This is a genomic window from unidentified bacterial endosymbiont (assembly GCF_918320885.1).
Lineage (GTDB): Bacteria > Pseudomonadota > Gammaproteobacteria > Enterobacterales.
This window is the reverse complement of the sequence record NZ_OU907312.1, coordinates 979,536-1,036,528: the sequence shown is the minus strand read 5'-3', so window position 1 is coordinate 1,036,528 and position 56,993 is coordinate 979,536. Positions and strand designations below refer to the sequence as shown.

The 56,993-nt window shown below is 50.8% G+C and carries 57 protein-coding genes, 1 tRNA gene, 1 other RNA gene and 3 pseudogenes (2 of these 62 cut by a window edge); 40 read left to right on the top strand and 22 right to left on the bottom strand.

What is annotated here, in order from left to right; all coding sequences use genetic code 11:
* Positions 1-256: the beginning of an alpha/beta fold hydrolase gene (locus NL324_RS05280; RefSeq protein ID WP_366516341.1), read on the bottom strand. The gene continues 590 nt to the left of window position 1, outside the view; 256 of the gene's 846 nt are visible here — the first part of the coding sequence; the start codon lies at positions 254-256; the stop codon falls past the left edge of the window.
* 88 nt (positions 257-344) lie between these two features.
* Here NL324_RS05280 and hemL point away from each other — a divergent pair, with 88 nt between their 5' ends.
* On the top strand, positions 345-1,679 hold the full coding sequence (hemL, locus tag NL324_RS05275; protein ID WP_253306619.1) for a glutamate-1-semialdehyde 2,1-aminomutase: 1,335 nt from the start codon (positions 345-347) through the stop codon (positions 1,677-1,679).
* Positions 1,676-2,607 (top strand): annotated as a pseudogene (gene gshB, locus NL324_RS05270) (glutathione synthase). The gene hemL and the pseudogene gshB overlap by 4 nt, the downstream one beginning before the upstream one ends.
* 187 nt (positions 2,608-2,794) lie before the next feature.
* On the opposite strand, the gene NL324_RS05265 reads toward gshB, so the two are convergent.
* On the bottom strand, positions 2,795-4,495 hold the full coding sequence (locus NL324_RS05265; protein WP_253306618.1) for a hypothetical protein: 1,701 nt from the start codon (positions 4,493-4,495) through the stop codon (positions 2,795-2,797).
* Positions 4,496-4,815: 320 nt separating this feature from the next.
* On the opposite strand from NL324_RS05265, the gene NL324_RS05260 reads away from it, so the two are divergent.
* The 13 genes from NL324_RS05260 to NL324_RS05200 all read left to right on the top strand — a co-directional run bounded on the left by NL324_RS05260 (position 4,816) and on the right by NL324_RS05200 (position 14,388).
* A complete protein-coding gene (locus NL324_RS05260) occupies positions 4,816-5,367 on the top strand; it encodes a YqgE/AlgH family protein (protein WP_253306617.1) in 552 nt (183 codons plus the stop codon).
* Complete coding sequence (gene ruvX, locus NL324_RS05255) at positions 5,367-5,798, top strand: Holliday junction resolvase RuvX (RefSeq protein WP_253306616.1); 432 nt, start codon at positions 5,367-5,369, stop codon at positions 5,796-5,798. Before NL324_RS05260 ends, ruvX begins: the two co-directional genes overlap by 1 nt.
* An 8-nt stretch (positions 5,799-5,806) precedes the next feature.
* A complete protein-coding gene (locus NL324_RS05250; RefSeq protein WP_253306615.1) occupies positions 5,807-6,517 on the top strand; it encodes a YggS family pyridoxal phosphate-dependent enzyme in 711 nt (236 codons plus the stop codon).
* Between the two features lie 4 nt (positions 6,518-6,521).
* A complete protein-coding gene (gene proC / locus NL324_RS05245) occupies positions 6,522-7,343 on the top strand; it encodes a pyrroline-5-carboxylate reductase (RefSeq protein ID WP_253306614.1) in 822 nt (273 codons plus the stop codon).
* A gap of 19 nt (positions 7,344-7,362) precedes the next feature.
* Positions 7,363-7,926: a YggT family protein gene (locus tag NL324_RS05240; protein WP_253306613.1), complete on the top strand. Its 564-nt coding sequence runs from the start codon at positions 7,363-7,365 to the stop codon at positions 7,924-7,926.
* Positions 7,923-8,234, top strand: a complete 312-nt coding sequence (locus NL324_RS05235; RefSeq protein WP_253306612.1) for a DUF167 family protein — start codon at positions 7,923-7,925, stop codon at positions 8,232-8,234. The genes NL324_RS05240 and NL324_RS05235 overlap by 4 nt, the downstream gene beginning before the upstream one ends.
* Positions 8,234-8,830 (top strand): RdgB/HAM1 family non-canonical purine NTP pyrophosphatase, encoded by a 597-nt coding sequence (gene rdgB / locus NL324_RS05230; protein ID WP_253306611.1) that lies wholly within the window; start codon positions 8,234-8,236, stop codon positions 8,828-8,830. Before NL324_RS05235 ends, rdgB begins: the two co-directional genes overlap by 1 nt.
* Positions 8,823-9,950 carry a radical SAM family heme chaperone HemW gene (hemW, locus tag NL324_RS05225; RefSeq protein WP_253307134.1) on the top strand — a complete coding sequence of 376 codons (1,128 nt, stop codon included), beginning with the start codon at positions 8,823-8,825 and terminating at the stop codon, positions 9,948-9,950. The genes rdgB and hemW overlap by 8 nt, the downstream gene beginning before the upstream one ends.
* Positions 9,951-10,000: 50 nt before the next feature.
* Entirely contained in the window at positions 10,001-10,615 is a 615-nt protein-coding gene (lolB, locus tag NL324_RS05220; protein WP_253306610.1) for a lipoprotein insertase outer membrane protein LolB, read from the top strand.
* Positions 10,615-11,484 carry a 4-(cytidine 5'-diphospho)-2-C-methyl-D-erythritol kinase gene (ispE, locus tag NL324_RS05215; protein ID WP_253306609.1) on the top strand — a complete coding sequence of 290 codons (870 nt, stop codon included), beginning with the start codon at positions 10,615-10,617 and terminating at the stop codon, positions 11,482-11,484. Before lolB ends, ispE begins: the two co-directional genes overlap by 1 nt.
* 88 nt (positions 11,485-11,572) lie before the next feature.
* Positions 11,573-12,520, top strand: a complete 948-nt coding sequence (locus tag NL324_RS05210) for a ribose-phosphate pyrophosphokinase (RefSeq protein ID WP_253306608.1) — start codon at positions 11,573-11,575, stop codon at positions 12,518-12,520.
* A 51-nt stretch (positions 12,521-12,571) separates the two neighbouring features.
* On the top strand, positions 12,572-13,180 hold the full coding sequence (pth, locus tag NL324_RS05205) for an aminoacyl-tRNA hydrolase (RefSeq protein WP_253306607.1): 609 nt from the start codon (positions 12,572-12,574) through the stop codon (positions 13,178-13,180).
* 659 nt (positions 13,181-13,839) lie between these two features.
* Entirely contained in the window at positions 13,840-14,388 is a 549-nt protein-coding gene (locus tag NL324_RS05200) for a tyrosine-type DNA invertase (RefSeq protein ID WP_253306606.1), read from the top strand.
* 8 nt (positions 14,389-14,396) lie between these two features.
* On the opposite strand, the gene serC is transcribed toward NL324_RS05200, so the two are convergent.
* From serC to dapE, 3 genes are all read right to left on the bottom strand, one after another.
* A complete protein-coding gene (gene serC / locus NL324_RS05195) occupies positions 14,397-15,512 on the bottom strand; it encodes a 3-phosphoserine/phosphohydroxythreonine transaminase (protein WP_253306605.1) in 1,116 nt (371 codons plus the stop codon).
* Between the two features lie 53 nt (positions 15,513-15,565).
* Complete coding sequence (locus tag NL324_RS05190) at positions 15,566-16,030, bottom strand: outer membrane lipoprotein (RefSeq protein ID WP_253306604.1); 465 nt, start codon at positions 16,028-16,030, stop codon at positions 15,566-15,568.
* A gap of 132 nt (positions 16,031-16,162) precedes the next feature.
* Positions 16,163-17,329 (bottom strand): succinyl-diaminopimelate desuccinylase, encoded by a 1,167-nt coding sequence (dapE, locus tag NL324_RS05185; RefSeq protein WP_253306603.1) that lies wholly within the window; start codon positions 17,327-17,329, stop codon positions 16,163-16,165.
* A gap of 277 nt (positions 17,330-17,606) precedes the next feature.
* On the opposite strand from dapE, the gene NL324_RS05180 reads away from it, so the two are divergent.
* The 14 genes and pseudogenes from NL324_RS05180 to NL324_RS05115 form a co-directional block, all read left to right on the top strand.
* On the top strand, positions 17,607-19,208 hold the full coding sequence (locus tag NL324_RS05180) for an ABC transporter substrate-binding protein (protein ID WP_253306602.1): 1,602 nt from the start codon (positions 17,607-17,609) through the stop codon (positions 19,206-19,208).
* 193 nt (positions 19,209-19,401) lie between these two features.
* Positions 19,402-19,893, top strand: coding sequence for a YajQ family cyclic di-GMP-binding protein (locus NL324_RS05175; protein ID WP_253306601.1), 492 nt, complete (start codon positions 19,402-19,404; stop codon positions 19,891-19,893).
* A 312-nt stretch (positions 19,894-20,205) separates the two neighbouring features.
* The gene (locus NL324_RS05170; RefSeq protein ID WP_253306600.1) at positions 20,206-20,655 is read left to right on the top strand and encodes a hypothetical protein; all 450 of its coding nucleotides are present in this window, start codon (positions 20,206-20,208) and stop codon (positions 20,653-20,655) included.
* Between the two features lie 85 nt (positions 20,656-20,740).
* Positions 20,741-21,064, top strand: coding sequence for a BolA family protein (locus NL324_RS05165; protein ID WP_253306599.1), 324 nt, complete (start codon positions 20,741-20,743; stop codon positions 21,062-21,064).
* A 201-nt stretch (positions 21,065-21,265) separates the two neighbouring features.
* On the top strand, positions 21,266-22,612 hold the full coding sequence (locus NL324_RS05160; protein WP_253306598.1) for a Na(+)-translocating NADH-quinone reductase subunit A: 1,347 nt from the start codon (positions 21,266-21,268) through the stop codon (positions 22,610-22,612).
* A gap of 6 nt (positions 22,613-22,618) precedes the next feature.
* Positions 22,619-23,863, top strand: a complete 1,245-nt coding sequence (locus NL324_RS05155) for an NADH:ubiquinone reductase (Na(+)-transporting) subunit B (protein WP_253307133.1) — start codon at positions 22,619-22,621, stop codon at positions 23,861-23,863.
* Positions 23,853-24,641 carry a Na(+)-translocating NADH-quinone reductase subunit C gene (locus NL324_RS05150; RefSeq protein WP_253306597.1) on the top strand — a complete coding sequence of 263 codons (789 nt, stop codon included), beginning with the start codon at positions 23,853-23,855 and terminating at the stop codon, positions 24,639-24,641. The genes NL324_RS05155 and NL324_RS05150 overlap by 11 nt, the downstream gene beginning before the upstream one ends.
* The gene (locus NL324_RS05145) at positions 24,634-25,263 is read left to right on the top strand and encodes an NADH:ubiquinone reductase (Na(+)-transporting) subunit D (protein ID WP_253306596.1); all 630 of its coding nucleotides are present in this window, start codon (positions 24,634-24,636) and stop codon (positions 25,261-25,263) included. Before NL324_RS05150 ends, NL324_RS05145 begins: the two co-directional genes overlap by 8 nt.
* Before the next feature lie 6 nt (positions 25,264-25,269).
* Positions 25,270-25,866, top strand: coding sequence for an NADH:ubiquinone reductase (Na(+)-transporting) subunit E (nqrE, locus tag NL324_RS05140; protein WP_253306595.1), 597 nt, complete (start codon positions 25,270-25,272; stop codon positions 25,864-25,866).
* Between the two features lie 20 nt (positions 25,867-25,886).
* Positions 25,887-27,110, top strand: a complete 1,224-nt coding sequence (nqrF, locus tag NL324_RS05135; protein ID WP_253306594.1) for an NADH:ubiquinone reductase (Na(+)-transporting) subunit F — start codon at positions 25,887-25,889, stop codon at positions 27,108-27,110.
* A 19-nt stretch (positions 27,111-27,129) separates the two neighbouring features.
* Positions 27,130-28,206, top strand: a complete 1,077-nt coding sequence (locus tag NL324_RS05130; protein WP_253306593.1) for an FAD:protein FMN transferase — start codon at positions 27,130-27,132, stop codon at positions 28,204-28,206.
* Positions 28,203-28,391: a (Na+)-NQR maturation NqrM gene (nqrM, locus tag NL324_RS05125; RefSeq protein WP_253306592.1), complete on the top strand. Its 189-nt coding sequence runs from the start codon at positions 28,203-28,205 to the stop codon at positions 28,389-28,391. The genes NL324_RS05130 and nqrM overlap by 4 nt, the downstream gene beginning before the upstream one ends.
* Positions 28,370-29,341 (top strand): type I pantothenate kinase, encoded by a 972-nt coding sequence (coaA, locus tag NL324_RS05120; RefSeq protein WP_253306591.1) that lies wholly within the window; start codon positions 28,370-28,372, stop codon positions 29,339-29,341. The genes nqrM and coaA overlap by 22 nt, the downstream gene beginning before the upstream one ends.
* A 527-nt stretch (positions 29,342-29,868) precedes the next feature.
* Positions 29,869-30,060 (top strand): annotated as a pseudogene (locus tag NL324_RS05115) (transposase); the annotation flags it as partial.
* A 43-nt stretch (positions 30,061-30,103) separates the two neighbouring features.
* Here NL324_RS05115 and NL324_RS05110 read toward each other — a convergent pair.
* Positions 30,104-31,042: an IS3 family transposase gene (locus NL324_RS05110; protein ID WP_253307079.1), complete on the bottom strand. Its 939-nt coding sequence runs from the start codon at positions 31,040-31,042 to the stop codon at positions 30,104-30,106.
* Complete coding sequence (locus tag NL324_RS05105) at positions 30,970-31,269, bottom strand: transposase (protein WP_253305847.1); 300 nt, start codon at positions 31,267-31,269, stop codon at positions 30,970-30,972. Before NL324_RS05105 ends, NL324_RS05110 begins: the two co-directional genes overlap by 73 nt.
* A gap of 80 nt (positions 31,270-31,349) precedes the next feature.
* Here NL324_RS05105 and NL324_RS05100 point away from each other — a divergent pair.
* The 4 genes and pseudogenes from NL324_RS05100 to NL324_RS05085 all read left to right on the top strand — a co-directional run.
* Positions 31,350-31,904: pseudogene (locus NL324_RS05100) on the top strand (IS5 family transposase); the annotation flags it as partial.
* Positions 31,905-32,395: 491 nt separating this feature from the next.
* Positions 32,396-32,698, top strand: coding sequence for a cell division protein ZapA (gene zapA, locus NL324_RS05095; protein WP_301282759.1), 303 nt, complete (start codon positions 32,396-32,398; stop codon positions 32,696-32,698).
* An 18-nt stretch (positions 32,699-32,716) separates the two neighbouring features.
* A non-coding RNA gene (gene ssrS, locus NL324_RS05090) (6S RNA) lies at positions 32,717-32,897 on the top strand.
* Between the two features lie 12 nt (positions 32,898-32,909).
* A complete protein-coding gene (locus NL324_RS05085) occupies positions 32,910-33,548 on the top strand; it encodes a 5-formyltetrahydrofolate cyclo-ligase (RefSeq protein WP_253306589.1) in 639 nt (212 codons plus the stop codon).
* A 46-nt stretch (positions 33,549-33,594) separates the two neighbouring features.
* On the opposite strand, the gene rpiA is transcribed toward NL324_RS05085, so the two are convergent.
* Positions 33,595-34,251: a ribose-5-phosphate isomerase RpiA gene (gene rpiA, locus NL324_RS05080; protein ID WP_253306588.1), complete on the bottom strand. Its 657-nt coding sequence runs from the start codon at positions 34,249-34,251 to the stop codon at positions 33,595-33,597.
* Between the two features lie 53 nt (positions 34,252-34,304).
* The gene (locus NL324_RS05075; RefSeq protein WP_301282776.1) at positions 34,305-34,763 is read right to left on the bottom strand and encodes an SIMPL domain-containing protein; all 459 of its coding nucleotides are present in this window, start codon (positions 34,761-34,763) and stop codon (positions 34,305-34,307) included.
* Between the two features lie 90 nt (positions 34,764-34,853).
* Here NL324_RS05075 and NL324_RS05070 point away from each other — a divergent pair, with 90 nt between their 5' ends.
* Positions 34,854-35,153, top strand: coding sequence for a transposase (locus NL324_RS05070; protein WP_253305847.1), 300 nt, complete (start codon positions 34,854-34,856; stop codon positions 35,151-35,153).
* Entirely contained in the window at positions 35,069-36,019 is a 951-nt protein-coding gene (locus tag NL324_RS05065; RefSeq protein ID WP_366516351.1) for an IS3 family transposase, read from the top strand. The genes NL324_RS05070 and NL324_RS05065 overlap by 85 nt, the downstream gene beginning before the upstream one ends.
* A gap of 18 nt (positions 36,020-36,037) precedes the next feature.
* Here NL324_RS05065 and NL324_RS05060 read toward each other — a convergent pair whose 3' ends face one another.
* Genes NL324_RS05060 through tkt form a run of 5 tightly spaced genes read right to left on the bottom strand, consistent with a single transcriptional unit; the run spans position 36,038 to position 41,645 of the window.
* A complete protein-coding gene (locus NL324_RS05060; protein ID WP_253306587.1) occupies positions 36,038-36,304 on the bottom strand; it encodes an SIMPL domain-containing protein in 267 nt (88 codons plus the stop codon).
* A 56-nt stretch (positions 36,305-36,360) separates the two neighbouring features.
* Positions 36,361-37,215: a mechanosensitive ion channel domain-containing protein gene (locus NL324_RS05055; protein WP_253306586.1), complete on the bottom strand. Its 855-nt coding sequence runs from the start codon at positions 37,213-37,215 to the stop codon at positions 36,361-36,363.
* Positions 37,216-37,253: 38 nt separating this feature from the next.
* Positions 37,254-38,384: a class II fructose-bisphosphate aldolase gene (gene fbaA / locus NL324_RS05050; RefSeq protein ID WP_253306585.1), complete on the bottom strand. Its 1,131-nt coding sequence runs from the start codon at positions 38,382-38,384 to the stop codon at positions 37,254-37,256.
* Between the two features lie 53 nt (positions 38,385-38,437).
* Complete coding sequence (locus NL324_RS05045) at positions 38,438-39,586, bottom strand: phosphoglycerate kinase (RefSeq protein WP_253307131.1); 1,149 nt, start codon at positions 39,584-39,586, stop codon at positions 38,438-38,440.
* Positions 39,587-39,638: 52 nt separating this feature from the next.
* Complete coding sequence (tkt, locus tag NL324_RS05040) at positions 39,639-41,645, bottom strand: transketolase (protein WP_253306584.1); 2,007 nt, start codon at positions 41,643-41,645, stop codon at positions 39,639-39,641.
* Positions 41,646-41,907: 262 nt separating this feature from the next.
* On the opposite strand from tkt, the gene metK reads away from it, so the two are divergent.
* The 3 genes from metK to NL324_RS05025 all read left to right on the top strand — a co-directional run bounded on the left by metK (position 41,908) and on the right by NL324_RS05025 (position 44,223).
* Positions 41,908-43,059, top strand: a complete 1,152-nt coding sequence (gene metK, locus NL324_RS05035) for a methionine adenosyltransferase (RefSeq protein ID WP_253306583.1) — start codon at positions 41,908-41,910, stop codon at positions 43,057-43,059.
* Positions 43,060-43,148: 89 nt separating this feature from the next.
* Positions 43,149-43,442, top strand: coding sequence for a hypothetical protein (locus tag NL324_RS05030; RefSeq protein WP_253306582.1), 294 nt, complete (start codon positions 43,149-43,151; stop codon positions 43,440-43,442).
* A gap of 70 nt (positions 43,443-43,512) precedes the next feature.
* Positions 43,513-44,223, top strand: coding sequence for an endonuclease (locus tag NL324_RS05025; RefSeq protein WP_436298257.1), 711 nt, complete (start codon positions 43,513-43,515; stop codon positions 44,221-44,223).
* 190 nt (positions 44,224-44,413) lie between these two features.
* Here NL324_RS05025 and NL324_RS05020 read toward each other — a convergent pair whose 3' ends face one another.
* Both NL324_RS05020 and NL324_RS05015 read right to left on the bottom strand, forming a co-directional pair.
* Positions 44,414-45,163 (bottom strand): IS5 family transposase, encoded by a 750-nt coding sequence (locus NL324_RS05020; protein ID WP_253306581.1) that lies wholly within the window; start codon positions 45,161-45,163, stop codon positions 44,414-44,416.
* A gap of 326 nt (positions 45,164-45,489) precedes the next feature.
* A complete protein-coding gene (locus NL324_RS05015; RefSeq protein ID WP_253306580.1) occupies positions 45,490-46,737 on the bottom strand; it encodes an inverse autotransporter beta domain-containing protein in 1,248 nt (415 codons plus the stop codon).
* A 437-nt stretch (positions 46,738-47,174) separates the two neighbouring features.
* Between NL324_RS05015 and NL324_RS05010 the strand changes: the two genes are divergently transcribed.
* On the top strand, positions 47,175-48,329 hold the full coding sequence (locus tag NL324_RS05010) for an inverse autotransporter beta domain-containing protein (protein WP_253306579.1): 1,155 nt from the start codon (positions 47,175-47,177) through the stop codon (positions 48,327-48,329).
* Here NL324_RS05010 and hrpA read toward each other — a convergent pair.
* From hrpA to NL324_RS04990, 4 genes are all read right to left on the bottom strand, one after another.
* Positions 48,315-52,064, bottom strand: a complete 3,750-nt coding sequence (gene hrpA / locus NL324_RS05005; protein WP_253306578.1) for an ATP-dependent RNA helicase HrpA — start codon at positions 52,062-52,064, stop codon at positions 48,315-48,317. The two genes, NL324_RS05010 and hrpA, sit on opposite strands and share 15 nt — an antisense overlap.
* A gap of 74 nt (positions 52,065-52,138) precedes the next feature.
* Positions 52,139-52,465, bottom strand: coding sequence for a YdbL family probable chaperone protein (locus tag NL324_RS05000; RefSeq protein ID WP_253306577.1), 327 nt, complete (start codon positions 52,463-52,465; stop codon positions 52,139-52,141).
* Positions 52,466-52,474: 9 nt separating this feature from the next.
* Positions 52,475-52,669: a YnbE family lipoprotein gene (locus tag NL324_RS04995; protein WP_253306576.1), complete on the bottom strand. Its 195-nt coding sequence runs from the start codon at positions 52,667-52,669 to the stop codon at positions 52,475-52,477.
* Positions 52,666-54,987 (bottom strand): intermembrane phospholipid transport protein YdbH family protein, encoded by a 2,322-nt coding sequence (locus NL324_RS04990; protein ID WP_253306575.1) that lies wholly within the window; start codon positions 54,985-54,987, stop codon positions 52,666-52,668. Before NL324_RS04990 ends, NL324_RS04995 begins: the two co-directional genes overlap by 4 nt.
* 470 nt (positions 54,988-55,457) lie before the next feature.
* On the opposite strand from NL324_RS04990, the gene NL324_RS04985 reads away from it, so the two are divergent.
* A tRNA-Ser gene (locus tag NL324_RS04985) sits at positions 55,458-55,548 on the top strand.
* Between the two features lie 4 nt (positions 55,549-55,552).
* On the opposite strand, the gene erpA is transcribed toward NL324_RS04985, so the two are convergent.
* Together erpA and NL324_RS04975 are read right to left on the bottom strand one after the other, a co-directional pair.
* Positions 55,553-55,903, bottom strand: a complete 351-nt coding sequence (erpA, locus tag NL324_RS04980; protein ID WP_253306574.1) for an iron-sulfur cluster insertion protein ErpA — start codon at positions 55,901-55,903, stop codon at positions 55,553-55,555.
* 169 nt (positions 55,904-56,072) lie between these two features.
* Positions 56,073-56,993 carry the 3' portion of a DHA2 family efflux MFS transporter permease subunit gene (locus tag NL324_RS04975; protein WP_253306573.1) on the bottom strand. The gene runs 630 nt beyond the window's last position, so the window shows 921 of its 1,551 coding nt (coding positions 631-1,551); its start codon lies off the right edge, out of view; the stop codon is at positions 56,073-56,075.

Genomic DNA, 56,993 nt, shown 5'->3' with positions numbered 1-56,993 from the left:
GAGCCATCAGGGTGTAGTTCATCTCAGCACTGTGCGGCGAGCGCCCATGGTTACGCAGATCGGGCGACAGGATAGTATAGTCCCGCTGTAAATCACGGGCTAAAACCCCTAAATTATCTAGGCTGCCAAACAGTCCATGTAATAAAACAATCGTCGGGCCTTGACCTTGTAGACGGTAGTGCAGTTGCATCCCATCAGTGTAACTGGATCCTTCATCGATTATCCAGAGGAATACTACGGCAAACGCTCCTGTCACTGGTAGGCTCTCCTCCATATCGAAGCTAGCGACAGCCTACCGGTTGCTTTAACATAGGGGGATTACTCCTACGACTACTGGCTAATCGATGTCCCAATCAGAGCAACTCTTTAAGCAGGCCCAGCAGCTGATGCCTGGTGGCGTTAACTCCCCAGTCCGCGCCTTTACTGCTGTCGGCGGCACCCCCCGCTTTATTCAATCAGCGCAGGGACCTTGGCTCTATGATGTCGATGGTCAAGCCTACTTAGATTATGTGGGGGCTTGGGGTCCGATGATTCTAGGACACAACCATCCCGCCATCCAGCAAGCGGTGTTGAGCGCCTCTGCTCATAGTTTAAGCTTTGGGGCACCCACGGCCATCGAAGTCCAGATGGCACAACTGTTGACCGAATTGCTTCCCTCGTTGCAACAAGTTCGCATGGTCAATTCAGGAACTGAAGCCACGATGAGTGCCATCCGTCTGGCACGCGGCTATACCGGGCGCGATAAAATCATTAAATTTGCTGGCTGCTACCACGGCCATGTCGACAGCCTCCTGGTCAAAGCAGGTTCAGGAGCTTTGCCCGATAGTCAACCCCATTCGCACGGCATTCCCTTAGGGGCGATCCAAGATACCCTGGTGGCCACCTATAATGATTTAGAGCGGGTGGCCGCTGCTTTTACTGCTTATCCCGAGCAGATTGCTGCTGTCATTGTTGAACCAGTAGCGGGTAACATGAGCTGTATTCCACCCCTGCCAGGGTTCTTGCCTGGCCTGCGGGCCTTATGTGATCACTCTGGAGCCCTGTTAATCTTTGATGAAGTGATGACTGGGTTTCGCGTCGCTTTGGGGGGTGCCCAAGCCTATTATAACGTTATCCCCGATCTCACCTGTTTGGGGAAAATTATTGGTGGGGGCTTGCCCGTGGGGGCCTTTGGCGGTGCTCGCACGATTATGGCGCAGCTCGCCCCTCAAGGGCCGGTCTATCAAGCAGGAACCTGCTCAGGGAATCCTATTGCACTAGCTGCTGGTTATGCCTGCCTAACAGAGTTAGCACGCCCTGGTCATGAGCAGCGCCTGCAGGCGCTGGCAAACCGCCTGGCCACTGGCCTGCGCGCAGCGGCAGCCACGGCCAATATCCCGGTATTGGTCCAGCAGGTGGGGGGGATGCTGGGAGTGCTCTTTACCTCTGCTGCGAGCGTCACCAATGAGCAGCAGGTTCACCAGTGCGATGTGGAACGCTTTAAGCAGTTTTTCCACCAGATGTTGGCTCGCGGGATCTACTTAGCCCCTTCAGCCTTTGAAAGTCACTTTATGTCGTTAGCCCATAGTGAAGCGGATGTTGACCGTACCATCGCTGCCGCCGCCGAGAGTTTCACTACCCTGCACTCAACGGCCCCAGCGACTACCACCCAGCCGATCCCGCAGAGGAGAGCCCCATGATCACCCTGGGGATCGTGATGGATCCGATTGCTTCCATTAATAGTCACAAAGATACCAGTTTTGCCTGGCTCCTGGCTGCCCAACAACGTGGCTGGCAGCTGCACTACCTAGAGCCTGCCGATCTCTCACTACTGAATGGCGTACTCTACGGCCGCAGTCGGCTGCTGCAAGTGATGCGGAGTGAGACCGCCTGGTTTGCCTTTGGCCAGCAACAGACGCTGCCATTAGGCCAACTAGACGTGCTATTGATCCGTCAAGATCCCCCCTTCGATACGCGCTACCTCCACCTCACCCAGCTGCTTGAGCTGGCAGAAAGGCAAGGGACCTTGGTCATCATCGACCACAAGCGTTACGTGATTGTAATGAAAAGCTATTCGCCACCTGGTTTGCCGATCTGATGCCAGAGACCCTAGTGACTCAACAGGCCGCGCTGATTCGTCACTTTCATGAGCAGCACGCTGAAATCATTCTAAAACCGCTGGATGGCATGGGGGGGAGTAGTGTCTTTTATCTGCAGCGCCAGGATCGCAATCGCGCGGTGATGATTGAAACCTTAACCCAATACGGCCGGTGCTACTGCATGGCGCAACGCTATCTTCCTGAGATCCAACAGGGTGATAAACGCGTTCTGCTGGTCGATGGCCAGCCTATTCCCTACTGCCTAGCCCGTATTCCAGCAGCGGGCGAGGCTCGCGGTAATTTAGCAGCGGGTGGGCGTGGTGAAGCCCGCCCGCTGACTGCCCGTGATCGTGCTATCGCTGAACAGGTGGGGCCGCTACTCAAACAGAAAGGGCTGCTGTTCGTGGGCTTAGACATTATTGGAGAGTACCTCACGGAGATCAATGTCACCAGTCCCACCTGCCTACAAGAAATTGAAGCAGCGTACCCGATGTCTATTACTGGCCTGCTGCTCGATGCCATCGAATAACGGTTGACGCTGCGTGGCACCCAGACCAGTACATAACACTGTTTTGGTCAAAAAACAGGGTGACTGATCCTTTAGAAGCTCCCCAAATTGTAGCCTCGCCACCACTGGGCCCTCAAGCAGATTAGGCTACAGGGAGAGTTTTAATAGACACCAGAAAAATCATCGACGGGATCCTGGTCATGATCGATCAGGCAGCATTCAATAAAACAGGATCAGCGGTTAATAACTGCCTAGAAGAGAGCCCAGCGGTTGAGACCATCACTGGTTCATCTCCCTGGTGAGCTGCTAGATCTTGAATGAGCTTCTGGTTAACCACTGGGGTGGGTTGGTTAGTCGCTACTTCACCTAGCCTGGCTGCTGACCAGTCACCGGAAAATCTTTTTAAATCAGGAATGGCATCCAATAGATAATGGGTAATCTGACTGCTTTTTATTGAATGATCTTGGTTTTGCTCACCCTGAGGGAACAGTTGATCAAACAAAACCTCAGTTTTTAATCGATCTAATAATTCAGAAGAGACCTGGATATTTTTTTGTAAGTTTTTTTGTAATTTATTATATAAAAATTCTGCTCTTCTTAAAACCTTAAATATTAAATGTTCTTGATTTTTTTTATGGATTAAATCTAAAAAAATTGCTTGATTAGAAAGATAACATTCCTCTTGTTTCTCTCTTTCATCTATTTGATCAAGCACACAAGGTAATTGTTTTTTATCAAGCAACCGATCGATCCTAGAAAACTCTTTTCCAAATCCCATAATAACATTAGGGGTAATACCAGGTTGCGAAAAGGGTAGCCTATCACTATTGATAAGCTGTTGATATAATTTTGAAAATAGCCCCCCATTCCCTTTATAAAAGTCAAGGTGTGGAATATTAGTTTCATGGTTAGTATACCCCTGAGGGAAGCAGACAGCATGACCATATTCGTGACCAAAAGTTTCAAATATTGCATCATCCTCCCAAGAAAAATAATATTTAACTAGAGCAATTCTAGCAAAATTATTGGTACAAAAACCAGTTCCACCTATCCCGCTATCATCAGCCAGCACTCCCAGACGGTACACCTGAAAATTCATTCCATTCTCATAGATCACTTTGAGTTCTTCAGAACTAAAAGTGGTTGTATTGTCTGTGCCATCCTCATTTTCTAAATGATCAAGATCTCGCCAGAGACCAAACTGTCCTTTTAAAAAAAGATCCTGATACTCATCACTACTGACTATACAGGCAATTTCTGGGATGAGCGCTGTGTAAGCTCTAGCATACTGTGGGGTGACGTCAGTACCGCCTTGATTTGTTTTATGATAAAAACGAATTTGCCAATTCACTTTTATTTGTTGTAATTTTTCAAAGACTCGGTGATCGGTGTACACCTCAAAAACTGGTTGACACTCTGATAAACGTGTATTAGGACCCAGAACAATCCGATAATCTGTATCTGTTTTATAAGATTGCTCTTTTTTAACAAAAGGGTAACGGCAGATGAGTTGAGAATGACCTTTAAGCTCATTGAGACACCCTAAAGCAATTGGGCTACCGATATCTGACAACTGCATAAACACGGTCACTTTTTCAAAATCGGTGGGCGTAAAGTTGGTGATTTTAAAAGTAGCATCATCCAGAGGAACCACCTCTAACATACGATTAACATAGAAATTTCTATCCGCACTATACAACTGTTCCGGTGTCTCTTCATCAGTCAAAATAGGGGTTTGCTGGATGATCTCAATTTCAGGTGAGTGGTCCGTCATGTTGAGAGGTTTTGAGATTTTTTTTATAAAAGAAGGCCGTTCAGATACACTAGTCAGTGCTTTAGACAGCATCGACGGAAACTGTTTTAATAAATCCACCTGACTACTTTTTTGTGCAACTTGCAAACGATCCATGGCATCCACCTAATTTTAAATAAAAAGTTCACTGTCATTCTCGGTACCTTTTATTTTAATTGTCAATGGCTGTTTTCCCTTTGATAGGTTCATCAAAACGTGTCAACAGCCATTGCTAATAGAGGACTCTGGCATGGCCTGGCGTGTCTAACAAACTGTTCGAAAACACTGCTAGCCGTTGCGGTCGATCGCCTAAGGTTCCAACGCCTCTTGATCGCACAGAGAATAGAGGGGTTTTAAACACGGAAGCCCGTGACTTCAGTCACGATTATGCGCATACTAATCCTCACTGTCTACTCTGTAGTTAACCTGAGTATCCCATGCGCCTGCACCACCATTTTTTAATTGCGCTGCCTACGCTACAGGACCCCTTTTTCAAGCAGTCCGTGGTCTATTTGTGTGACCATACAGAACAAGGGGCGATGGGCATTGTGATTAATCACCCACTCACACTGACTGTGCAGGCCTTACTGCAACAGCTAAAAATTGAAAAAACCGATACTCCCGTTGACTACCCCGTGTTCAATGGCGGCCCCGTTGCCAACGATCGTGGCTTTATTTTGCACTCACCACAAGCTGGTTTTTCTTCTAGTCTGTCGGTCTCTTCAGAGACCATGTTGACCAATTCGCGCGATATTCTGGAAACCCTGGGAACTGCTGAACAACCCCCCCATTTTTTAGTGGCGCTCGGTTATGCCAGTTGGCAACAGGGGCAATTGGAACAAGAGTTATCTGAAACTGGTTGGTTAGTCACTCCAGCCGATCCAGCCATTATTTTCCACACCCCCATTAATCAACGCTGGCAAGCGGCGGTTAAACAGCTCGGCATCCAAGATGCTTGGCAAATTGTCTCCCAGGGTGGACACGCTTAATGTCCGCAACGGTGATCGCTTTTGATTTTGGCTTACGCCATATTGGAACAGCCATTGGTTTGCGCCTCACCGGACAGGCGCGACCCTTAATGGCTTTGAAGGCCTGTGATGGAGTTCCCAATTGGCAACAGCTGGCGACTTTGCTACACACTTGGCAGCCTGAGACACTCGTCGTTGGCCTACCGCTGAATATGGATGGCAGTGAACAACCGCTAACACAATCAGCTCGGCAGTTTGCCAGTACTTTGCAGACACACTGTGCACTACCAGTGCGTCTGCACGATGAACGCCTCTCCACAGTGGAGGCTCGTGCCCGGCTGTTCGAGCAGGGGGGCTACCGAGCCCTGAGTAAATCGCAGGTGGATAACCTCGCTGCTACCATTATTTTAGAGAGCTGGTTAGCGCTCCCACCACTCCCTGCACCCTCCTAGCACGCGGTATGAGTTGCTTTCAAAAAAATCTACAGGCTGTTCAAGCCCAGATCACGCAGAGCGCTGCCACAGTACACCGTAATCCTGCAACCATTCAATTGCTGGCGGTTAGCAAAAATCAGCCCTTAGAGGCGATGGCGGCTGCTATCAAGAGCGGTCAGCGGGTATACGGTGAAAATTATGTGCAAGCAGGTGTTGCAAAAATTCGCTACTGGAGCGCCTTCAGTGATCTCCAGCCACTACAATGGCACTTTATCGGCCAGTTACAGCGCAATAAGATCCGCTTAGTCGCCACCTATTTTGATTGGGTTCAAACCATTGCGACGCTAGCACAGGCCGAACAGCTTAGCCAGGCCCGTGCCCCGATCCAGCGCCCACCACTCCAAGTGTTGATCCAGGTTAATTTACGCTCGCCTGCCGTCGGTTACGGCGTATTACCCGAAGCATTAATCCCCCTAGTTCAGGCGGTACAACCGCTGCCAAATCTGTGCCTGCGCGGTCTGATGGTACTGCCAGCCCCCACGCTTGATCCACAACACACCAAAGCCCTTTTTGGTCAAGCCCAAGCACTTTTCCAAGCACTACAGGCCAACTATCCACAATTTGACACGCTCTCTATGGGGATGTCTAATGATCTCTCCGAGGCCATTGCAGCTGGCAGTACCTTAGTACGCCTCGGAACAGCACTGTTCGGTCCTCGTCTAGTCAACAGGAGATAATAGTATGCAGCCTCGAACCATTGCCTTCCTTGGCGCGGGCAACATGACCCGCGCTCTGCTGTTCGGCCTACAGGCTGCTGACTATCCCATGACCTGTATTACCGTGGCAGCTCCTACGGCTACTCGCCGGGAGGCTTTAGCCGCCGCCACGGGGGTCGCCACCACTGAAGATAATCTTGTGGCCGCTAGAACCGCCGCCGTCATTATCCTGGCGGTTAAGCCCCAACAGATGGCCGCAGTTTGTCAAAGCCTAAACCGCGGCGATCTCTCGAAAAAATTAATACTCTCCGTGGTGACCGGGATCACCCTCAAGCAGTACGCACAACGGTTAGGAGCGCAGCATACGATTATCCGCGTCATGCCCAACACACCCGCTTCAATTGGTTATGGCATGAGCGGCTTATACGCTCCTCCATCGGTCTCCTCTGCAGATAAGGCGTTTGCTGAGTCACTGTTACAATCAGTTGGCGAGGTGTGCTGGCTCGCCAAAGAGCAGGATATCAATACCGTGATCGCGGCCGCAGGCAGCGCCCCAGCCTACTTTTTCCAGTGGATGCACAGCATGCAGCAGAGTGCCGTTGCGATGGGTCTAGAGCCACAACAGGCTCGTCAACTGGTGCAACAAGCAGCATTAGGTGCGGCACACCTGGCCATTCAACAACCAGAGCTTACCCTGCAAGCCTTAAGTGACCAGGTGACGGCTAAAGGTGGTACCACAGAAGCTGCTCTACAGATCTTCCAGCAACAGCAGTTCAATGCTACGATTAACGCCGCCATGCAAGCTGCTGTCCTGCGGGCTGAAGCCCTACAACAGTCGCTCGACTGACCAAGGAATAGACTACATAATGCTTACTCTGGTATTTATTGGTAAAACTGTCATTGATTTTTATACCCTACTGTTGTTACTACGGGCTTGGTTATATGGTGTTGTCCGCGATCGTCATAACCCCTTTTACCAGCTGACCGCCCGCTGGACTCAACCGGTCGTCCGGTTACTCTATCCTCTGTTGCCGCTGGGCGCCCGGGTTGATACAGCTGCCCTCTTGCTGGCTTTCACGCTGCTCACCCTGCGAGCCTCTGCGCTACTACTGTTGCAAAGTAACCACGCTGCGAGCACCACCTCTCCCCTCTTTTACTGTTTGCTTGGACTGCTGGGGCTACTCAAGTGCAGCGGTAAGCTGCTATTTTGGATTCTGCTGCTCCGTGCACTGGGCATCTGGATCAACTACCGGACTCAACCCATTGACTATACGCTGCAACAGCTGACTGAGCCTCTGCTACAACCCATCCGTCGTCGATTACCCACTACCAATGGGCTAGACTTTTCTGTGATGGCATTCATGCTGCTGCTTATCACCCTAGATTATCTCGGGAGCGACCTCTTTGGATCACTCTGGAGCTATTTATGAGGGGATCCCCCCTAGTCTGGGAAGGGACGGATCTGATTTTAAGGATCGCTGTGCAGCCGAATGCTTCGACAGACTGCTTCGCCGGTGAGCCCGGTACTCAGTTGAAAATAAAACTCCAAGCCCCAGCGCTGGAGGGGCAAGCTAACAAGCGTTTATGTCAGTTTCTAGCGCGACAGTTTGGGGTGCAGCAACGCCAAGTGATTCTAGAGCGAGGCGATCGAAGTCGCTATAAACGGGTCCGTATTCAAGCGCCCCGACAGCTGCCTGATGCGCTACAGCTATCCACCACCGAGCAGGAGTGCCTCTAATGGGCTCAACAATTGTTTTAGCGACGGCCAATCCCGGTAAAGTCAAGGAGCTGTCCGAGCCGCTAGGTGCCTTGGGATACCAGATCGTGACCCAAAGTCAGTGGGAAATCCAACCGATTGCTGAGACCGGCCAGACCTTTATTGAGAATGCACTATTGAAAGCGCGCCACTGTGCACAGCAGAGCGGGCTACCAGCCCTGGCGGATGACTCCGGCCTGGTCGTTGAGGCCCTGCAGGGTGCCCCCGGTATCTATTCAGCCCGTTATGCAGGGGAACACGCCAGTGAAGCTGATAATCGCCACAAACTGCTAGAACAACTGCAGCAGGTGCCTGCAGCGCAACGAACCGCACACTTCTACTGTGTTATCGTCTATTTACGCTACGCTGACGATCCTGCCCCGCTGATTAGTCAAGCCCATTGGCAGGGAGCGATCGCGCTACACCCCAGCGGTGATCAAGGGTTTGGTTATGATTCGCTGTTTTACCTGCCTGATCGCCACTGCACAGCCGCAGCCTTAAGCCGTGAGCAAAAATTTCAGCACTCACACCGGGGCCAAGCGCTACGACAACTGCTCACCGTTCTACCTCATGCTTGAACTGCCGCCGCTCGGGCTCTATATCCATATTCCCTGGTGCGTTAAAAAATGCCCCTATTGTGATTTTAATTCTCATCCACAACAGGGTGTGATCCCTGAGCAGGCTTATATCGACCAACTGTTGGCAGATTTAACCACTGATCGGCAGCTGATTCCAGGGCGCACGATTGATACTATTTTTATTGGCGGCGGAACCCCCAGTCTGCTCACGGCCCAAGCCGTCGAGAATCTGCTGCAGGGGATCCGCCAGCGGGTGCCGCTCGCCCCACAGATGGAAATTACGCTAGAAGCCAACCCAGGTACCGTCGAGCAGGAGCGCTTTATCGGGTATCAGGCGGCTGGGGTGAATCGCTTCTCTATCGGAGTTCAGAGCTTTAACGCCGACAGCCTACGCCATTTGGGACGCATCCATAGCCCAGAGGCCGCCACTCGAGCAGTCCAACTGGCGATGAACTTGCCAGCAACCCGAGTGAATCTTGATTTGATGCATGGCCTGCCCCATCAATCACTCGCACAAGCGCTAGTCGATCTCGAACAAGCCGTCTGCCTAGCACCCACCCATCTCTCCTGGTATCAACTGACCCTAGAGCCCCAGACAGCGTTTGGATCACGGCCGCCGCCACTACCGCCTGATGAGCAGCTGTGGGCCATCTGGCAACAGGGCGATCAACTGCTGAAAGCAGCTGGTTATCAGCCCTATGAGATCTCCGCTTATGCGCGTGATGAGCACTACAGTCAACATAACTTGAACTATTGGCGCTTTGGCGACTATCTCGGGGTTGGTTGTGGTGCCCACGGTAAAATCAGCTTCCCGGGGGGGGAGATCCTGCGTACTGTTAAAACCCGCCATCCTCGTGGCTATCTTCAGGGGCACCATCGCCAGCAGCAGTTTGCGGTGCCGCTCGATCAACGACCCTTAGAGTTCTTTATGAACCGCTGGCGCCTCCTGGAACCAACCCCCCGATCTGATTTCACGCGATTCACTGGGGTAGATGAAGCGAAACTTCGACCTATCTTGGATCAGCTGATCTCACAGGGCTATTTGCAGGAATCCCCGACCAGTTGGCAACTCTCTGAACATGGACGACTGTTTTTAAATCATGTACTTGAATCTTTTTAAAGCCAACAATAGGATTATCCTGATCCGATGGCGGGGCCCTAAGTGCACTCATGATCACCTATTGTCAGTTTAACAGGGGATGGCGTCTATTATTAGTAGCCTTGACGCTCTGCTTGAGTGCTTGTAGCTCCCGCCCTCCTGAACAGCCGGTACTCACCTGGCCTCAACGCCAGCTGCAGTTACAGCAGTTGATCCGTTATCAAGCCCGCGGGAGTTTGATCTACCGGACCCCTGAGCGCTCCTTTTATGCCCGCTTCAACTGGCAGCAGAACGGTCCCAATCACCTGCAATGGCGACTCACGCATCCCTTGGGCCAAACCCTGTTGCTCTTGGAACAACAAGGCAGTACCGTGCGCCTACAAGATCACCAAGGGCAGCACTACCAAGGCGAGCAGGCTGAACAATTCCTCCAGTGCCAAAGTGGCCTCGAACTTCCACTACCGCTGTTAGCACACTGGCTTATTGGCCTGCCAACCCCTCATGACCAGTATCAACTGGATAGCCAGCAGCGATTAAAACAGCTCATCCATGCTGATCCCTCCCCGATACACTTGAACTATCTCGCCTACCGTGATCAGGGGCGCTTATCCCTACCGACTCAGCTGCAGCTTGAGATCGGCAGCCACCGGCTGCTCCTAAAAATCGATCAATGGACACTCCCCTAATGATCACCACTTGGCCGGCACCCGGAAAGCTAAACCTATTTTTGAGTATTACCGGCCGCCGTCCCGATGGTTACCACACCCTGCAAACCCTCTTTCAATTCCTAACCTATGGCGATACCCTCACCATCACCCCACAAGCAGAGGATCAGATCCAGCTACAGACCTCCCTGCCCGGTGTCCCCCCTGAAGACAATTTAATCATTAAAGCAGCGCGGTTACTGCAACAGGCCACTGACTGCCGTCAAGGGGCTGTTATCACGCTCCATAAACAGTTGCCCCTAGGCAGTGGCTTAGGGGGCGGCTCCTCCAATGCGGCAACCACTTTAGCGGCATTGAACCAGCTCTGGGGCTGTGGACTCTCCAGCGCTGAACTACAACAGTTGGGGGTGATCTTGGGGGCTGATATCCCCGTGTTTCTCTATGGCCAGGCCGCTTTTGCCGAAGGCATCGGCGAACAGCTACAGCCAGCTGCTCCTCAAGAGCTTTGGTATCTGGTAGCCTATCCTGAACAAGCTATCTCAACCGCTCAAATATTTAACCATCCGCACCTTCAACGCGCTACGCCCCCCCGCACGCTCAAGCAGTGCCTAACCCCCCCTTACAGTAATGATTGTGAAGCGATCGTAAAAAAATGCTTTCCTGAGGTTGAAGCGGTGATCAACTGGCTGTTACACTACGCACCCGCTCGACTAACCGGTACCGGATCGGCAGCCTTTGCTGAATTTTCTAACCAAATAGCGGCTCAACAACTGCTCAATAAGCGCCCTAGTGGGGTGCGCGCTTTTGTCGCGCGTGGAGTTAATCGCTCTCCTCTGCAGCAGGCATTAGCAAACCATGCCAAAGAAAGACAAGGGGGAAGCTGGCGGTAAGCGCAGCGCTCGACTTGGCGAAAACCCAGATCAGCCGGCTGTTACCACCAGACGACTGTTTCATCATTAACCATCCAGGGCTGTCAGCATGCGCGATATTAAGTTATTTACAGGAAATGCCATACCATTGTTGGCTGAACAGACCGCCGCACGCCTACATGTGGCTTTAGGACAGGCCAGCGTGGGACGCTTTAGTGACGGTGAAATCAACGTTGAGATCCATGAAAATGTCCGGGGTGGCGATATTTTTATTATTCAATCCACCTGCGCCCCAACCAATGATAACTTAATGGAGCTGCTGGTGATGATCGATGCCTTACGGCGCGCCAGTGCTGGCCGTATTACCGCGGTGATCCCCTACTTTGGCTATGCTCGCCAAGATCGACGGATCCGCTCTGCACGGGTGCCTATCACGGCCAAAATAGTGGCAGATTTTCTCTCTAGCGTGGGGGTAGACCGATTATTAACCGTTGATTTACATGCTGAGCAGATTCAGGGCTTTTTTGATCTTCCAGTCGATAATATTTTTGGCAGTCCCGTACTCCTGGAAGATATGCGGGTCCAAAATTTTCTCAATCCGGTGGTGATCTCACCCGATATTGGTGGGGTCGTTCGTGCTCGGGCCATCGCTAAATTACTCCATGACACCGACATGGCCATTATCGATAAACGACGGCCGCAAGCTAATGTTGCCGAAGTGATGAATATCATCGGGGATGTTTCCGGCCGTGATTGCATTTTAATTGACGACATCATTGATACCGGCAGTACTTTGTGTAAAGCGGCTGAGGCCCTAAAAAAACAGGGTGCGAAGCGGGTGTTTGCCTATGCCACCCATCCCGTATTCTCTGGAATGGCGGCTAGTAATTTAGAACACTCTGTCATCGATGAAATTGTCGTCACCGATACCATTCCCCTATCCCAGGCTATTCAGGACCTCAATAAAGTGCGCTCATTATCCCTGGCGCAGCTGTTGGCGGAAGCCATCCGGCGTATCAACAATGAAGAGTCTATTTCAGCCATGTTTGAACGCTAAGATGCGCACCCTGGCAATGGCCTCTATAGGCCGGAGATCCCATCACCGTTCATGATCGTTGCGAATCCAGTGAGCACTATAAAATTAATCGCCGGCTTAGCCAATCCCGGCGCCGACTATGCTAACACTCGGCATAATGCAGGCGCCTGGTACCTGCAACGCCTGGCGCAATACTATCAGATCGCCCTAAGACCGCACCCGCGTTTCTGTGCACAGATCGGCCAGCTGCGGTGCGGCGATCAGCCGATTACGCTGTTAATACCCACTACTTTTATGAACTTAAGTGGTGATGCCGTGGCCAAATTTGCCCACTTCTATCGCCTGCAACCACAAGAGATCCTGATTGCCCACGATGATCTGGATATCGCTGTGGGGAGCGTCAAATTTAAACTCGGGGGCGGCCACGCTGGCCATAATGGCTTAAAAGATATTATTAATAAACTGCATCACTGTCGCGATTTTTATCGTCTGCGGATTGGTATCGGCCATCCGGGCTCAAAAGCACAGGTAGTGAGCTTTGTGCTGGGGCAGGCGCCGCCCGATGAACAGCAGTTGATTGATCAGGCCATTGATCAGGCGCTGCAAGCGACTGAGCTGTTACTACAACAAGGGGTGCCTCAAGCCATCCAGTGCTTACAAAGGATGAAGCAAACACAGTAAGCATTGAAGGACCCCTATAGGCTACTCTTTAAATCACTGCTCATCGATCAGCTGCTGTAAAGCCCCAAGGTCGTCCCTCTCTGAGCAGAGAGCCTAGACTATACAGTGCCCCGCCACTATCCTGGCGTGTAGGTTGTTAGAGCGCTGCTACTGAAAAGGAAAAAAGCGTTTTAGCCCCTATTCAATCGATCACTGTTTTAGGTTTATCAGTCATTATTATTTTAACTGAATAATTTATAAAGCAATTATCAGCTTTAGGCCTTCATACTTTATTTTATTATCAATGCTTTAAGAGACTATTTTTAAGGTTATTGACAGGATTCTTGGTAATTTTTTTCATATTATTAATTTAACCTACCATAATAGATATAATGCTAGTCACTAAAAAGTGAGTTTGCTGAATAATCAATCTAGTCATTATAGATAGTCTAAAAACCAGAGTAACTACTTAATGTACAAGCGCTAGTAGCATCAGTTAGAATGCTATTTACAGACCATTGGTTAATCATTAATTAATTTACCCATTATGCATCTATTTTTTCTGGGGTGTTGAACGTCTACGTCATGATGATTGAACTTTTTTATATGATCAAGTCATCATTAAGCCGTTTAAGTAGTAGAAAAAATACAATAACTGCCGTTGTGGCAAGGAAAAAACCATGCTCCGTAGAAAACATTTAACGACTTTTGAAATAGAAAAAATGCTTGAAGCCACTGCCAATAGCAGTAATCATCAACGTAATTACTGCTTACTCTTGATGTGCTTTCTCCATGGAGCCCGTGTCAGTGAAATCATCTCATGGCGCCTATCTGATATCGATTTTAATGCAGGACATATTTATATAAAACGTCTTAAAAATGGTTTTTCAACCGTACACCCACTCATCACCCGAGAAAAAAGAGTTTTAAAAACTTGGTTACAGGTTAGAGAAACTTACCCTAATCATCAGTCAGACTATCTTTTTATTTCTCGCAAAGGAACCCCCCTATCACGACAACAGGTCTATTTATTAGTCAAGCGTTACAGTGCCATGGCAGCGATCAGCATTCAAGCCCATCCACATATGCTACGTCATTCATGCGGCTATGCGTTGGCGGATCGGGGGATTGATACACGCTTAATTCAGGACTATCTAGGACATAGAAATATCCGTCATACCGTTGTTTATACGGCGAGTAATCCTGAGCGTTTTAGAAATGTCTGGTGATGGCCGCGCTAACGACCGCCACACTGAGGGTTAGCGCTACCATAATGCTGAAGAAAAGCGCTCATAAAATCGACTAAGGTGTTAACCCCTGCAAATGGCATGGCATTGTAAAGCGAAGCCCGTAACCCCCCAACCACCTGGTGTCCTTTTAAAGCATATAATCCAACACCCTGAGCCTGCTGCAAAAATAGATCGACTAAGTCAGATTGTAAAAGCCAAAAGGGAATATTCATCAATGAACGATGCGCGGGGTGGACCCGGTTAATATAAAACGGGTGAGCATCCATAAACTCATATAGCTTTGCCGCTTTCTGTTGGTTACGCAGGGCTATAGCCGCTAACCCGCCTTGGGCCTTTAGCCACTGAAACATCAGGCCACAACAGTACCAAGCAAACGTAGGGGGTGTATTGTACAGGGAATGACTTTGCGCCATCAGGGTATAATTCAATATAGAGGGTAGTGCCTGATCGGCACGACCGAGTAGGTCATCACGGATGATGACCAGCGTAATTCCAGCGGGTCCGATATTTTTTTGAGCACAGGCATAGATCACCCCAAAACGCTTGATCTCAATGGGGCGGGACAACAATGTAGAAGACATATCAGCCACCACCACCCGCTCACCAAAATCTGGAACTTCATCAATCGCTACACCGTTAATCGTCTCATTAGGGCAATAATGAATGAAGGCCGCTTGATCAGAGATCGGCCATTCGCTCATCGGTTTTATAGCCGACAAGCCCTCACGCTGGCAACGCACATCGATGATCTTGGCCGTACAGTATTTCTCTCCCTCTAAGGCGGCACAGCGCGACCAATAACCACTTTCAATATAATCAGCCTGGCGCCCTTGTCCTGATAAATTCAGCGGAACAGCAGCAAACTGTCCCCGCGCCCCGCCCTGCATAAACAGGACCCGATACTCCTTTGGGATCGCTAATAGATCCCGTAGATCGCGTTCAGCAGCCTGGGTAATCTGTTGGAAAAGCTCACTCCGATGGCCAAGCTCTAGGACCGAGAGGCCGCATCCTTGCCAATCTAACAGCTGTTGCTGTGCCCTTTTCAAGACAGCGGGCGGCAACAGAGCCGGACCCGCGCCAAAATTAAACAGAGGCCCAGTCATCGACTGGCTTCTCCAGCCTAACCCAGTGGGGTCGTGTTAGCATTGGTGTCCGATCACAGGACGGAAACATTCACACGCCGGCCATCATCGATCAGGCGCACCTTTTGGCCAACGGCGAAGCGGGGATCCGCTTTCTGGATCACCACGACGGTACTGCCATCCTCTTTTTGAATTTCTAGCTCCAATCCTTTGATCTGATTCATTTTATCAGCTATTTTTTCACCAGCCATCGCCCCGCCAAACCCGCCGACGACGGTGGCTAACTGTTTTCCTTTCCCGCCACCGACGGCATTACCTGACACCCCACCCAGTACGGCACCGGCAAGACCCCCGAGTAAATCGACCTTATTTTCACCCTGAATCAGGACTGGACGAGCATATACAATGGTTCCATAAGCCACTGATTGCACCTGCTTAGCTTGTCCCGCCCGGTAAACATCCCCAGAGTAGAGATCACTATTGGCACAGCCACTCAGTAAGAGGATGATGAAACTCGTTGATAATAGTGGTTTGTTCATAAAGAGAGTTCCTAAAAATTTGAAAAGAGGACAACGGCTACCAAGCAACCCTCCCATAAAATAGGGGGAAGCGAATGATGGTGCCCTAAGGATAAAATAGCGCGGTCATTCTAACAAAAATTGCTAAAAAGGCTAGGCGCTGGGGTAGCCACTTATCCTATCGCTGTCATTGAGCAGAGAGCGCATCAGCTGCTGATAAAGTTGACATAACAGGGTTAGCTCCGCGATAGAGACCGACTCATTGGCTTGATGGATGGTCGCATTGCTAACCCCTAATTCCACCACCTGTGCCCCCATGGGTGCAATAAACCGCCCATCTGAAGTGCCCCCGGCCGTTGACTGCTCGGGGGTTAAGCCAGTGCAGTGCTGCACCGCAGCCACAACAGCCTCCAGCAAGGTGCCACGGGGGGTAATAAAAGGCTCCCCAGAGAGCCGCCAACGGATAGTATAAGGCAGCTGATAATCGTCCAATAGCGTTGTCACCCGCTGTTGGATCTGTGGCGTGATGAGCTGTGGGCTATAACGCCAATTCAGGTGGAGCCGTAATTGCGAGGGGGTAACATTATCAACCCCGCTACCTGCCTGGATATCAGTGATTTGCAAACTCGTCGCTGGAAACTGGGCAGTGCCCTGATCCCATTCCATCGCTAGCAGCGCTTGCAGTGCTGGCAGTGTGCGATGGAGTGGGTTATCCACTAAGTGAGGATAAGCAACATGACCCTGGATCCCCTGGATAGTCACCGTAGCACTGAGGGAACCCCGGCGACCAATTTTTATCACATCCCCCAATTGCGACTCACTCGAGGGCTCACCAACCAAACAGTAATCAATCCGCTCCCCACGCTGCAGGAGGGTTTCTACGACTCGACGGGTCCCATCAGTCGCCTCTCCCTCCTCATCTGAGGTGATTAACAGCGCTAAGCGACCCGAATGCTCAGGATGCTCGGTCACAAAGCGCTCTGCAGCAATCACCATAGCCGCCACAGCGCCCTTCATATCAGCCGCTCCACGCCCATAAAGCAGACCATCCGCTATCTGAGCCGAAAATGGGGGGTAGCGCCAGGCTGCCAGTGGCCCTGGCGGCACCACGTCAGTATGGCCGGCAAAAGTAAAACAGGGTGAGCCACTCCCATGCCACGCCCAAAAATTACTGGTATCCCCGAAATTTAACGGTTCCACCGTAAAACCGACCGCCTGCAAACGTTGCATCAGTAGTGCTTGACAACCGGCATCATGAGGGGTAATTGAGGGGCAGTTGATTAAAGCTTGAGCCAAGGTGACTACAGTCGTGTGATTCATCGTGCTATCCCTCTGGCAACACTCTGGCAACTTAGGTTTCTGGATCGACTTCAATAAATAATACAACCGTCTACACCATCAACCTGATGGGGTTCATAGAACCGTCCTGAAGCTAGATCAAACAGTCAACACAGTATTACACATAAAAAAGCATTTGCGTTACTACTCCTTGCGGTCCAACAATAGTCCGTTATCACTAGAAAAGAAAAGAAAAGATAAGATGATGAATCTTAAAAAACAGCACTATTGGCCTACTATCCTGATAGGAGTCTTCGGAATGGGTTGGTTTCAGACTATTTTACGCGCCGCTGGAGAATCAGCTATCCAACCTTTGACCACGGTACAACAGTTGGTCATCAGCAACGGTGACGAACCGCAGTCGCTTGACCCTCATAAAACCGTAGGCACACCCGAACAGAAGATCATGCGTGATCTCCTGGAGGGACTATTTATTCTTGATCGCCACGGTGACGTCACCCCTGGAATGGCACTCTATGCCTACAGCCCCGATAAGAAAATCTGGACCTTTTATATGCGCCCTGGGGCCCGCTGGTCCAACGGTGATCCCCTCACGGCGCTTGACTTTGTCTATAGCTTCCAGCGTCTTGCCGATCCAAAAACCGCCGCGATCAGAGCAGATATTTTACAAATTATGAAAGTCGTCAATATTGATGAGGTGCTTGCTGGGCAGTTACCCCCTGAAGCCTTAGGGGTGAGAGCGCTCGGTCCACTGACGTTGCAGCTCTCGCTATCGCAACCGCTAGGATTTTTAAAGAAATTGTTAGTTCATTGCGCGTTGCTGCCTGTACATCATGGGACCATTACGCAACAGGGGGAGCAGTGGACCCTACCCGCCCACTGGGTAGGCAATGGTGCCTATTGCCTTAAAAAACGGATTATTAATGATAAGATTGTGCTCGTCCGCAATCCCCACTACTGGAACAATCACCAGACTGTCATTGATCAAGTCACCTATCTACCACTCGATGAAGAACCAGAAATTGCCGGCTATCGGACCGGCGCTATCGATCTGACCCATTCTAGAATTCCCTCAGCCCGGTTACAAAAATTACAACAGGAGTTTCCTAAGGAATTTCGACTCTTTCCAAAGCCTGCGGTGCAAGGCTATCAATTCAATACTAAAATCCCGCCATTTGATGATGTCCGGGTACGTCAAGCCCTGAATTTAGTACTCGATCGCCAACTCATCTTACAACAGTTGCTCATCTCAGGAGCGCAGCCCGCTTATAATGTGGTCCCCCAGGGTTTAGGGGGGTTAACCGCTTACCAGCCTCCCTGGCGTTCATGGCGTTCGGAACAGCGCCTGCAAACGGCCAAAAAACTACTCAAAGAGGCGGGTTATAGCGCTAAAAACCCCTTACGTTTTACGCTGCTCTACCACACCTCTGAGGCCAATAAACAGTTAGCACTACTGGTCAGCACGCTATGGCGTACTCACTTAGGCGTAGAAACAACCCTCACCCATCAGGAGTGGAAAGTTTTTTTAGCAGAGAGACGCTCAGGAAATTATCAAGCAGCACACTTTGGTGCTTTTACCACTTACTGTGAGCCCTATGCCCTGCTCAGTGAGTTCATATCGCATTCTAGCTACAATACGACCGGTTACTGTAATCTGAATTTCGATCAGTCGCTTGATCAGGCAGCTGAATGCCTCTATGAGACTGAACGTTATCCCCTGTATCACCAAGCAGAGGCGCAATTAGCTGAGGATGTCCCGGTTATCCCGATGATCCACCTCGTGGCAGTGAGGCTGGTGAAACCCTCTATTGGTGGCTTCAGTGACCGTAACCAGATGAACCTATTTTATACTAAAGATCTTTACATCACTAAAGCGCCACTAGTGCCTAAAAAACCCTGATAGTAGGCATCACCAACCTCCTCCCAGTGGCATTCATCACTTCAGGAACAATGGGGCCACTGGAGATCTATCTTGTGTTGAAAAAGCGTAGCCATTGCTAGCCGAAGGCTCTTCCTTTATAATGACGCTGGCGCCGGCGTCAACCTGCAGCATCGTAGTGACGCTACCTCCCTTAAGCAAGGAACCTCTATCAATGCCCTCGTTTGATATCATCTCAGAAGTCGACCGGCAAGTGATCCGTGATACCGTAGCTAACGTACAACGTGAAGTGGCCAATCGCTGGGACTTCCGTCAAGTGACTACCTCAGTTGAACTCAATGAAAAAGCTGAAACGGTTAAAATCGCTACTGAATCTGATTTTCAGCTACAGCAATTGCTAGCTATTTTGTACGATCAGTTGAGTAAACGTGGTATTGAACGAAGTGCCTGTACTATCCCACCTCAGCCTACGCATAGCGGCAAACTGTGGAGTTTTGAGATACCCTTTAAGCAGGGCATCGATAGCCTACTGGCTAAAAAGATAGTAAAGCTGATTAAAACGGAATATCCCAAAGCGCAAGCCAATATTCAAGATAAACAGGTGCGCGTGATCGATAAATCACGTAATACCTTGCAAGCGATCATGAGCCTCCTACGACAAACAGTGCTAGAACAGCCCCTGCAATTCACTAACTTCCACGATTAATCCTCTTGTCTGTGGTCTCATCTGTTGTTTTTTATACCGTTTAAAAAAACACTATCCTCCGTGAAGAATCCGTCATTATTTCGATCAGTTCTGAGGGCATTTTTTTTGTAATTTACTGAATATATTAAGTTTTATTAAAAATTTTCTCCTTGCATTTTCCTCTCTGCAGGTCCTATAGTTAGACCCATTCGCTGCCACCTAACAGTGGTCCTGGTAAAGTTTTTTATCAATCACAGTTATTTCCCCTCAAATAGAGAAATACCGCACCGTCAATACTGAATTGACTTAATCCTATTGTTCACGGGTTCCTTAATGTTTAAAAAAGGACCTATCCTTGCCAGTTACTGGGAGATCACGATTATGGCGCCTGAAGCCCGGATAACCTCTGCCCCTTCACCAAGCCAACCCACGAATGCCGCTCCTGAAGCCAATTCATCCGTACCTAATCGGATGACCACTACAGAAACCATCGCCTGTGATCAAGCGATAGTCCAACAACGTCAACAGACACTCTCCAACCCTAACGCCCCAAGTCGCCCTCCCCGCTTAATGAATCAGCGGAAACTACCACTGACGCCGTTAGGCTATGAATTAGCAACTAGCCCTAGGCGCGGTCGTGAGAATCTCTCCAGGCGATCACCCCTCAGTCATGGCCAACCCAATCCGCCTGATCCAGCGCTAAAAACCGCTTTGAACCAGACCTCTGAGCCTTCTCTAGCCTCAGAAAATAGAGCCCCCCCGCTGGAGGATAAGCCCCAATAACAGAAGAGTCCTCCTCCAGAATGTTTCCGGGCTGTTCAATTTTGTTGTTGGCGATAGTATAGTGATTAAAACAGTTCGCGGGCCATTGAATACCCCTACTATGACTATTGAAGCCATGATCACCACCACACTGCAGATCACATTTGATCCGCAGGTACTCCAAGTCATTAATCAAAGCCATCAACATCAAGGCAGGTTGGGCCCTGAAAGCCATTTTAAAGTGGTGCTCGTTTGTGCTGGTTTTTCCGGTCAATCCCGCCTAGCACGACACCGTGCCGTTTATCAAGTGTTAAAACCGCTACTCAAACCTATAGGATCGCTGCAGGCTCTCTCCCTGCATACCTACAACCAACAGGAATGGGAGCAGTGTGATGGATCTCCTCCGTCCTCACCACCCTGCGCCCGATAAACCAAGCGGTGGTTATTAGAGGGTTTGGCCTGTTTTTTTTACTGAGTAATCCTAGCCTTTCCCTTTGCTTATGAGGCAGTGGTGCTATAATTGTTAGCCGTTATTCCAGGTGATCTCACTGTATTGAGTCGATAGTGCCCAGCACGACTTATCGACCTTTCAATGAACCCAGTACCACGCAAAAACAGAAGTGGGTAACCCATGAGGATCACCATTAAGAAGGGCTTAGATCTGCCTATCGCGGGTCAGCCTCAACCCTATATTGACCAAGGTCCAGTGATCCGCCAAGTCGCGCTGCTGGGAGAGGAGATCCCAGGCCTACGGCCGCTGCTCCAAGTGACCGAAGGGGAACGTGTCAAAAAAGGACAGTTACTCTTTCTCGACAAAAATAGCCCTGGTGTCCGCTATACTGCGCCTGCCGGGGGTATTGTCACCGCCCTCCATCGTGGGGCCAGACGAGTGCTGCAATCCTTGGTTATCCAAGTGGAGGAGGATGAACCCCTCACGTTTGCGCACTACACTCCAGAACAGTTGGCAACGCTTGACGCTCAATTAATTCGCGATACGCTGATCGCCTCAGGTCTTTGGACAGCACTACGTTCCCGTCCCTTTGGCCATGTGCCAGCCCTGGATAGTCAACCCGCCGCTATTTTTGTCACCGCCATCGACACCCAGCCACTAGCGGCTGATCCCGCACTCATTATCCAGGAGCAACCTGAAGCCTTTCTCCATGGAATCACGCTACTCACCAGACTAACCCCAGGACCCTTATACCTCTGTCAACCCTCAGGCGCCTTGATCCCGCAGCCGGCAAGCGCTCAAGTCGTGATAGCTGAGTTCAGCGGTCCACACCCTGCTGGTTTAGTCGGGACTCATATCCACTGCTTACACCCCGCCACACTGCAGCGGCCAGTCTGGCATATTGGTTACCAGGATGTGATTGCGCTTGGTCACCTGTTGACGACTGGGGAGCTCTATACCGATCGGGTGATCGCCTTAGGGGGACCACAAGTTATTCAGCCGCGGCTGCTACGGACCCGCCTAGGCGCCGATTTAACGGAGCTCACCACCCAGCAGTTGAAACAGGGTGACAACCGCATTATCTCGGGTTCCGTACTACAGGGAACTCTGGCTACCGGGCCGCACGCTTTCCTCGGACGTTATCACCAGCAGGTTTCCGTTCTCTTAGAGGGGCGACAAGGGGAGTTTTTCGGTTGGGTACGCCCTGGCGGGAGTAAATTTTCTATTACTCGAACCACCTATAGCCATTTCAGCCCTCCCAACAGCGTCAATATCACTACCGCGCGACAAGGGGATGCCCGTGCGATGGTGCCTATTGGCACCTATGAGCGTATCATGCCGTTAGATCTCTTGCCCACCCTGTTATTACGGGCACTGATTATTGGTGACAGTGAGCAGGCACAAGCGCTAGGATGCCTAGAGTTAGAAGAGGAGGATTTAGCCCTCTGTACCTTTGTCTGCCCGGGGAAACAGGCCTATGGCCCCCTACTCCGTCAGCTCCTGACCACCATTGAAAAAGAGGGGTAATCGGTGATGAGCCTCCACCATTGGTTACAGCGTCTAGCACCTCATTGCGCCCCCGGTGGTCGCTATCAGCGCTGGCACCCACTCTATGAAGCAGTCGCCACGCTGCTGTACACGAACGGAGCAGTCACGCAAGGGACCACTCATGTACGGGATGCTCTCGACTTAAAGCGAATGATGATCTGGGTCTGGTTGGCCGCACTACCGCCAGCGCTGTGGGGCGTTTACATGACCGGCCAACAGAGCCTTCAGACGCTGAATCATCTCTACAGTGATGCGGCATTGACTCAGGTGATTAGCCACCATTGGCGCTATCACTGGGTTGAGCTACTCGGCGCCTCTTTAAGACTCCCGGGGGCTGGCGTTGGCAGTCAGCTGCTACTGGGTCTCTTCCATTTTTTACCGCTCTATATCACTATCTTTATAGTCGGAATCTTTTGGGAAGTGCTGTTTGCCATGGTACGCCGGCATGAAGTGAATGAGGGTTTTTTTGTCACCTCAATCCTATTTGCATTGATTGTGCCGCCGACACTACCACTCTGGCAAGCAGCCCTGGGGATCAGTTTTGGGGTGGTCATTGCCAAAGAGCTCTTTGGGGGAACCGGCCGTAATTTCCTCAATCCAGCGCTCGCTGGCCGGGCTTTTCTATTTTTCTCCTATCCCGCCCAACTCTCTGGAGATGCCGTTTGGATCGCTGCTGATGGCTACTCTGGGGCTACCGCTCTGTCACAGTGGGCTAGTGGCGGAGAGGCTGCCCTGCTGGATCCTCTTACGGCACAACCTTTGCGCTGGCTGGATGCCTTTTTAGGCTATATGCCGGGGTCAATCGGTGAAACCTCCACACTGATTATCTTGCTAAGCGGTGTAGTACTCCTGCTGGCTCGACTAGCCTCCTGGCGTATTGTGGCTGGCGTGATGATTGGCATGTGCAGCTTCTCTGTGCTGTTTAACTGGATAGGTTCTGACACTAACCCCTTGTTTGCGATGCCTTGGTACTGGCATCTGGTACTGGGCGGCTATGCCTTTGGCATAATCTTTATGGCGACTGATCCGGTCTCTGCGGCCTTTACTGACTGTGGCAGGTGGTGGTACGGTATCTTGATTGGTGCCATGACCGTCTTGATTCGGGTGGTGAACCCAGCCTACCCAGAGGGGATCATGTTGGCCATCCTGTTTGCGAACCTGTTTGCCCCCCTATTGGATTATCTAGTAGCCCAAGCAAACATCAAGCGGAGGCAGCGACGTGTCCAATAACCCTGAGCGTACCGGTAAAACACTAGGCGTAGTGCTGCTGTTATGTTTGATCTGCTCTATCGTCGTCGCAGGGACCGCCGTAGGGCTACGAGAACGTCAGCGACAACAACAACAGCTGGATCAACAACGGACGATTTTACAAGTCGCCGGACTACTCTCTCCCGAAATGAGCGCCGAGCAGATCATGGAGATCTTCCATCAACGGCTACAACCTCGCTTAATCGATCTGGCCTCTGGAGAATTTATGGCAGAGGATGCGAGGCTATTGGATGACCAAATGGCCGCCCGCCTCCCTGAACATAGCACTGCTTTGGCCCCAGAAGAAGATCTCGCCCACATTCAACGACGTGCTAATCAACAGCGGATCTATCTGGTACGACAGCCTTCTGGGAAGATCGATTCGGTGATATTACCACTCTATGGCAACGGTTTATGGGCCATGATGTACGCTTTTATCGCCATCCAAGCGGATGGATCTACGGTACAGGGACTCAGTTATTACCAGCATGGCGAGACGCCAGGGTTAGGCGGTGAGGTCGATAATCTGCAGTGGCGCCAACAGTGGATGGGTAAACAGCTGTTTAATGCTCAAGGCCAACTGGCCATCCAACTCAAAAAAGGCGGTAACCATAGAGCTGATCCCCATGCTATCGATGCGTTATCTGGTGCCACCCTCACCACCAAAGGAGTGCAGGGTACACTGAACTTTTGGTTAGGACCCCTGGGTTATGGTCCATTTCTGGCTAAAATCCGGGGAGGACTGTTCAATCATGGCTAAACAAAATTCTCTTAGAAAAGCGCTCCTGAATCCATTAATAGACAATAATCCTATTGCGCTACAGATCTTAGGGGTTTGTTCGGCATTGGCCGTGACCACTAAGCTAGAGACTGCACTGGTCATGGCGCTAGCACTCTCTTTAGTCACCGCCTGTTCTAGCAGCTGCATCTCATTGATTCGCCATCATATTCCTAATAGTGTGCGCATTATTGTGCAAATGACCATTATCGCCTCCTTGGTGATTGTGGTCGATCAGCTCTTGAAGGCCTATGCCTACCCGCTCTCTAAACAGCTTTCGGTCTTTGTCGGCCTGATTATCACCAACTGCATTGTGATGGGGCGTGCAGAAGCTTGTGCGATGCAGTCACCTCCCCTGCTGAGCTTTGTCGATGGGATTGGCCATGGCCTGGGCTATGGCCTGATTCTTGTATTAGTAGGGGCTCTACGAGAAGTGATAGGTTCCGGTCAACTATTAGGATTCACACTACTTCCTACGCTGCAAAATGGCGGATGGTATCTAGCTAACGGACTGTTTTTACTGGCACCCAGCGCCTTTTTTATCCTTGGTCTGCTCATCTGGGCCCTACGCACTTATAAGCCTGAACAGCGAGAGTCGGAGTAAGTCATCATGCAACACTACCTTAGCCTGCTAGTCCGGGCGCTGTTTGTAGAAAATATGGCCCTCGCCTTCTTTCTCGGGATGTGTACCCTGTTAGCCGTCTCCAAACGGGTGGCGACCGCCGCTGGCTTAGGGGTAGCAGTCACGGCGGTCTTAACCCTCTCAGTCCCGGCTAATCATCTTATCTATGCTGGGTTACTGAGAGAGGGGGCACTGCTCCCTGGGGTCGATTTAAGCTTTCTCAATTTTATTACCTTTATCGGTGTTATTTCAGCCATCGTACAGATTTTAGAGATGATCTTAGACCGTTTTTTCCCAGCCCTGTACCAGACCCTCGGCATCTATCTACCGCTGATTGCGGTCAACTGTGCTATTTTCGGCGGCGTCTCCTTCATGGTACAACGGCATTACAATTTTACCGAGTCCGTGGTTTACGGCTTTGGGGCTGGGCTCGGTTGGTTTTTGGCCATTGTGACGTTAGCCGCTATCCGTGAAAAACTACGCTACGCCAATGTGCCCGAGGGGTTACGGGGGTTAGGGATCACCTTTATTACCACCGGCTTAATGGCCATGGCGTTTATGTGCTTCTCTGGCATCCAGTTATAATTGATTAACAGGAGTACCCCATGGAAATGCTGCTTGGGATAACCCTTTTTACTACCCTGGTCCTGGCTTTAGTGGTGATTATTCTATTGGCCAAATACCAGCTGGTTAGCAATGAACAGGTGACCATAACGATTCAGGGCCACCCCGATCGCTCCTTTACTACCACGGCTGGTGGTAAATTGCTCAACGTCTTAGCCAGCCGTGGCCTCTTTATCTCCTCTGCGTGTGGCGGCGGTGGCACGTGTGGGCAGTGCAGAATCATGATTCCAGAAGGCGGTGGGAAAATTCTGCCGACTGAATTGACTCATATTAATAAACGAGAGGCCGTTAACGGCTGTCGCTTGGCCTGCCAAGTGAGCGTGAAGCAATCGATGCAATTACAGCTTCCAGAAGCCATTTTTGGTGTTAAAAAGTGGCACTGCACTGTGATCTCTAACGACAGTAAAGCGACCTATATCAAAGAACTTAAATTACAACTTCCCAATGGTGAATCGATTCCCTTTCGTGCTGGAGGCTATATTCAAATTGAAGCACCACCCCATCAGGCGCGCTATTGTGACTTTGAGATACCCACACATTATCGTGAAGAGTGGGAACAGCATCGACTATTCGACTATCACTCTGTCGTGGATGAACCCGTTAGCCGAGCTTACTCCCTGGCTAATTATCCAGAAGAGCGAGGAATTGTCATGCTCAATGTACGGATTGCCACGCCACCGGCAGCGCGTCCTCAACTGCCCCCTGGTCAAATGTCCTCTTATATCTGGTCGCTTAAACCCGGTGATCAGGTGACAATCTCAGGCCCCTTTGGTGAATTCTTTGCTAAAGAGAGTGGTGCTGAAATGGTCTTTATCGGCGGTGGGGCGGGCATGGCCCCCATGCGTTCTCATATCTTTGATCAACTCAAGCGCCTGAAAACACACCGTAAAATGACTTTCTGGTATGGTGCACGTTCCAAACGAGAGATGTTCTATACCGAAGAGTTTGATCAGCTTCAACAGAGCCACCCAAATTTTCGTTGGTTTGTCAGTCTCTCCGATCCCCAGCCGCAAGATCAGTGGGGGGGCTATACCGGCTTCATTCATCAAGTCCTCTATGATCACTATTTACAACAGCATGAGGCAGTTGATGAGTGTGAGTTTTACCTCTGTGGTCCGCCGATGATGAATCAGGCCGTAATCGCTATGCTCCAGGATCTCGGAGTGGAAGCTGATCAAATCAGGCTAGATGATTTTGGAGGTTAATCCTATTAGAACACACTGGATGAACGCTAGGCTGCAATATCTCTGTGATGCCTCCCTAGTGAAGGCTGCTGTCTCCTGGTTGCGGCTCAGCCTACTACTACTAGGCTTAAACGCTTGCCGCAGTCAGCAGCCTCAATGGGTATCGCTTTCGGGGGCGACCATGGGAACCTATTATGTGGTCAAATATTTAAATCACCCCCACTTAGCCCCCCCCAAAACCGTGCAACAAGCCTTGGAACAGCGCTTAGAGCATATCAATGATCTAATGTCTACCTACCGGCCTGACTCTGAATTAAGTCGTTTTAATCGCAGCCGTGCCGTCAATCAGCTGTTTCCACTAGCCCCTGAGACCCTGTTGGTCATCCGCGAAGCGGTGCGTCTGCATCAGCTGAGTGAAGGGGCTTTAGATATTACGCTAGGCCCCCTAGTCGATCTCTGGGGTTTTGGCCCACCCGTCCCACTGCAAGAGCGCCTTCCCACTCACCAAGCTTTAAGCCAGTGCCGGGCCTGGATCGGGTTAGATAAATTAGGGGTACATCCGACTGGTATCAGTAAACCGATTCCACAACTAGCACTCGATCTCTCTGGCATTGCCAAAGGATTTGGAGTGGATGATTTGGCAGACTATCTAGCCTCCCTGGGGATTGAGCACTATTTAGTGACTATTGGCGGCGAGATGCGCTTTAAAGGGCATAATCCCCAGCGGCAACCGTGGCGGATTGCCATTGAAAACCCGAGTGATCCCTCACAAGCTGCTAGCCGACTGCTCACACCAGGAGAGGGGGCGCTAGCAACCTCGGGTGACTACCGTAACTACTTTGAACAAGCAGGCATTCGTTACTCCCACACCCTCGATCCACGCACGGGAAGACCCATTACCCATCACCTGGTTTCAGCCACGGTGCTGCATCCCTCTTGCATGACTGCCGATGGACTCGCCACCGCTTTCTCGGTTTTAGGTCCTGAAAAAGCGCTGGCCATGGCCAATCAACACCAGATCCCACTGCTGCTGTTGGTCAAAACCCCAACAGGCTTTACTGAGCACTACTCCACAGCCTTCCAACCCTACCTGACGCTGGATAAGGGGCACTCATGATCACCTTACTATTAACCTTTGTGCTACTGCTCGGCATCGTAACTGCCATGGCGAGTGGCTATCTCCTACAACGAAAAAAGCTTCAAGGCAGCTGTGGGGGACTAAGCGCTTTAGGATTGAATAAACTCTGCGACTGTAAGACCTCTTGTCAACAGCCAACGCCATGCCAGCCCCCCAGATCCTAGCAGCCGTAGCGCAGCAGTCAGCGTACCACACGCCCTATCAGCACTATACGCCGCAAGCTTGGTCTAGCCGCTGTAGTACTGCTATCCCCTTGACTTTAAATGCAGAAGAGATTGCACAGCTGCAAGGGATCAATGATCACCTCTCCTTGAATGAAGTCAGGACGATCTATTGGCCACTGGCCTGCCTACTGAATAGCGAGATTGACGCTTATCACCAGCAGCAGGCGATTCAAGGGCAGCAGGGCTGCCTTCCCCCAGGACCGTATATCCTGGGGATTGCCGGCAGTGTCGCAGCGGGTAAAAGTACCAGCGCCCGCATACTGCAATGGCTGCTGAGCCGCTGGCCACGGGAGCGCCAGGTTGCTTTAGTCACTACCGATGGTTTTCTCTACGCTAATAGCGAATTACAAGCGCGCAATCTGCAACATAAAAAAGGGTTTCCACAATCCTACGACCGGCCGCGCTTACTGCAATTGATGAATGATTTGAAAGCGGGTCAAGCAACCATTCCGGTGCCCCTCTATTCGCATCTCCTCTATGACATCGTTCCAGATCAGCAACAGATCTTAGAGTGCCCTGAAGTGGTGATTTTAGAGGGGTTAAACGTACTTCAACAACGACCTGATGACCGCTGCCACCATTCTCAGCGCTTTATTGCTGATTTTTTGGATTTTTCACTCTATATCGATGCGCCGGAAGCACGTCTCAAACGCTGGTATATCGAACGGTTCTTGCTGTTTTGTGACCATGGTTTTCGTGACAGTCGCAGCCATTTCCACCACTATGCCCAGCTGCCGCGAGCACTGGCGATTGCAACCGCCTGTAAGATTTGGGAGCGTACCAACGGCCTTAATCTAAGCGAGAACATCCTCCCTACCCGCCAGCACGCCTGTTTAATTTTGACTAAAGGCAGTGACCACCTGGTTGAACAGATCCAACTGCGGCTATAAAACTTTGAGGAGAAGTATTCGCTGCTGGACATCCCTTCCTCTCCGTGATCCGCGGAGCTTCACCAGGACCCCCAGCTCAGTTTTTTCTCACCTAACTGAATGGTCGTTGACTAGATTGCCGGAGAAGGGCTTATGTTCAATTTTAAGCAGATCCACCATTGCTAGCAAACGTCCACTGGACAGGATAACCGGGCCTATAGCGATGGTGATAAGCTACAACCCCTATCTATCATGGTAGGGTGATTGGGATTAGTCCAACTCCAACTTCTGTTATCAGTTGACTCTGTTTCCCTTGGAGTCTGGTGAAATGCACTCATGTTTCCCATCAAGGCGGCAGCTGAGCAGGATCCACCTACCAAAAATGCTGGGGCTGGAGAGATTTCTCTGTTAATCCTACTAGCCAGGCTAATAACCTTTGAAAGTAGCTCGCCTACTAGGGCCTGTTGAGGTTTCGCTATAATTTATTGAAATATAAGAGCAAACTCGTAATATTGTCGTTGTGATACCAACAAAAAAACGAGTTTGCAATGCCCCGCTTAATGCTCAGTGATGAGCAGTGGTCGAAGCTAAAAACGATCATGCTTCAAGAAGGAATTTATGACAAGCTCAATCTTCGATTGGAAGTTGAGGGAATGTTCTATCGAATGCATGTAGGGTGCCCTTGGCGTGACTTGCCGAAGCAATTTGGCAAATCGGCCTCCCTCTACAAAAAATTTAATGACTGATCTTGCCACCTTTTTTTAGACACAGAGAAGAGAAACCTTAAGCGACCTGGGATAACCAATTTTTTTCAAAATTTACAGGAGACAGATAGCCTAGCGTTGAGTGCCGTCTCTGTCGGTTATAAAACACTTCTACGTATTCAAAAATGCTCAATTTGGCTTGTTCTCTGCTCTCAAAACGTTCAAAGTGGGTGTGCTCTGTTTTTAAGGTATGGAAAAAACTCTCTGCTACTGCATTGTCATAACAATTGCCCGTACTACTCATGCTAAGCGTTATCTGGTGATGCGCCGATACAGCCTTGAATCCTTTGCTGGTATACTGGCTGCCTCGGTCGGAGTGGTGGATGAGACCTGCAGCAGGCTTCCTCCGTGTTATTGCCTGGCGTAATGCTGCGGCTACTAACTCGGTGGTCATGTGAGCTTGCATATCCATCCCCACGATACTACGAGAGAACAGGTCCAGTACGATAGCAACATACAACCATCCCTCTTGGGTCGGAATATAGGTAATATCTGCTGCCCAGTATTGATCAGGGCGAGTGGCTGTGAACTTCTGCTTGAGTAAATTAGGCGCCACTGCGGCCTTTGGATCGACTATTGTGGTTACCTTAAATCGTTTTTTCATCTTAGCCGCAATATGGGCTGCTTTCATTAGCCGACAAACCCGTTTGCGTGAACAGCGCTCACCTCTAGCTCGTAACTCAGCATGGATACGTGGGCTACCGTAAATTTGGTTGCTTATGGTATAAACCTCTTTAATTTCAGATATTAAACGCTCATCCTCACAATAGCGCTTGGATGGCTCAGCCTTGATAAACTGATAATAGCCACTGCGGGATACACCTAACACGTTGGACATCCTCTCTACGCTGAATTCCCCAGCATGCTTTTGCATAAACTGGTATTTTACTTGCGGGCCACTGAGAAGATGCCCAAGGCTTTTTTTAGGATATCCCTCTCTTCGCGTGCTATCGCCAATTCTTTCCGCAATTGACTGAGCTCAGCATCAGACGCTTTCAGGTATCCTTTGCCCGGGAAAGCCTCTGCACCATCCTTGTTATGCTGATGGACCCACCCTGCCAATGTACTCTTGGGAACTCCCAATTCCTCGCTCAATTGACAGAGCGTTTTACCAGTGCTGTGATACAGCTTTACCGCATTCAGCTTGAATTCCTTATCATAGCTCCTTGATTCCCCTTGATTCATAACTTCACCTCAAAAAGTAACAAAAAATTATACGCTTTGTTCCTCTTCGTTGTGTCCGTTAAAGGGTAGCAAGATCAGACTGGTCGATGACTGGCAAGTGGTTAAGGATTTTTAAAGCAGTAGTCCAAGATCCTGATTTGGAATGGGTATTCATGGATGGAAGCTATGTAAAGGCCCACCAACATAGTGCAGGGGCTGCTGGTAAGGATTGTGAGGCCATTGGCATCAGCCGGGCAGACCGTACCAGTAAGATTCACCTGGCAGTAGACAGCTATGGATTACCCATTTCTTTTAAAATTACCGGCGGACAAGTTCACGACTGTTTAGCGGCTCCGAGCTTGATAGAATCCTTTCCACCCCCTGAAGTTCTGACGGCTGATAAAGGTTATGACAGCAAGGCAATACGCCAACAAATCTCTGAGAAAGGCACTGTTCCGAATATACCCAGAAAGAAAAACTCAGTGATAGGGAACGCTAGCCTAGATAGGCATCTGTATAAACTCAGACATCTTGTGGAAAATGCCTTCGCCAGGCTAAAGCATTTTCGAGCCATTGCCACCAGGTTTGATAAATTGAAGCGCAATTATCAAAGTATGCTAGCCATGGCTTGTAGTTATCTATGGCTGCCCATGTGAAACCTCAACAGGCCCTAGTTTATCCATGTGCTGTTTATCAAAATCACTTTTATTAACACAATCACCCGACCAAATATTTTTTAAATTCAATATCATTGAATTCAACTTCAATCTGATATCATTTACTGCAGCATTGGTTAATTTTGACACGCCACTCATTTTTACAATTTACCTTATCATTTAACATACACCATCCATTTTACTATTTTTTGTTATTAAAACAATTATTTTTTATGACTTAAGGGCTGGATGATATCGACGGGCTATTTCAGCAATGGATCAGGGTTGTACTGGCGCTATCCTACAGGTCATGCTAGAGTAAACAGGGTAGAGCACGCTGTCGTAGGCGATAGCCTATGAAGTGCCTGAACCGCTTGCAGGCGGTGATTGAGCCCTCTGTTCGTGCTCAATCACTCTGGGAGATCAGCTGCCAGCTTCTGAGCTGATCGCTGTTTGACTAACCCCGCAACCTATCAGCGATGACATAAAAAATGGTTAGTATTCAAATACTCGGACGTAAATTCACTGTGAATTGTCCCGTTGAAGAACAAGCAGATCTGCAACAAGCAGTGATTAACTTGAATGAACGCTTGCAAGATCTCAAACAACGGCTTAAAGTGGTTAATAGTGAACAGTTAGTGATGGTTGTCGCGCTGAATCTCTGCAATGAGTTGCTCCAGAGTAAGCAGAGAAGTCGTGAGCAGTTCGACGTTGTTCTCTCCAAAACAGGGCAGCTACAAAAGCGCTTAGAGCAGGCGTTGATGAAAACTAGATTGGTTGCTTCACCAGATTGATGAACTATAATCAGTGTTATTCCCCTGGGATGTAGGTTAGCGGGTTGATTCCCTGAGCCGATAATAATAATAGAGCAGGCCTTGTTACCACTAGTGAGCACGCTCGGCCTTGGTTGAGAAGCCTAAGGTGGTGACCGACCTGCTCGCCTTGAACCCTGGGTTCAAGGGTGACTGCTCGCGACGACATCTTGGGGACTCTACCTCCTCACTTATGACTACAGAACCCCTTAGGCCGACGCCTAACGAACAGCAGCGCCAAGTATTGCGCCGCCTGATGCGCCAGCGGCGCGCTCGCTTAACATCCAGCCAGCAGCACTCGGCAGCGCTAGCACTGCAGCATCGGCTCTCTGCTCACCCAGCCCTGCAACAGGCGCAACACATCGCACTCTACTGCTCCTTTGATGGAGAAATCGACCCGCAGCCGCTCTGTCAACAGTTATGGTGGCAACACAAGCAGCTCTACCTACCCAAACTTGATCCACAACGAACAGGAGCGCTGCTGTTTTTTCCTTATAGCAGCGAGACTCCATTACAGCGTAACCGATTCGGCATTCTAGAGCCGCTGCTACCGCTGGAAGCGGCTTGTCCACTCTCCCAATTAACGGTGATTTTACTGCCGGTAGTCGCTTTCGACAGCGACTGTCACCGACTGGGGATGGGCGGTGGCTACTATGATCGCACCTTGAATGCCCATCTTCAGACAGATCCGCGGCAACAACCGCTGATCATGATTGGCTTAGCCCATGACTGTCAACAGATCACCTCGTTACCACGGGCTTGCTGGGATCGGCGTCTAAACGCCGTCATGACCCCGAATCACCTATTCTTCACCGAGGATTTTGCCCGCTGATTTTCAATGAAAACCCCTTGAAAATTAACCCAACTCAGGTAATGGATTAGACGATAATCTGCACCCCATCAGGGGTGCCTACAAGTACCGTATCTGCTCCACGGTGTGCAAATAGCCCAACAGTGACCACACCAGCAATGCCGTTAATCTGCTGCTCCAGGGTACAGGGATCTCTAATCATCAGTCGATGGACATCTACAATCAGATGGCCATAATCTGTGACAACCCCTCGACGGTAAACGGGATGCCCACCCAATTTGATCAGTTCACGGGTGACATACTCCCGGGCCATGGGAATGACTTCAACCGGCACGGGAAATTGACCTAACCGGCTCACCTGTTTGCCGTGATCAACAATACAGATAAAGTGACGTGCCATGGCGGCGATGATTTTCTCGCCCGTTAAAGCAGCTCCCCCACCTTTAATTAACTGCTTATGAGGATCGACCTCATCAGCACCATCGATATAGCTATCTAGCATCGTCACCCGATTGCTATCCAGTATTGGAATGCCTAGCGCCTGCAACTGGCGAGTAGAGGCTTGTGAGCTTGAGACTACCCCTTTAATCGGGATGCGGCAGGTGGCTAAAGCTTCAATAAAATAGTTAACCGTAGAGCCAGTCCCAATGCCTAGAAGCTGTTCAGGTTGAATATAAGACAACGCTGCTAGGGCAGCCGTTTTTTTAAGCCATTCAATCGTCATACTGATCTTCTGTTTTTATACGCCCCAACCGCTACACTCCCTCTCATGACTGGCTATGAAGCCTTCAGTGTGAAGATCACCTCAACTTGATCAGTAAAATAGAGCGTTTGCGGCAGATAGCTCTGATCAGTTTGAGTCACCGGGAGTGCATCGAGTAGCTGGGATCGTGCACGGAAGCGCGGGAAGGACTCCAGGGTCTGATAGCGTATACTATAGACGCTCCCCCGTTGGCTATTCAACTGAATGGCGATAGGCTCTGCCTGGCTGATGGCATCCTGGATAGCCTGCTCCCGAGCACGCAAACGGTGAGGCTTTTCATCTGCCACGCCAAAGGAGAGTGGTTGCAGCTCCTGTAAGCCGCAGCGTAGAGCCTCTTCGAGTACGCGATTGAGAATCGTTAATGGCTTTACGGTCACCGTGATTTGGCGCGTCAGTTGATAGCGTACCGGATGAGGCTCTTGACCTGGCCCTGTTGGTGTGATTCGTTGGCTCTGTAGCCGGCTGGCATCAATGTGTGCTCGAGAGTGATCTTGCTACCCTTTAACGGACACAACGAAGAGGAACAAAGCGTATAATTTTTTGTTACTTTTTGAGGTGAAGTTATGAATCAAGGGGAATCAAGGAGCTATGATAAGGAATTCAAGCTGAATGCGGTAAAGCTGTATCACAGCACTGGTAAAACGCTCTGTCAATTGAGCGAGGAATTGGGAGTTCCCAAGAGTACATTGGCAGGGTGGGTCCATCAGCATAACAAGGATGGTGCAGAGGCTTTCCCGGGCAAAGGATACCTGAAAGCGTCTGATGCTGAGCTCAGTCAATTGCGGAAAGAATTGGCGATAGCACGCGAAGAGAGGGATATCCTAAAAAAAGCCTTGGGCATCTTCTCAGTGGCCCGCAAGTAAAATACCAGTTTATGCAAAAGCATGCTGGGGAATTCAGCGTAGAGAGGATGTCCAACGTGTTAGGTGTATCCCGCAGTGGCTATTATCAGTTTATCAAGGCTGAGCCATCCAAGCGCTATTGTGAGGATGAGCGTTTAATATCTGAAATTAAAGAGGTTTATACCATAAGCAACCAAATTTACGGTAGCCCACGTATCCATGCTGAGTTACGAGCTAGAGGTGAGCGCTGTTCACGCAAACGGGTTTGTCGGCTAATGAAAGCAGCCCATATTGCGGCTAAGATGAAAAAACGATTTAAGGTAACCACAATAGTCGATCCAAAGGCCGCAGTGGCGCCTAATTTACTCAAGCAGAAGTTCACAGCCACTCGCCCTGATCAATACTGGGCAGCAGATATTACCTATATTCCGACCCAAGAGGGATGGTTGTATGTTGCTATCGTACTGGACCTGTTCTCTCGTAGTATCGTGGGGATGGATATGCAAGCTCACATGACCACCGAGTTAGTAGCCGCAGCATTACGCCAGGCAATAACACGGAGGAAGCCTGCTGCAGGTCTCATCCACCACTCCGACCGAGGCAGCCAGTATACCAGCAAAGGATTCAAGGCTGTATCGGCGCATCACCAGATAACGCTTAGCATGAGTAGTACGGGCAATTGTTATGACAATGCAGTAGCAGAGAGTTTTTTCCATACCTTAAAAACAGAGCACACCCACTTTGAACGTTTTGAGAGCAGAGAACAAGCCAAATTGAGCATTTTTGAATACGTAGAAGTGTTTTATAACCGACAGAGACGGCACTCAACGCTAGGCTATCTGTCTCCTGTAAATTTTGAAAAAAATTGGTTATCCCAGGTCGCTTAAGGTTTCTCTTCTCTGTGTCTAAAAAAAGGTGGCAAGATCAGAGATCCCCGCACGCTGTAAAAAATCTAGATAACGGTTGATCTGCTGATCAATCTGCTGTTTAGCCCGCTCTACGGTTTGGGTCTCCAGCGTGATTTGTAGCTGCAGCACTGCCTGATCAGGTTTGACGGCTACACGGCCATGCCCAACCACCGCAATGTGAGGTCCTATGGGCGGCGTGATCTCAGCCGCCTGCAGGCCCGTGGCAGACCAGAGCAGTAGGAGTACAGCGATCCTCAATTTCATGGCGACACTCCTAGGGTGTGTTGTTTCCCGGGGTTGGTGGTTCCACCACGCTAAGCCTAGTGCTGGCGGCTTCTAGAGTGGAGATGAATATCCATTTGGGGGAATGGAATAGCAATTTTATGGGCATCTAACTGCTTTTTAATCGTCTCTAGAAGATCAAAATAGACCGGCCAGTAATCCGCATTATTAACCCAGCAGCGTACCGTAAAATCGAGGGAAGAGGCGGCGAGTTCTTTTAAACGTACCGTAATCCCTAAAGATTGTAAGACGCGAGGATCAGCGGCTATCAGCTCAGTCAATAATCCTTTAATCTGATCAATATCAGCACTGTAGGCAACCCCGACTAAAAAATCGACCCGCCGTTGTGGTTGGCGCGAATAGTTGATAATCGTACTTTTGATAATGGCGCCGTTGGGGAGTATCAAGAGCTTATGATCAGGGCTTTTAAGTACCGTCGAAAATAGATGAATCTGGGCAACCGTACCGGTGACTCCAGAGACCTCTATCGTTTCATCCACCCGGAAGGGACGGAAGAGCACCAATAAAATACCCGCTGCAAAATTGGCAAGAGCATCTTTCAGGGCAAGCGCCACTGCTAAACCCGCGGTGCCTAAAAGAGCTAATAGGGAGCCTGTCTGTACCCCTATAGCCCCTAAGGCGGCAATGATCCCGATTAATAGCACCAGTGCCTGGATCACCACGCGGACAAAACCGATGATAGTATGATCGACCGACTGCCGTTGCAACAGAGCGGCTACTCCCCGTGAGCAGCCACGAGCAAGCCAGCGGCTGATCCAAAAAATCAGCAGCGCCGTGAGCAGCTGAAACAGCACGTGCAGCAGCGACTGCTGGTGTTGCAATAACCAGCCCCTGAGCTGTTGGGGTATGGTGACGATAGTCAATGAGTCCATGCATTCAACCGCTTGTTAACCTATTGTGGGAGGTTAGGCTAGCCATCAACCTGGCTAACCCCTTCAATATCAGCAGGATTGCTGGCTACTGATGGTAGCCGCTGCCAGGCATTTAGATCAGCGAAAGCTTGCTCTAAACGCTGGACCATCGAGACTTGACCCGCCCGTAACCAAGCCCGCGGATCATACTGCTTTTTATTCGGTTTATCGGCACCCTCTGGATTGCCTAACTGCTGCTGAAGATAGGCTTCATGGGCTTTATAGTAGTGTAATATGCCCTGCCAAGTGGCCCATTGGGTGTCAGTATCAATGTTCATTTTAACCACGCCATAACCAATGGCTTCACGGATCTCTGCCAGTGAAGAACCAGAGCCGCCATGGAATACAAAATGGATAGGATCGGCAGGTAAATTAAAGCGCTCAGCAACATATTGTTGTGAGCGTTGAAGGATCTCTGGCTTTAGTTTGACATTCCCTGGCTTATAAACACCATGGACGTTACCAAAGGCTGCTGCAATAGTAAAACGATGACTGATTTGGCGGAGGCGCTCATAGGCGTAGGCCACCTCCTGCGGTTGGGTGTACAGCAGCGCATTATCCAGCTGACTGTTATCGACCCCATCCTCCTCACCACCGGTACACCCTAGCTCAATCTCCAGGGTCATGCCCATTTTAGCCATCCGCGCTAAATAATGGCAGCAGATATCCAGATTCTCTTCCAGCGACTCTTCAGAGAGATCGATCATATGGGATGAAAAGAGCGGTTTACCGGTATTGGCGAAATGCTGTTCTCCCTGCTCTAATAATCCATCAATCCAGGGCAATAGTTTTTTAGCAGCATGGTCAGTATGCACCATGACCGGCACACCATAGGCCTCCGCCATGGCATGCAGATAATGAGCGCCACAGACGGCACCTAAGATAGCCGCTTCGGCACCTGGTAACGTCAGCCCCTTGCCCGCCATAAAAGCAGCCCCACCATGAGAGAACTGCACAATCAGGGGTGATCGGACGGTAGCCGCCGCCTCGAGGGCGGCATTGATGGAGTCGGTCCCAATCACATTCACAGCGGGTAAAGCAAAGCGATGTGCTTTAGCCAGCGTAAACAGCTGCTGGACTCCATCACCGGTCACTACACCGGGTTTGATGCGATCAAAAAGTTGTGACATAGCGCCTCATGTGCTCGATAGCGTGGATAAAAACCTTGGTGGTGCTCCTCTGCTTAACCCTGCCCCCGCCTCTCCAATATTTTAATGGCCGGCAGGCTCTTACCTTCAATAAACGCTAAAAAAGCACCCCCGCCGGTAGAGATATAACTGATCTGTTCGGCAATTCCAAAACAGTCAATAGCCGCTAGGGTATCGCCGCCACCAGCGATAGAAAAGGCGTGACTGTTGGCAATGGCGCGTGCTACTACCTCGGTCCCCCGCCGAAAATTGGGCCACTCAAACACCCCCAGTGGACCATTCCATAGAATGGTCTTAGCGCTGCTTAACAGCGTGACTAACTGCTGGGCGGTGGCTGGCCCAATATCCAAAATCTGTTCTTCAGGCGCGACTGCAGTCACCGGTTTTAACAGCGCAGGGGCCTCAGCAGAAAAAACGTGCGCGACTCGAACATCACTGGGAAGCGGAATATCGGTCGTTGCCAGCAGCTGCTGCGCTTGCGGAATGAGGGCGGCTTCATAGAGTGACTGCCCCATCGGATAGCCCTGGGCTGCGAGAAAGGTGTTAGCAATCCCGCCCCCAACAATGAGATGATCAGCCCGTTGGGCAATCGCTTGTAGCAGCGGTAACTTGCTGGAGATCTTGGAGCCGCCGACAATGGCAACCAGTGGCCGTGCTGGATGATGCAGTGCTCGCGTTAACTGGGCAATCTCATTCAGTAATAGCGGTCCAGCACAAGCCATTGGTGCATAGTGAGCTACCCCATAGGTAGAGGCCTGCATCCGATGGGCAGAGGCAAAAGCATCCATCACAAACAGATCACAGAGCGCCGCATACTGTTGGGCTAACTGGGGATCGTTCTCGCTCTCCCCCAGGTTAAAGCGGACATTTTCTAATACCACCAGTTCACCGGCCGCCACCTCTACGCCCTGTAGATAATTTTTTGCTAAGCGTACCGGCCGATTTAACAGCGTTTTTAGGTGGTGAACAACGGGTTGTAATGAGTAAGCTTCCTGAGGCTCGCCTTCAGTTGGACGCCCGAGGTGTGAGGCGAGCATGATCCGTGCGCCCTGTTGTAACGCCTGCTGCAAGGTGGGGATCAGCGCGCGGATCCGGGCATCCGAAGTGATACGACCTTGCTTCAGGGGGACATTCAGATCAGCCCGGATCAACACCCGTTTATCAGTTAACGGCAGATCCTTCATCTGTAATAACACTTCGGCAATATCCTTTTTTAAACAGGGTAGCGTAGGAGGATTAAGGCCCAACAGATATCAGTAATTCTAGGGAACACTGCACGACCTTTTCAACCGTGAAGCCAAAGTGTACGAACAGCTGCTCCGCCGGCGCTGAGGCCCCAAAGCCCTGCATGCCAATCACTTTCCCTGCTAACCCCACATAACGGTACCAACCCTCGGGACTTCCCGCTTCAATCGCTAAACGAGCCGTGACCGCCGACGGGAGTACTGTCTCCCGATAGGCCACGGACTGCTGTTCAAAGCGCTCGGTGGAGACCATGGAGACCACACGCACGCGATACCCCTGTGCCTGCAGCTGTTGGTAAGCAGCGACCGCCAGAGCAACCTCTGAACCGGTAGCAATGATAATCAGCTCAGGCTCGCCCTCACTGTCACATAAGCTATAGCCACCCCGATGGACAGTGGCCAGCTGTTCGGCACTCCGGGGTTGCTGTGGTAGCGTTTGTCGGGAAAAGACTAAGGCACTTGGCCCTTGAGTGTACTCAATCGCCGCTTGCCAGGCAACCGCAGCCTCTACCTGGTCACAGGGACGCCAAGTCATCAAGTGAGGGGTTAAGCGTAATAGCGCTAGCTGCTCAATCGGTTGATGGGTTGGACCATCTTCACCCAGCCCAATAGAGTCATGGGTATAGATAAAAATAACCCGCTGCTTCATCAGAGCCGCTAGGCGCACAGCATTGCGGGCATAGTCGGTAAAGACCAAGAAAGTTGCCCCATAGGGGATAAAGCCGCCATGCAGCGCGATGCCATTCATCATGGCAGACATGCCGAATTCACGCACCCCATAATGCAGGTAGTTGCCTGCAGGCGTACTGTTCAGTGCCACAGAGCCGGACCAGGTGGTTAAATTGGAAGGGGTTAAATCAGCCGATCCACCCAATAGCTCTGGCAACCAGGGACCTATCTGCTCTAGTACCTTTTGCGAGGCCTGGCGGGTGGCTAAATGGGCTGGTGTATCTTGCAATCGCTGAATAAACTGGGACATCTGTGCAGACCAGCCTACCGGCAAGCGCCCCTGGGTCCGCCGTTCAAATTCTGCCGCTAACTGGGGATAGGTCGCTTGGTAACGCTGCCAGAGCGCCTGCCACTGCTGCTCAAGCCCTGCCCCCTGCTGGGTAGCGTCCCACTGTTGATACTGCTCTGCTGAAATCACAAACGGGGGGGCTGACCACCCTAACTGTTGCCGAACGGCCGCGACCTCAGCCGCCCCTAGTGGACTACCATGACATTCATGGGACCCAGCCTTATGGGGGGCTCCATAGCCGATGATCGTCTTGCAGAGAATCAAGGAGGGGCGATCGGTCACCTGATGCGCTTGCCGGATAGCAGCACTGATGGCCTCACTGTGATGCCCCTCAACGGCACGCACCACCTGCCAACCATACGCTTCGAAACGGCCGGCGGTGTCCTCATTAAACCATCCCTGGACCCCCCCATCAATGGAGATGCCATTGTCATCATAAAAAACGATTAATTTACCTAACTTCAACGTCCCCGCTAACGAACAGACCTCGTGGGAAATGCCCTCCATCAGGCAACCATCGCCAACGAAGGCATAGGTGTAGTGATCAACGATTGGATAATCCGGTCGATTGAATTGGGCTGCTAGACACTGTTCAGCCAGCGCCATCCCCACCGCATTGGCCAACCCCTGTCCTAGTGGCCCTGTAGTGGTCTCAACCCCTGGTGTTTCGGCGACCTCTGGATGGCCTGGGGTCTTACTCTGCCACTGCCGAAACTGTTGCAAATCCTCGAGTGATAGATCGTAACCGGTGAGATGCAGCAGACTGTAAAGCAGCATCGATCCATGGCCATTCGATAATACAAATCGATCACGATTTACCCAGTGAGGGTTTTTGGGGTTATGCTTTAGAAAGTCGCGCCATAACACCTCCGCCAGATCAGCCATGCCCATGGGGGCCCCTGGATGGCCTGAGCGGGCTTTCTCTACTGCATCCATGCTTAAGATACGGATAGCGTTGGCTAATTCTTTACGAGAGAGCATGTGCTGACACCCTGGTTTCTCCTATAAGCAGCACGATCAAAGCGCACCGATCACTTGATCGGTAGTCCATGAATACCGCGCTTTCAACGGCCCTCTATTATCCCGAAGAGTGTCTCCTGGGTATACTGATTTATCCCTGATTTGTGAAATAAAACGGCACCCCACCTTGAAAAACTGCAGGGGCTCTGCTCTAATCAAGACTCTACACGCTTGGCCAGTGTTCCAACTGGTTACCTGCTAAATTAAGAGCCTTTATCACGCTATGACCCAACATCTTTTTACCTCAGAATCGGTTTCTGAAGGACACCCCGATAAAATCGCCGATCAAATTTCTGATGCGGTATTAGATGCCATCATTGCCCAAGATCCCCAAGCCCGCGTGGCTTGCGAAACTTATGTCAAAACTGGCATGGTGCTGGTGGGTGGTGAAATCACCACCACCGCTTGGATCGACATTGAAGCCTTAGTCCGCAATACGGTCCGTGAGATCGGTTACCACCACTCCGATATGGGGTTTGATGCTGACTCCTGTGCAGTTCTCAATGCTATTGGCAAACAATCTCCCGATATTCATCAAGGCGTGGACCGAGCAGATCCACAGCAGCAAGGAGCCGGCGATCAAGGGATCATGTTTGGTTATGCCACTCGGGAGACTGAGGAGCTGATGCCAGCACCTATCACCTATGCGCACCGTTTAGTAGCCCGGCAAGCACAGGTCCGTAAGGATGGGACCTTACCTTGGTTACGCCCTGATGCTAAAAGTCAAATTACCTTCCGTTATGATCACCACAGCATCATCGGGATAGATACCGTCGTTCTCTCCACTCAGCATGCTGAGGAGATCGGCCTATCTCAGCTACAAGAGGCGGTGATGGAGACCATTATTCAACCGGTGCTACCCCGAGAGTGGCTCTCACGCGACACCCGCTATCTGATTAATCCAACCGGCCGCTTTGTCATTGGTGGCCCGATGGGTGACTGTGGCTTAACCGGTCGTAAAATTATTGTCGACACTTATGGGGGTGCCGCTCGGCATGGGGGAGGAGCCTTCTCTGGTAAAGATCCCTCGAAGGTCGACCGTTCAGGCGCTTACGCCGCTCGCTACATTGCTAAGAATATCGTAGCTGCAGATCTCGCAGAGCGCTGTGAAATACAGCTCTCTTACGCGATTGGCGTGGTGCAACCCACCTCGATTATGCTAGAAACCTTTGGAACCCACAAAGTTCCCACCGCGCGTTTAATTGCTGCCGTTAGGGCCTGTTTTGATCTATCTCCTTACGGCTTAATCCATAGCCTGAAGCTATTAAGGCCCCTCTATCGGGAGACCGCGGCTTATGGCCACTTTGGCCGCCCACAGTTCCCCTGGGAGCAGATCGATCAAGTGGCTGCTTTACAAGCGGCTTGTCAAGGATAACCACTCTAGAGACCCTGTCAGGAAACAACGATGCCTTTATTCATCGGAGAGAAACTCTACTCTAAAGCGAGCTCTAAAGAAGGGTAAAAATGGAACACTTTTTAGCACAAAGCGTCATTCACTCCCAGCCTATCATGCAGATCGCAACCTACCGAATGAATAGTTCTTCACTGTTTAGTATGACCCTAAAGAGTGAGCACTCTACTGCGCAAGCATGCCTGAGTGATTTATCTGGGACATTAGATAAAATAGTGCCAGGATCATCATTATTTTTAACAGCGGGTGAGTCCAGCTTACAACAGCCACCAGACAGTCAGTCAGTCATCCAATGGGTTGCTGAGCGTTCTACAACATTCAATACCTGCTGTGCCCATATCGCCTGATCACCTGACTGCCTAAACCGCCTGTGTAAACCGCATGCGTAAAAAAAAGGCTTATAAAATCCGTAGCGGGCTGCTAAAAAGCATTTTGCTGATGATCGCTTATGGCGTTTATTGGTTATACCCCACTGATCAGGCTCCCAAAAATTTTTCGGCAGCGAAGCGCATCGCCCGCACGATTCATCACGATGCAGTGACCTTTTATTGCGCTTGCCCGATTATTTGGCAAGGGAACCGCGGTCGTCCTGATTGGGCAGCCTGTGGTTATCAGCCACGCCAGGATAGTCAACGGGCCTCGCGAATTGAGTGGGAGCATGTGGTTCCTGCTTGGCAATTTGGCCATCAACGCCGTTGTTGGCAGCAGGGAGGGCGAAGGGGTTGTGGACAGGATCCAGTGTTTAACCAGATTGAAGCTGATCTGCACAACCTACAACCGGCGATTGGTGAGATCAATGGTGATCGTAAACATTATGCTTTTGCAGAGTGGGCTGGCGGGCAATCACCCTATGGCCGCTGTGCCTTTAAAGTCGACCCCACAAACAAACGGGTCGAGCCACCACCGCAGGCGCGGGGTGCCATTGCACGCACCTACCTCTATATGGGCGAGCGCTATCAACTCACCTATACACCACAACAGCTCCAGATCATTCAACGCTGGCATCAACACTACCCAGTCACTGATTGGGAGTGTGAACGCGACCGTCGGGTGGCTAAACACCAAGGACACCATAATCCTTATGTAGACAAGGCTTGCCGACAACAGAGAGCAGCCATCAAACCGTAGAAACAGTTTGGTATTTTATCTAGAGGAACTTGGCTGATCATTGACAAAAACTGCCTTGTCATCAGGGTGTTAGCGAGGAAGCGTAGACAGTGGCCTGGATGATGGCTTACTACAAATTCCCAGCTTATAAAGCTATCCATTTGGATTCACTGTGAATTTTAATAGGAAAAAACTAGGGCCTGTTGAGGTTTCACATGGGCAGCCATAGATAACTACAAGCCATGGCTAGCATACTTTGATAATTGCGCTTCAATTTATCAAATCTGGTGGCAATGGCTCGAAAATGCTTTAGCCTGGCGAAGGCATTTTCCACAAGATGTCTGAGTTTATACAGATGCCTATCTAGGCTAGCGTTCCCTATCACTGAGTTTTTCTTTCTGGGTATATTCGGAACAGTGCCTTTCTCAGAGATTTGTTGGCGTATTGCCTTGCTGTCATAACCTTTATCAGCCGTCAGAACTTCAGGGGGTGGAAAGGATTCTATCAAGCTCGGAGCCGCTAAACAGTCGTGAACTTGTCCGCCGGTAATTTTAAAAGAAATGGGTAATCCATAGCTGTCTACTGCCAGGTGAATCTTACTGGTACGGCCTGCCCGGCTGATGCCAATGGCCTCACAATCCTTACCAGCAGCCCCTGCACTATGTTGGTGGGCCTTTACATAGCTTCCATCCATGAATACCCATTCCAAATCAGGATCTTGGACTACTGCTTTAAAAATCCTTAACCACTTGCCAGTCATCGACCAGTCATTAAATTTTTTGTAGAGGGAGGCCCATTTGCCAAATTGCTTCGGCAAGTCACGCCAAGGGCACCCTACACGCATTCGATAGAACATTCCCTCAACTTCCAATCGAAGATTGAGCTTGTCATAAATTCCTTCTTGAAGCATGATCGTTTTTAGCTTCGACCACTGCTCATCACTGAGCATTAAGCGGGGCATTGCAAACTCGTTTTTTTGTTGGTATCACAACGACAATATTACGAGTTTGCTCTTATATTTCAATAAATTATAGCGAAACCTCAACAGGCCCTAGACAATCAGCAGTGAATTAGGAAGTCAAACGAACACTTTAGTGGGTTTGGCAGAGTACCCTCAAAAGGGTGGCGTAGAATCGTTTTCTGTCAAGGGTTCCCTCAAGCAATCAGACGTTGAATAGGTCAAAGGGATATTTGATAAGGAACGTTTAACGAGTTAGGATGAGCGTTACCAGGTATTTAAAATGACCGTGTCAATACCCGCTGTCAAAACCGGTAACGCTCAATTTTTTAAGCCTGAATGTCAGATTCAATCGTGACTAACTGGCGATTCCCTTTCTTCTTCTTCTCCTTCCTCTCCTTGTTCTTCCTCCTGTTCTTCTCCTTCCTTGATTCCGCATCCAAGCTTGCTGGTGAAAGATCTTCTTCTGAAGTAGTGCTTCCTAATGCCAGAACTTTTGTCTGATTTGGTAATTGTTTTACCGTCATGTCACCCTCGGATGGTAGTTTTCTGCGACTGGGACTGGGCTCTGTTTCTACCTCTGAGTCTAAATCTGCTCCTTCCTCTTGAATCAGCGGTCTGGACTCTGTTTCTACCTCTGAGTCTAAATCTGGTCCTGAATCTGGTCCTTCCTCTTGAGTCAGCGGTGGTGGCAGTGATTTCACTGTGGGGGTGGCTATCTTGGCATATTTCAAAGCCATCAGCTGTTCACGAAGTACCCGTGCCAACGGTTGTCCCTCTGCTGAATGCAGTAGGGTCACCTGATGCGGATCTAATTGCTGCGATAATGGGAGAGCAAAGCGGTAATTCAATACTGCACTGAACTGGTGTTTAGATTGACCGCTAAGACCAGCCTGGCGGTGGTAAGCTAAGGTCAAGAGCGGAATGGGGGTAACATCAATCCCCCAGCGCCACTGCTGGGGATTCCGGTAGCGTTGTTGCACACCGCCTAGAGCCACTTCATCACCAAAATAGTGAGCATAGCGTACGGATGCCCCAATCTGTGGTAAAGCGGGGAGATAGCCCTGTAAGGTTACATCATAACCGCTGGCTGGACGCTGCTGATACCCTGCCACCTCACGAGCTGCCCGCCAGCTACTAGCTGGAAGATAACCATTGACGGCCAGCTTTAACGACTGCCACCACGCCTCAGCCCCCAAGCCTAAACGCCGTTGCTGTTGCGTGGTGTCTTGGTCATAAAACACATTATACCCCAATCCCCAATGGCTCTCTGGGAGATAGCGCCAGCCTAGGCCAAGACTCAATAAGTTACGCTGTTCCTGGCGTTGCCAACCACCTTGTAGAAACAGTAGCTGCTGTTCTTGGCGAAAAAAAGGCCAGAACCCTTCAAGCGATACCTGCTGATTAGCCTCCTCCCGAGACCCACCGACGGTTGCATGAACGGAAGGTAGCGTCTGAACAGTGGCTGCTGGCTGCCTGCGGGCCACCAAGGGATTTTTCGTATTCTCAGCAGCCATCACCGTAGTAGAACTGATTGCCAGGCAACAGCATAGAGAAGCGTGTAATAAATAGTTCATAGGATTACCTAATCATTAATAAAAAGTAATATCAGGTTAAATAATTTAAATTTTTTGTAACTGACAACCCTATCTTATAGGATAGATATTGTCTAGCTTAAAAATATTCCCCTGTTGACTTAAACTTGAAAGAAAAGGAGGCAGATTCTACTAAAAATAATTAATTTTGTCTATCACCGTGAACAAAATAGAGTGATTAAATTTGTTGTTAAAATAAACCAAATAAAAACAACATTAACAATAAACTATATTAAAAATATTATTAATAGAATTAAATTTTCTTATTATTAACCTCAGCTCTGGATCAGCGGGGGTTCTATTTTTAGTCTAATTTATTGTTATAAAACAAGACAGTGCTCCGTATTTTAAGGATAATACCTACACCGATATGCCCTATTTAACCTGATATTACTTTTTATTAACGATTCGATAATCCTATGAACTATTTATTACACGCTTCTCTATCCTGTTGCCTGGCAATCAGTTCTACTACGGTGATGGCTGCTGAGAATACGAAAAATCCCTTGGTAGCCAGCAGGCAGCCAGCAGCTACTGTCCAGACGCTCCCCTCCGTTCATGCAACCGTCGGTGGGTCTCGGGAGGAGGCTAATCAGCAGGTATCGCTTGAAGGGTTCTGGCCTTTTTTTCGCCAAGAACAGCAGGTACTGTTTCTACAAGGTGGTTGGCAACGCCAGCAACAGCGTAACCTATTGAGTCTTGGCCTAGGCTGGCGCTATCTCCCAGAGAGCCATTGGGGATTGGGGTGTCATGTGTTTTATGACCAAGACACCACGCAACAGCAACAGCGTTTAGGCTTGGGGGCTGAGGCGTGGTGGCAGTCGTTAAAGCTAGCCGTCAATGGTTATCTTCCAGCTAGTAGCTGGCGGGCAGCTCGTGAGGTGGCAGGGTATCAGCAGCGTCCAGCCAGCGGTTATGATGTAACCTTACAGGGCTATCTCCCCGCTTTACCACAGATTGGGGCATCCGTACGCTATGCTCACTATTTTGGTGATGAAGTGACTCTAGGCGGTGTGCAACAACGCTACCGGAATCCCCAGCAGTGGCGCTGGGGGGTGGATGTTACCCCCATTCCGCTCTTGACCTTAGCTTACCACCGCCAGGCTGGTCTTAGCGGTCAATCTAAACACCAGTTCAGTGCGGTACTGAATTATCGCTTTGCCCTTCCATTATCGCAGCAATTAGATCCGCATCAGGTGACCCTACTGCATTCAGCAGAGAGACAGCCGTTGGCCCGGGTGCTTCGCGAACAGCTGATGGCTTTAAAGTATGCCAAGATAGCCACTCCCACAGTGAAATCACTGCCGACTCCAGAGGCAGAACCAAAAGCAGGACCAGAGGGAGAGCAAAATAATTTAAATAGGAGTAGGCTAGGAGTGCCGATACCCCCACTAGCAAATCCTTCGCAATCAACATGCAGAGATACAGATGTACATCAGATATATTCAGAATCAGAGGGGGAAATAGATACCCAGAGGTGGTGGAGTGCTGATGTCCGTTTAGAGCCCGTTAAAGCGGAGGAAGATCCAGACATCTCTGGCTCAAATTTTTTACAGAAATCATCGAGTTCGTAGAAAAGTGTCGCGGAGATCAATCGCTCGAAGGGCTTGATGGATGCGTTTTTCAGAGATGGGATAAGCCGTGCCTAAGGCTTGAGCAAAATAGCTAACCCGAAGCTCTTCAATCATCCAGCGTACCGCTAACAAGGCTTCAGGAATAGGCTGCGAGGCTGGGTTAGCGGTACAGCACTGCTGATAGGCTTGGAGTGCTGCTGCAATCTTTAAGCGAGACGCTTGATCTTGAGGCAGTTGACGCGGCAACTTCTCTAGCCGCAGCTGCAGCGCTTTGAGGTAACGTAACAGATCAGGCAAGCGCTTTATCCCGGTGTTGCGAACAAATCCAGGATAGATCAATTGGCTCAGCTGTTGCTGCATATCGGCGATAGCCGCTGCAAACTCTGAACAATAGGGCCGGTGCAGTTGCTGATGTAGCGTTTGATAGTGACTTAATAACGGCGTGACCTGCTGTAACAGCGGCAGTGCAGTAGCCCTGAATAGGCTGCGAATCTGTTGGCAACGCTGCTGGAAGGCGGCGTGCTCCCAGACGATCCCACCTAGCTGCAGCAGGTGATGCTCAATAACCGTCAACCAGCAATCCTCTAGTGCCGCTAGCGGCTGCTGGCTGGGATAGCGGGCTAAGGCGAACTGCGTCTGGTTATCCAGCTGTTTCTGCAGAGGTTTAATCGCTGTCAGGAGACTCCGCAGCAACAGCCGCACAGTGCCAGCAAGCATGCAGGTTTGTTGCTCGCTTCGACTCGCCACCAGCTGCAAGGTGACTCCGAGTGGGCTCTCTACCAGGGTGGGAAAGCGTTGGATCAGCTGGTCGCCATGCGGCTGCTCTATCACCTGCGGCAGATCGCCAAAGGTCCAGCCTTGGAGATCCTGGCCTACCCAGGCTTGCAGCGGATGGGCGGGCAGCGTGGCCAGTTGCTGGACCGCTTGAGCCTTGAGCTGTTGCTGTAGTGCGCCTAAATCACGACCCTGGGCGATGGCATTCCCGGCATTATCCAGCACTGCAAAGCGCATCTTCAGGTGATCAGGGATCTGATCCCAGCCCCAAGACTCTTGAGGGACCAAGAGGCCCGTCATCCGGTACAGCGCTTCGCTTAACACATCGACTAAGGGTCGCTCTAACCGGATCTCCCGTTGCAAAAAAGCCTCAACGTAGTGGGGTACTGGCACAAAGTGACGCCGCAATGACTTCGGGAGTGATTTAATGAGCGCCGTGATCAGGGCGGATCGTAAGCCAGGAACCTGCCAAGTAAAGCTGTCGGGCGTCAGTGAAGGCAATAACGGCAATGGGATCTGCACCGTAACACCATCGTTGGCTTCACCAGGAGTAAACTGATACTGCAACGCTAAAGTGAGCGAGCCCTGCTGCCAGGTCGCGGGATAATCCTCCAGACGCAGGGTAGTGGCTGCTGCATTGAGTAACTGTTCCTGGGTCAACATCAGTAGCTGTGGCTGAGTGTGACTCGCCAAACGCCACCAGCGATCAAAATGGGCGGCGGAAACCACCGCCGCCGGCAAGCGTTGATCATAAAAAGCAAATAGTGTGTCGTGATCAACCAGCAAATCACGGCGCCGCGCTTTATGCTCAAGCGCTTCAGCCTCTGCTAAACAAGCTAGGTTGTGTTGCCAAAAAGGGTGACGGCACTGCCACTCGCCAGCCACCAGGGCATGGCGGATAAAGAGCTCGCGCGCCAGGAGCGGATCGAGACGACCATAGTCCACTTTACGAGCGGCGACAATCGGTAACCCATAGAGCGTAACAGTCTCTTGAGCCACCACCGAGCCCCGCCGCTGCTCCCAGCGCGGTTCGCTGTAACGGCGACGTAGTAGGTGCCCTGCCAAGGGCTCCAGCCACTCCGGTTCAATGCGGGCGGCAGTCCGGCCCCAGAGGCGGCTGGTGTTCATTAATTCAGCCACCACCACCCAAGGGGGCGGCTTTTTAAAGAGGACTGAATTAGGAAATAAAAAAAACTGCAGCTGGCGGGCCCCGCGAAACCCCGGTTTCTCTAACATTTTTTGACCGATCTGGGAGAGTAAGCCACTCAACAGCGCACAGTGGATACTGCGATAGTCTGCCGGCTGTTGATTGATCGTCAAGGGTAAGCGTTTGACCGCTTGGCGCAGTTGCTGGTAGAGATCTTGCCACTCTCGCACCCGCAATAGATTCAGATACTCCGCTCGGCACTGTTTACGAAAGGCACTGCTAGAGAGCTGCTCTTGTGCCTGCTGCAAATAGTGCCATAAATTGACCCATGTCAGGAAATCGGACTGTTTATCGGCAAAGCGGCGGTGGTGTTGATCAGCCGCTTGCTGCTTGTCCAACGGCCGTTCTCGCGGATCTTGAATGGAGAGGGCGGTCGTGATAATTAAAAGCTCCTGCACACACCCCTGGCTCTGCGCGGCCAACAGCATCCGCGCTAAGCGCGGATCCAGGGGAAGTTGGGCCAGGGCTCGTCCCAGTGGGGTGAGCTGTTGCTGCTCTGCTGAGACTTGGGTCACTGCACCCAACTCCTGCAGTAGCCGCAGACCATCCTGTAAGTAGCGGCGATCAGGGGGATCAATAAAAGGAAAGGTCTCAATAGCCGTTAACCCACTGGCGAGCATCTGTAAAATCACTGCCGCTAAGTTGGTCCGTAAGATAGCCGGTTCAGTGTAGAGCGGTCGGTTCAGAAAATCTTGCTCACTGTAGATGCGAATACAGATCCCGGGTGCTAAGCGGCCACAGCGGCCTTGACGTTGATTGGCGGCTGCTTGAGAAATGGCTTCAATCGGCAGCTGCTGCACTTTGCTACGATGACTATAACGGCTGATGCGCGCTTTGCCGGAATCAATCACATAACGAATGCCCGGAATAGTCAGCGAGGTCTCCGCAACATTGGTGGCCAGCACGACCCGCCTTCGGTCATGCGCTTGAAAGGCTCGCCGCTGCTCTGCCATGGATAACCGGGCATAGAGTGGCACGATCTCAGTGTCCGGCCAGGCTTGCTCCGCTAACAGCTCTGCTGCTTCGCGGATCTCTCGCTCGCCGCTGAGAAAAACCAGCAGATCGCCTGGCGGTTCCTGACGCAGCTCCTCAACGGCCTCAATCAGGGCTTGGCCGGCAGGATCCAGGGTGGCTTCCCGCTCGATGGCCACCGGACGGTAACGGAGCTCGATCGGATAACTACGGCCGCTGATTTCAATCAGCGGTGCCTGATCAAAGTAGTGCGAGAAGCGCTGCGAATCGAGGGTGGCTGAGGTGATGATCACCTTTAAATCTGCTCTTTTGGGCAGCAGCTGTTTTAAGTAACCCAGAATAAAGTCGATGGACAGACTGCGCTCATGCGCTTCATCAATAATCAAGGTGCCATAGGCGTTCAGCCCGCGATCCCGCTGGATCTCCGCTAATAGCACCCCATCCGTCATCACTTTTACCAGCGTCTGCTCACTGATCTGCTGATTAAAACGGACTTGATAACCGACTACACTCCCTAAGACAACCTGCAACTCCTCTGCTAAGCGTTGCGCCACGGTACGCGCTGCTAACCGTCGAGGCTGGGTATGGCCAATCAGCCCCTGTGCCGCCCGGCCGAGCTCTAAGCAGATCTTCGGTAGTTGGGTCGTCTTGCCTGAGCCGGTCTCTCCAGCGACGATCACCACGGGGTGGGTGGCAATCGCGGCTAACAGCTGGGGGTGGTATTGGGTAACCGGTAACGTTGCTGGATAGGTGATCGTTGGGTAGGGTTGCTCCTGCAGCACGAATGGTCTCACTAAACGGCGCTACTGACGGTGAACAACTGCCCTGGAGCCGCGGTAGATCAACATTGCTGGGGTTATTTTTGTCGCCACTGCCGATTCACCCCTTGAACCCATTCACCCGGCTTGGCATTATCAATCAATTTTTGGCCTGCTAAGCGCTCTATTTCGCTCAAGGAGACCCCATGGCGTTGTGCGAGTGCTTGGTAGTGCTGGCGCCGTTGCTCATTGATCTGTTGCACTAAAGTGGTCGCCTCTGGATCAGCTTGGAGCACTGCCAGATAACCACTGAGGGTTTCACCAACCCGCCCTTGAGTTTTGGCCTGTTCTAAGGTGACAGCCCAGCTACCCAGGGAGTAACTTAACAGCAATAACAAGAATAGTGGGGTTTTTAGGTATTTCATGCTCTCTCCCTAAAAAAGTGATGGATCACTATTGATTAACTGATCCAACTCTTTATCTACTTTAATACGGATCTCATGTTCAATTTTGACACTCATATTGATCATAATCGGCTCTTTAGGGGCATCGAGAGCGATCCGTGGATAACAACCGCTGCAGAGGAACAGCAGCACAGCAATAACAACAAGATTGGGATGGATGTTCATGGGTGTAATCTCCGTAAAGCAGGAGCTTGTTGCTCTATTTGCTGTTGTAGTAACCCACTGGCCCGTAGGCTGCGCCACAGGGTTAATAGGTTTTCCTGATGTTGATACTGAAGCTGTACCGGCTGTTGTGGCTGCTGGGGGGTGTTCCCCTTCAGGTGTGCTTGAAGGGTCAATACCCCTAACGTATCGAGTTGCACCTGTGCCCGGGCCTGCTGAATCTGTAATTGTGTCATCCAATCCATCACCCTCTCCGTCATACCCGGTTGCCGCAGCCTATCAGCGGTTGCTTTATCTAGAGTGCTGGTCAACGGTGTAGTATTCCATAAATAACCTCGGTTGATCAACCAGTGTGAATCCCCCGTATAGAGTGGCAAGCGGCCGCTGATTTGACCGGTTAGCTGGATTCCCCGATGCCCTAATAAAGCACTGAGTTGTGCTAAATCGATATGCGTCAGTGTTAGCAGGCCTGGTTGCGCCTGCTGAGGCAGCCACAGCGCGGGCAGGATGAGGCTACCCCCCAGGATCTCACCAATCTGACCGGAGAGTTGCAAGGGATCCCGTTGGCTGTAAGGCAGTCTCCCTTGAACCTTAAGCACGATATGGCGTAACGTTAGGATTTGGCGCAGCTCCTCAATCTGCAAGGTTGCAAGCTGATCTGGCTTGCCCACCTGCCACTGCCGCTGCCAGCGGTATGGCAGGTGGAGATTGATGCCGTTGATCGCCCCCTCTTTTAGCCCAATGGCTGCGTTTTTCAGCTCTAATAAACCGACCACTGCTAAGCCGTGATCCGCTGAAGCGGTAAACTTTGCGGTATGATGCAGCACACCCTGCTTGAGACTCCACGGCTGCTGAGGCGGTAACAGGGGTTGTAACCGTTGGAAGCTTGGCTCACGCCAGTGGAGATCACCCTGGAGTACCTGGCCATTCCAATGCCCCTTTCCGGTGATTGGCGCTATCTGACCGGATCGCAACACCCCTTGCCAGGTAAGCTGTTGTAACGATCTCCCCTGGAGTTGTAGATCCAGCCTTGGCTGCCGTAAACAACGGCGATGGGGTAGCCACAGTCGCTCTGCCATCAACCGCCAAGCAGTAGAGAATGAATGAGTAGCAGCGCGCGACAGGAAGGAGTACTGGAGTGGTGCTTTTAAGGTCAGTCGCAGCTGCTCTCCTTGACAAGGTCCTGGTGTCCACTTTGCCAGCGTCGCTGATAGCTGCTGGATAGTCAGCTGTTGCTGCGATAGCTGCCAAGTACCACGCCCTTCACTCTGCCAGGGTGTTTGCTGTGCCGACAAGATCCCCTGGGCCTGATACTCCCACTGTAACGTCGCTTGATCGACACTGGGCGCGGTCATGATGCCGTTGAGCCGCAGGGTAACCGGCCCCCAGGGAGCGTTTGACAGCTGCCAACGGCTCTGTAGTCGCCCATAACGACCCAGAGGGCGCTGCCAATCACTCAACTGCAGTTGCAGCGCTCCCTGCAGGGGTTGTGCTGCATAAGGCCAAGCCCAGCGCCCGGGTTGAAACTGTAGGCACTGTGACTGCCACTGCCAAGGGAGCTCGAGCAAGGGTTGAGCAGATTGGGGCGTGATCATCCGGATCTGGCCTTGATGGCCCTGCCACTGCAGCGTGATCTGCGCCGCTTCTGGCAGCGCTGTCTTGGGTAGTTGCAGCTGCAGCTGACCGCTGCTAGGCCACTGCCGCAGCGATTTGCCCAGCTGCAGTTCGCCTTGTAGGGTCATGGGGATCTGATCACCTGGCGCGGCTAGTTGGGCCGACAGCCGCAGCCGCCGCTGGGGATCCAGCGTTGCTTGTAGTTGTCCGCTGGGATGCTGCCCCTCTAGTTGTAGCCCACCCGCCTGCTGTGACAGTGTCACTGATAGCGGTGCGTCCAGCGCCGGATCTAGGATCAGTTGCTGGATAGTCAGTTGCCAGGGTGGTAACTGGCTGAGCCAAACGGGCTGAGCTCGTGGGCGTGAGGCGGCTGATGCTATCACCGTTTGCCAAACGGGCGTATTGAGCTTGAGCTGCTGAATGGTGAATTGCCAGTGAGGAGGCGTAGAGTCGTTAGCCCCATAGTGGAGGGTTGCGGCACTCATAGAGAGTAAGGGCATCCCCTGATGGATTAACTGTAGCGCCGGCACCGTGAGCCGCTGCTGCGACCACCCTAGCCGCCCTTGCAGCTGCCAACTGATCCCCAAAGGATGCCAGGTGCTGAGCAGGAGGGGCAGTGTGATCCACAAGGCCCCGAGCAGCAGCAGGAAGCCGCCGGTCAGGCCAGCGGTGATCCACCCTACTTTTTTCAGAGGGCTCAAGCTCATCAGTTGCTGATCAGGCTAGGGGTAATCTGCATCGCTGCACAATACTCGCTACGCTTGGGTGATAGCAGCGTGTCATCAAGCATGGTCTTCTCCTAATTTATCAGCAGAAAAACTGCCTGGCTCAGTTTAGAGTTGTTAGCCTGCCTGGTGTAGTGCTTCGCTCAGATTGGCCTCCAGTCGAGGGGTTATCTCAAAAAAAAAACCGGCACTCCTAGTGTATAACAGAGTGCCGGCGCGCCTTTGAAAAAAATTTTCAAACAGTAGCACCAACTCAGACAGGTTAAAAACAAGAAAGTTTCCAAGCTCATCTAAAAATAGTCCTATTTTTTAATGACCGCCTGTGAACAGTGCCTCTCTAACAGGTCAATGAAGCTAAAACCAATGAATGCTTGCTTTTAGAGGAAGAACTTTTTATAGTCTGCGCGCAAGGCCGGTGTCAGGGTGGAAAGGAAGCGCGTTTCAAGCAGCGTGGTGAGATGTCCGAGTGGCTGAAGGAGCACGCCTGGAAAGTGTGTATACGTTAATAGCGTATCGAGGGTTCGAATCCCTCTCTCACCACCAATCGTCATAGGGTAAAAGAAGAACCACACCCGCAGGTGGTTTTAGCATTAGGATTATTGACGATAAAGCGTGATCCCTCTAATCCCTCCAGATAATCCACAGCCGCTCCGTTCAAATATTGTAGACTCATCGGATCTACTACTAGTAACGCTCCCTGGGTGTTGACCAGGGTATCCCCTTCATGCACCTGCTCATCAAAAGTAAAACCATATTGAAAACCACTACAGCCGCCCCCGGTAATATACACTCTTAATTTGAGTGCCTGGTTGTTCTCTTGAGCGACCAAATAGTTCACCCGGGCGGCGGCAGCGGCGGTAAATTCTATAGTAGAGAGCGTTGGCCTCTCACTGCTCATGCCGCTGGCTCCAAAATCATGTCAAAGCGCATTATCTAACAGGGAGAGCATCATGACAAGCTGCTTGCCCTGGCACTAACATCGTTCAGACTCCTGTGAGGATTGGAATAGACTGATAAGCGGTTACGAAGAGTGAGCAGAAACGGCAGCCACAGACCTTCGTGGAGCGTTAATGCCCCACCTCTCCACTCCCAAAGGGTGGCTTGGCACACCACACGAGCCCGATCATCGCCAAAAACAGCAGCGCTGAGGCCAGAAAGATCTCATTGGCCGAGATAATGAACCCCTGCGCAGTGATCTGCTGAGCTAAAGCGGTGCTGGCTGCCACCTGATCCAGCCCCCACTGTGCTAACTGCTGATAGCACTCCAGCAGTAGCGGCTGGCTGGGATCTAAGTGTTCGGTCAACTGTGTATGATGCAGCGCTTCCCGCTGGCTCCAGAGTGTGGTGATCACTGAGGTGCCTACTGATCCCGCTAAGGTCCGTAAAAAATTCGAGACACTGCTGGCACTGGCTAGTTGCTGCTGTGGCACACCCGAGAGCGTAATAGCCGTTAATGGCATAAAAAAGCAAGCAATGGCAACACCTTGTACCAATTGGGGCCAAACAACTGCAGAAAACGGAATTGCTGAGCAAAAAACAGTAGAGCGCCAGTAGAAACAGAACGCAAACACCAGAAAACTAACGGTCACCAAGAATCGCATATCGAGTCGAGCGCTAAAATGACCAATCAGGGGGGATAGTATCAGGGGTAACAAGCCGATCGGAGCCGCCGCCAAGCCTGCCCAGGTGGCCGTGTAGCCCAGCACCCCCTGCAAGAGTAGTGGAATTAAAACAATCGAACCGATATACAGTCCATAAGCGAGTGAGGTACATAATACCCCAATGGTAAAGTTACGTTTCTTGAACAACGATAAATCAAGTACCGGATAGGACTCGGTCAATTCCCAAATAACCAAGCTAATCAACGAAATGACAGCGATCAGAGTGAGTAGGGTGATCTCCGTTGAGGCAAACCAATCGAGCTCTTTACCGCGATCCAGCAGCCACTGTAAACAGCCTACCCCCATGATCAGTAACCATAAACCGAC

Excerpts from the sequence above, each read along its gene's own strand:
- hemL (WP_253306619.1), top strand. The coding sequence starts at position 345 with ATGTCCCAATCAGAGCAACTCTTTAAGCAGGCCCAGCAGCTGATGCCT.
- NL324_RS05265 (WP_253306618.1), bottom strand. The coding sequence starts at position 4,495 with ATGGATCGTTTGCAAGTTGCACAAAAAAGTAGTCAGGTGGATTTATTA.
- NL324_RS05260 (WP_253306617.1), top strand. The coding sequence starts at position 4,816 with ATGCGCCTGCACCACCATTTTTTAATTGCGCTGCCTACGCTACAGGAC.
- ruvX (WP_253306616.1), top strand. The coding sequence starts at position 5,367 with ATGTCCGCAACGGTGATCGCTTTTGATTTTGGCTTACGCCATATTGGA.
- NL324_RS05250 (WP_253306615.1), top strand. The coding sequence starts at position 5,807 with ATGAGTTGCTTTCAAAAAAATCTACAGGCTGTTCAAGCCCAGATCACG.
- proC (WP_253306614.1), top strand. The coding sequence starts at position 6,522 with ATGCAGCCTCGAACCATTGCCTTCCTTGGCGCGGGCAACATGACCCGC.
- NL324_RS05240 (WP_253306613.1), top strand. The coding sequence starts at position 7,363 with ATGCTTACTCTGGTATTTATTGGTAAAACTGTCATTGATTTTTATACC.
- NL324_RS05235 (WP_253306612.1), top strand. The coding sequence starts at position 7,923 with ATGAGGGGATCCCCCCTAGTCTGGGAAGGGACGGATCTGATTTTAAGG.
- rdgB (WP_253306611.1), top strand. The coding sequence starts at position 8,234 with ATGGGCTCAACAATTGTTTTAGCGACGGCCAATCCCGGTAAAGTCAAG.
- hemW (WP_253307134.1), top strand. The coding sequence starts at position 8,823 with ATGCTTGAACTGCCGCCGCTCGGGCTCTATATCCATATTCCCTGGTGC.
- lolB (WP_253306610.1), top strand. The coding sequence starts at position 10,001 with ATGATCACCTATTGTCAGTTTAACAGGGGATGGCGTCTATTATTAGTA.
- ispE (WP_253306609.1), top strand. The coding sequence starts at position 10,615 with ATGATCACCACTTGGCCGGCACCCGGAAAGCTAAACCTATTTTTGAGT.
- NL324_RS05210 (WP_253306608.1), top strand. The coding sequence starts at position 11,573 with ATGCGCGATATTAAGTTATTTACAGGAAATGCCATACCATTGTTGGCT.
- pth (WP_253306607.1), top strand. The coding sequence starts at position 12,572 with ATGATCGTTGCGAATCCAGTGAGCACTATAAAATTAATCGCCGGCTTA.
- NL324_RS05200 (WP_253306606.1), top strand. The coding sequence starts at position 13,840 with ATGCTCCGTAGAAAACATTTAACGACTTTTGAAATAGAAAAAATGCTT.
- serC (WP_253306605.1), bottom strand. The coding sequence starts at position 15,512 with ATGACTGGGCCTCTGTTTAATTTTGGCGCGGGTCCGGCTCTGTTGCCG.
- NL324_RS05190 (WP_253306604.1), bottom strand. The coding sequence starts at position 16,030 with ATGAACAAACCACTATTATCAACGAGTTTCATCATCCTCTTACTGAGT.
- dapE (WP_253306603.1), bottom strand. The coding sequence starts at position 17,329 with ATGAATCACACGACTGTAGTCACCTTGGCTCAAGCTTTAATCAACTGC.
- NL324_RS05180 (WP_253306602.1), top strand. The coding sequence starts at position 17,607 with ATGGGTTGGTTTCAGACTATTTTACGCGCCGCTGGAGAATCAGCTATC.
- NL324_RS05175 (WP_253306601.1), top strand. The coding sequence starts at position 19,402 with ATGCCCTCGTTTGATATCATCTCAGAAGTCGACCGGCAAGTGATCCGT.
- NL324_RS05170 (WP_253306600.1), top strand. The coding sequence starts at position 20,206 with ATGTTTAAAAAAGGACCTATCCTTGCCAGTTACTGGGAGATCACGATT.
- NL324_RS05160 (WP_253306598.1), top strand. The coding sequence starts at position 21,266 with ATGAGGATCACCATTAAGAAGGGCTTAGATCTGCCTATCGCGGGTCAG.
- NL324_RS05155 (WP_253307133.1), top strand. The coding sequence starts at position 22,619 with ATGAGCCTCCACCATTGGTTACAGCGTCTAGCACCTCATTGCGCCCCC.
- NL324_RS05145 (WP_253306596.1), top strand. The coding sequence starts at position 24,634 with ATGGCTAAACAAAATTCTCTTAGAAAAGCGCTCCTGAATCCATTAATA.
- nqrE (WP_253306595.1), top strand. The coding sequence starts at position 25,270 with ATGCAACACTACCTTAGCCTGCTAGTCCGGGCGCTGTTTGTAGAAAAT.
- nqrF (WP_253306594.1), top strand. The coding sequence starts at position 25,887 with ATGGAAATGCTGCTTGGGATAACCCTTTTTACTACCCTGGTCCTGGCT.
- NL324_RS05130 (WP_253306593.1), top strand. The coding sequence starts at position 27,130 with ATGAACGCTAGGCTGCAATATCTCTGTGATGCCTCCCTAGTGAAGGCT.
- nqrM (WP_253306592.1), top strand. The coding sequence starts at position 28,203 with ATGATCACCTTACTATTAACCTTTGTGCTACTGCTCGGCATCGTAACT.
- coaA (WP_253306591.1), top strand. The coding sequence starts at position 28,370 with ATGCCAGCCCCCCAGATCCTAGCAGCCGTAGCGCAGCAGTCAGCGTAC.
- NL324_RS05105 (WP_253305847.1), bottom strand. The coding sequence starts at position 31,269 with ATGAATCAAGGGGAATCAAGGAGCTATGATAAGGAATTCAAGCTGAAT.
- zapA (WP_301282759.1), top strand. The coding sequence starts at position 32,396 with ATGGTTAGTATTCAAATACTCGGACGTAAATTCACTGTGAATTGTCCC.
- NL324_RS05085 (WP_253306589.1), top strand. The coding sequence starts at position 32,910 with ATGACTACAGAACCCCTTAGGCCGACGCCTAACGAACAGCAGCGCCAA.
- rpiA (WP_253306588.1), bottom strand. The coding sequence starts at position 34,251 with ATGACGATTGAATGGCTTAAAAAAACGGCTGCCCTAGCAGCGTTGTCT.
- NL324_RS05070 (WP_253305847.1), top strand. The coding sequence starts at position 34,854 with ATGAATCAAGGGGAATCAAGGAGCTATGATAAGGAATTCAAGCTGAAT.
- NL324_RS05060 (WP_253306587.1), bottom strand. The coding sequence starts at position 36,304 with ATGAAATTGAGGATCGCTGTACTCCTACTGCTCTGGTCTGCCACGGGC.
- NL324_RS05055 (WP_253306586.1), bottom strand. The coding sequence starts at position 37,215 with ATGGACTCATTGACTATCGTCACCATACCCCAACAGCTCAGGGGCTGG.
- fbaA (WP_253306585.1), bottom strand. The coding sequence starts at position 38,384 with ATGTCACAACTTTTTGATCGCATCAAACCCGGTGTAGTGACCGGTGAT.
- NL324_RS05045 (WP_253307131.1), bottom strand. The coding sequence starts at position 39,586 with ATGAAGGATCTGCCGTTAACTGATAAACGGGTGTTGATCCGGGCTGAT.
- tkt (WP_253306584.1), bottom strand. The coding sequence starts at position 41,645 with ATGCTCTCTCGTAAAGAATTAGCCAACGCTATCCGTATCTTAAGCATG.
- metK (WP_253306583.1), top strand. The coding sequence starts at position 41,908 with ATGACCCAACATCTTTTTACCTCAGAATCGGTTTCTGAAGGACACCCC.
- NL324_RS05030 (WP_253306582.1), top strand. The coding sequence starts at position 43,149 with ATGGAACACTTTTTAGCACAAAGCGTCATTCACTCCCAGCCTATCATG.
- NL324_RS05020 (WP_253306581.1), bottom strand. The coding sequence starts at position 45,163 with ATGCCCCGCTTAATGCTCAGTGATGAGCAGTGGTCGAAGCTAAAAACG.
- NL324_RS05015 (WP_253306580.1), bottom strand. The coding sequence starts at position 46,737 with ATGAACTATTTATTACACGCTTCTCTATGCTGTTGCCTGGCAATCAGT.
- NL324_RS05010 (WP_253306579.1), top strand. The coding sequence starts at position 47,175 with ATGAACTATTTATTACACGCTTCTCTATCCTGTTGCCTGGCAATCAGT.
- NL324_RS05000 (WP_253306577.1), bottom strand. The coding sequence starts at position 52,465 with ATGAAATACCTAAAAACCCCACTATTCTTGTTATTGCTGTTAAGTTAC.
- NL324_RS04995 (WP_253306576.1), bottom strand. The coding sequence starts at position 52,669 with ATGAACATCCATCCCAATCTTGTTGTTATTGCTGTGCTGCTGTTCCTC.
- NL324_RS04990 (WP_253306575.1), bottom strand. The coding sequence starts at position 54,987 with ATGAGCTTGAGCCCTCTGAAAAAAGTAGGGTGGATCACCGCTGGCCTG.
- erpA (WP_253306574.1), bottom strand. The coding sequence starts at position 55,903 with ATGAGCAGTGAGAGGCCAACGCTCTCTACTATAGAATTTACCGCCGCT.